Source organism: Streptomyces sp. NBC_01471 (genome assembly GCF_041438865.1).
Classification (GTDB): domain Bacteria; phylum Actinomycetota; class Actinomycetes; order Streptomycetales; family Streptomycetaceae; genus Streptomyces.
In genome coordinates this window covers 5076487-5130788 of record NZ_CP109450.1, presented here as the reverse complement: position 1 = coordinate 5130788, position 54302 = coordinate 5076487, and the positions used below count along the sequence as shown (strand labels likewise).

At 69.5% G+C, this 54302-nt stretch carries 59 protein-coding genes, 1 tRNA gene and 1 riboswitch (2 of these 61 only partly in view); of the genes, 20 read left to right on the top strand and 40 right to left on the bottom strand.

Annotation, left to right across the window (positions count from 1 at the left end; all coding sequences use genetic code 11):
• The 3 genes from OG285_RS22990 to OG285_RS22980 all read right to left on the bottom strand — a co-directional run.
• On the bottom strand, positions 1 to 1237 hold the 5' portion of the coding sequence (locus OG285_RS22990; protein WP_371792062.1) for a DEAD/DEAH box helicase. The gene continues 587 nt to the left of window position 1, outside the view; 1237 of the gene's 1824 nt are visible here — the first part of the coding sequence; its start codon is at positions 1235 to 1237; its stop codon lies beyond the left edge, outside the window.
• Positions 1234 to 2658: a transcriptional regulator gene (locus OG285_RS22985; RefSeq protein WP_371792061.1), complete on the bottom strand. Its 1425-nt coding sequence runs from the start codon at positions 2656 to 2658 to the stop codon at positions 1234 to 1236. Before OG285_RS22985 ends, OG285_RS22990 begins: the two co-directional genes overlap by 4 nt.
• Before the next feature lie 75 nt (positions 2659 to 2733).
• Complete coding sequence (locus OG285_RS22980) at positions 2734 to 3417, bottom strand: hypothetical protein (RefSeq protein WP_371792060.1); 684 nt, start codon at positions 3415 to 3417, stop codon at positions 2734 to 2736.
• A gap of 284 nt (positions 3418 to 3701) precedes the next feature.
• Between OG285_RS22980 and OG285_RS22975 the strand changes: the two genes are divergently transcribed.
• Positions 3702 to 4565: a helix-turn-helix domain-containing protein gene (locus tag OG285_RS22975; RefSeq protein WP_371792059.1), complete on the top strand. Its 864-nt coding sequence runs from the start codon at positions 3702 to 3704 to the stop codon at positions 4563 to 4565.
• Positions 4566 to 4575: 10 nt separating this feature from the next.
• Here OG285_RS22975 and OG285_RS22970 read toward each other — a convergent pair whose 3' ends face one another.
• Positions 4576 to 5208, bottom strand: a complete 633-nt coding sequence (locus OG285_RS22970; protein WP_371792058.1) for an ATP-binding protein — start codon at positions 5206 to 5208, stop codon at positions 4576 to 4578.
• 216 nt (positions 5209 to 5424) lie between these two features.
• Here OG285_RS22970 and OG285_RS22965 point away from each other — a divergent pair, with 216 nt between their 5' ends.
• Entirely contained in the window at positions 5425 to 6270 is an 846-nt protein-coding gene (locus OG285_RS22965) for a helix-turn-helix domain-containing protein (RefSeq protein WP_371792057.1), read from the top strand.
• On the top strand, positions 6270 to 6485 hold the full coding sequence (locus tag OG285_RS22960) for a DUF397 domain-containing protein (protein WP_371792056.1): 216 nt from the start codon (positions 6270 to 6272) through the stop codon (positions 6483 to 6485). Before OG285_RS22965 ends, OG285_RS22960 begins: the two co-directional genes overlap by 1 nt.
• 19 nt (positions 6486 to 6504) lie before the next feature.
• Here the strand turns inward: OG285_RS22960 and OG285_RS22955 are convergent, their stop codons facing one another.
• On the bottom strand, positions 6505 to 7821 hold the full coding sequence (locus OG285_RS22955) for a lanthionine synthetase LanC family protein (RefSeq protein WP_371792055.1): 1317 nt from the start codon (positions 7819 to 7821) through the stop codon (positions 6505 to 6507).
• An 85-nt stretch (positions 7822 to 7906) separates the two neighbouring features.
• On the opposite strand from OG285_RS22955, the gene OG285_RS22950 reads away from it, so the two are divergent.
• Positions 7907 to 8242, top strand: a complete 336-nt coding sequence (locus OG285_RS22950) for a hypothetical protein (protein WP_371792054.1) — start codon at positions 7907 to 7909, stop codon at positions 8240 to 8242.
• A 77-nt stretch (positions 8243 to 8319) separates the two neighbouring features.
• Here OG285_RS22950 and OG285_RS22945 read toward each other — a convergent pair whose 3' ends face one another.
• The gene (locus OG285_RS22945) at positions 8320 to 9495 is read right to left on the bottom strand and encodes an anhydro-N-acetylmuramic acid kinase (RefSeq protein WP_371793590.1); all 1176 of its coding nucleotides are present in this window, start codon (positions 9493 to 9495) and stop codon (positions 8320 to 8322) included.
• A 187-nt stretch (positions 9496 to 9682) separates the two neighbouring features.
• Positions 9683 to 11248 carry a sodium:solute symporter gene (locus tag OG285_RS22940; RefSeq protein ID WP_371792053.1) on the bottom strand — a complete coding sequence of 522 codons (1566 nt, stop codon included), beginning with the start codon at positions 11246 to 11248 and terminating at the stop codon, positions 9683 to 9685.
• Between the two features lie 266 nt (positions 11249 to 11514).
• Here OG285_RS22940 and OG285_RS22935 point away from each other — a divergent pair, with 266 nt between their 5' ends.
• From OG285_RS22935 to OG285_RS22925, 3 genes are all read left to right on the top strand, one after another.
• Positions 11515 to 12462: a MurR/RpiR family transcriptional regulator gene (locus OG285_RS22935; protein WP_371792052.1), complete on the top strand. Its 948-nt coding sequence runs from the start codon at positions 11515 to 11517 to the stop codon at positions 12460 to 12462.
• Positions 12463 to 12548: 86 nt separating this feature from the next.
• The gene (locus OG285_RS22930) at positions 12549 to 13208 is read left to right on the top strand and encodes an N-acetyltransferase family protein (RefSeq protein ID WP_371792051.1); all 660 of its coding nucleotides are present in this window, start codon (positions 12549 to 12551) and stop codon (positions 13206 to 13208) included.
• Between the two features lie 154 nt (positions 13209 to 13362).
• The gene (locus tag OG285_RS22925; protein WP_356833287.1) at positions 13363 to 13662 is read left to right on the top strand and encodes a hypothetical protein; all 300 of its coding nucleotides are present in this window, start codon (positions 13363 to 13365) and stop codon (positions 13660 to 13662) included.
• 29 nt (positions 13663 to 13691) lie between these two features.
• On the opposite strand, the gene OG285_RS22920 is transcribed toward OG285_RS22925, so the two are convergent.
• Positions 13692 to 15032, bottom strand: coding sequence for a DUF445 domain-containing protein (locus OG285_RS22920; protein ID WP_371793589.1), 1341 nt, complete (start codon positions 15030 to 15032; stop codon positions 13692 to 13694).
• A 110-nt stretch (positions 15033 to 15142) separates the two neighbouring features.
• On the opposite strand from OG285_RS22920, the gene OG285_RS22915 reads away from it, so the two are divergent.
• The gene (locus tag OG285_RS22915; protein WP_356833283.1) at positions 15143 to 16360 is read left to right on the top strand and encodes an SGNH/GDSL hydrolase family protein; all 1218 of its coding nucleotides are present in this window, start codon (positions 15143 to 15145) and stop codon (positions 16358 to 16360) included.
• A 68-nt stretch (positions 16361 to 16428) separates the two neighbouring features.
• Here the strand turns inward: OG285_RS22915 and OG285_RS22910 are convergent, their stop codons facing one another.
• The 5 genes from OG285_RS22910 to OG285_RS22890 all read right to left on the bottom strand — a co-directional run bounded on the left by OG285_RS22910 (position 16429) and on the right by OG285_RS22890 (position 21847).
• Complete coding sequence (locus OG285_RS22910; RefSeq protein WP_356833281.1) at positions 16429 to 17400, bottom strand: ATP-binding cassette domain-containing protein; 972 nt, start codon at positions 17398 to 17400, stop codon at positions 16429 to 16431.
• A gap of 64 nt (positions 17401 to 17464) precedes the next feature.
• Positions 17465 to 18184 carry an SUMF1/EgtB/PvdO family nonheme iron enzyme gene (locus OG285_RS22905; RefSeq protein ID WP_356833279.1) on the bottom strand — a complete coding sequence of 240 codons (720 nt, stop codon included), beginning with the start codon at positions 18182 to 18184 and terminating at the stop codon, positions 17465 to 17467.
• A 103-nt stretch (positions 18185 to 18287) separates the two neighbouring features.
• A complete protein-coding gene (locus OG285_RS22900; RefSeq protein ID WP_356833277.1) occupies positions 18288 to 19811 on the bottom strand; it encodes a multicopper oxidase family protein in 1524 nt (507 codons plus the stop codon).
• A gap of 439 nt (positions 19812 to 20250) precedes the next feature.
• The gene (locus tag OG285_RS22895; protein WP_371792050.1) at positions 20251 to 21054 is read right to left on the bottom strand and encodes an ABC transporter permease; all 804 of its coding nucleotides are present in this window, start codon (positions 21052 to 21054) and stop codon (positions 20251 to 20253) included.
• Positions 21047 to 21847: an ABC-2 family transporter protein gene (locus OG285_RS22890; RefSeq protein ID WP_356833273.1), complete on the bottom strand. Its 801-nt coding sequence runs from the start codon at positions 21845 to 21847 to the stop codon at positions 21047 to 21049. The genes OG285_RS22895 and OG285_RS22890 overlap by 8 nt, the downstream gene beginning before the upstream one ends.
• Positions 21848 to 22067: 220 nt before the next feature.
• On the opposite strand from OG285_RS22890, the gene OG285_RS22885 reads away from it, so the two are divergent.
• Positions 22068 to 24404, top strand: coding sequence for a transglycosylase domain-containing protein (locus OG285_RS22885; RefSeq protein ID WP_371792049.1), 2337 nt, complete (start codon positions 22068 to 22070; stop codon positions 24402 to 24404).
• Positions 24405 to 24502: 98 nt separating this feature from the next.
• A complete protein-coding gene (locus tag OG285_RS22880; RefSeq protein WP_371792048.1) occupies positions 24503 to 25690 on the top strand; it encodes a GDSL-type esterase/lipase family protein in 1188 nt (395 codons plus the stop codon).
• A 54-nt stretch (positions 25691 to 25744) separates the two neighbouring features.
• On the opposite strand, the gene OG285_RS22875 is transcribed toward OG285_RS22880, so the two are convergent.
• The 3 genes from OG285_RS22875 to OG285_RS22865 all read right to left on the bottom strand — a co-directional run bounded on the left by OG285_RS22875 (position 25745) and on the right by OG285_RS22865 (position 26974).
• Entirely contained in the window at positions 25745 to 26065 is a 321-nt protein-coding gene (locus OG285_RS22875) for a multidrug efflux SMR transporter (protein WP_356833267.1), read from the bottom strand.
• A 29-nt stretch (positions 26066 to 26094) separates the two neighbouring features.
• Positions 26095 to 26165: riboswitch (guanidine-III (ykkC-III) riboswitch) on the bottom strand.
• A 55-nt stretch (positions 26166 to 26220) separates the two neighbouring features.
• The gene (locus OG285_RS22870; protein ID WP_356833265.1) at positions 26221 to 26556 is read right to left on the bottom strand and encodes a co-chaperone GroES; all 336 of its coding nucleotides are present in this window, start codon (positions 26554 to 26556) and stop codon (positions 26221 to 26223) included.
• 85 nt (positions 26557 to 26641) lie between these two features.
• Positions 26642 to 26974, bottom strand: coding sequence for a DUF3618 domain-containing protein (locus OG285_RS22865; RefSeq protein WP_371792047.1), 333 nt, complete (start codon positions 26972 to 26974; stop codon positions 26642 to 26644).
• Between the two features lie 138 nt (positions 26975 to 27112).
• Between OG285_RS22865 and bcp the strand changes: the two genes are divergently transcribed.
• From bcp to OG285_RS22845, 4 genes are all read left to right on the top strand, one after another.
• The gene (gene bcp, locus OG285_RS22860) at positions 27113 to 27580 is read left to right on the top strand and encodes a thioredoxin-dependent thiol peroxidase (protein ID WP_356833261.1); all 468 of its coding nucleotides are present in this window, start codon (positions 27113 to 27115) and stop codon (positions 27578 to 27580) included.
• 227 nt (positions 27581 to 27807) lie between these two features.
• Entirely contained in the window at positions 27808 to 29304 is a 1497-nt protein-coding gene (gene proP, locus OG285_RS22855) for a glycine betaine/L-proline transporter ProP (protein WP_356833259.1), read from the top strand.
• 156 nt (positions 29305 to 29460) lie between these two features.
• Entirely contained in the window at positions 29461 to 30465 is a 1005-nt protein-coding gene (locus OG285_RS22850) for an HNH endonuclease signature motif containing protein (protein ID WP_371792046.1), read from the top strand.
• 69 nt (positions 30466 to 30534) lie between these two features.
• Positions 30535 to 30620: transfer RNA gene (locus tag OG285_RS22845), tRNA-Leu, on the top strand.
• Between the two features lie 52 nt (positions 30621 to 30672).
• Here OG285_RS22845 and rdgB read toward each other — a convergent pair.
• The 3 genes from rdgB to OG285_RS22830 all read right to left on the bottom strand — a co-directional run bounded on the left by rdgB (position 30673) and on the right by OG285_RS22830 (position 32519).
• Positions 30673 to 31275, bottom strand: a complete 603-nt coding sequence (gene rdgB / locus OG285_RS22840; protein WP_356833255.1) for an RdgB/HAM1 family non-canonical purine NTP pyrophosphatase — start codon at positions 31273 to 31275, stop codon at positions 30673 to 30675.
• A gap of 113 nt (positions 31276 to 31388) precedes the next feature.
• On the bottom strand, positions 31389 to 32114 hold the full coding sequence (gene rph / locus OG285_RS22835; protein ID WP_356833253.1) for a ribonuclease PH: 726 nt from the start codon (positions 32112 to 32114) through the stop codon (positions 31389 to 31391).
• Positions 32115 to 32222: 108 nt separating this feature from the next.
• Positions 32223 to 32519, bottom strand: a complete 297-nt coding sequence (locus tag OG285_RS22830; RefSeq protein WP_356833251.1) for a PTS glucose/sucrose transporter subunit IIB — start codon at positions 32517 to 32519, stop codon at positions 32223 to 32225.
• A 152-nt stretch (positions 32520 to 32671) separates the two neighbouring features.
• Here OG285_RS22830 and OG285_RS22825 point away from each other — a divergent pair, with 152 nt between their 5' ends.
• Positions 32672 to 33934 carry a PTS transporter subunit EIIC gene (locus OG285_RS22825; RefSeq protein WP_356833249.1) on the top strand — a complete coding sequence of 421 codons (1263 nt, stop codon included), beginning with the start codon at positions 32672 to 32674 and terminating at the stop codon, positions 33932 to 33934.
• Between the two features lie 78 nt (positions 33935 to 34012).
• Here OG285_RS22825 and OG285_RS22820 read toward each other — a convergent pair whose 3' ends face one another.
• Positions 34013 to 34765 (bottom strand): MBL fold metallo-hydrolase, encoded by a 753-nt coding sequence (locus OG285_RS22820; RefSeq protein WP_356833247.1) that lies wholly within the window; start codon positions 34763 to 34765, stop codon positions 34013 to 34015.
• A gap of 208 nt (positions 34766 to 34973) precedes the next feature.
• On the opposite strand from OG285_RS22820, the gene OG285_RS22815 reads away from it, so the two are divergent.
• Positions 34974 to 35468: a type II toxin-antitoxin system PemK/MazF family toxin gene (locus OG285_RS22815; RefSeq protein WP_371792045.1), complete on the top strand. Its 495-nt coding sequence runs from the start codon at positions 34974 to 34976 to the stop codon at positions 35466 to 35468.
• A 133-nt stretch (positions 35469 to 35601) separates the two neighbouring features.
• On the opposite strand, the gene OG285_RS22810 is transcribed toward OG285_RS22815, so the two are convergent.
• The 7 genes from OG285_RS22810 to clpS form a co-directional block, all read right to left on the bottom strand.
• Positions 35602 to 36552: a cysteine synthase gene (locus OG285_RS22810; RefSeq protein WP_356833243.1), complete on the bottom strand. Its 951-nt coding sequence runs from the start codon at positions 36550 to 36552 to the stop codon at positions 35602 to 35604.
• 8 nt (positions 36553 to 36560) lie between these two features.
• On the bottom strand, positions 36561 to 36839 hold the full coding sequence (locus OG285_RS22805) for a MoaD/ThiS family protein (protein WP_164266499.1): 279 nt from the start codon (positions 36837 to 36839) through the stop codon (positions 36561 to 36563).
• Positions 36840 to 36938: 99 nt separating this feature from the next.
• The gene (locus OG285_RS22800) at positions 36939 to 37103 is read right to left on the bottom strand and encodes a hypothetical protein (protein WP_371792044.1); all 165 of its coding nucleotides are present in this window, start codon (positions 37101 to 37103) and stop codon (positions 36939 to 36941) included.
• Positions 37104 to 37197: 94 nt separating this feature from the next.
• Positions 37198 to 37614 (bottom strand): M67 family metallopeptidase, encoded by a 417-nt coding sequence (locus tag OG285_RS22795; RefSeq protein WP_356833241.1) that lies wholly within the window; start codon positions 37612 to 37614, stop codon positions 37198 to 37200.
• Positions 37615 to 37715: 101 nt separating this feature from the next.
• Positions 37716 to 39143, bottom strand: a complete 1428-nt coding sequence (locus OG285_RS22790; protein WP_356833239.1) for an amino acid permease — start codon at positions 39141 to 39143, stop codon at positions 37716 to 37718.
• A gap of 371 nt (positions 39144 to 39514) precedes the next feature.
• Positions 39515 to 40213 (bottom strand): DUF2017 domain-containing protein, encoded by a 699-nt coding sequence (locus OG285_RS22785; RefSeq protein WP_356833237.1) that lies wholly within the window; start codon positions 40211 to 40213, stop codon positions 39515 to 39517.
• Complete coding sequence (clpS, locus tag OG285_RS22780; protein WP_266856596.1) at positions 40213 to 40527, bottom strand: ATP-dependent Clp protease adapter ClpS; 315 nt, start codon at positions 40525 to 40527, stop codon at positions 40213 to 40215. Before clpS ends, OG285_RS22785 begins: the two co-directional genes overlap by 1 nt.
• 165 nt (positions 40528 to 40692) lie before the next feature.
• Here clpS and OG285_RS22775 point away from each other — a divergent pair, with 165 nt between their 5' ends.
• A complete protein-coding gene (locus tag OG285_RS22775; protein WP_371792043.1) occupies positions 40693 to 42021 on the top strand; it encodes a nicotinate phosphoribosyltransferase in 1329 nt (442 codons plus the stop codon).
• 130 nt (positions 42022 to 42151) lie between these two features.
• On the top strand, positions 42152 to 42736 hold the full coding sequence (locus OG285_RS22770) for an isochorismatase family protein (RefSeq protein ID WP_371792042.1): 585 nt from the start codon (positions 42152 to 42154) through the stop codon (positions 42734 to 42736).
• 132 nt (positions 42737 to 42868) lie between these two features.
• Here OG285_RS22770 and OG285_RS22765 read toward each other — a convergent pair whose 3' ends face one another.
• Complete coding sequence (locus OG285_RS22765; protein WP_356833395.1) at positions 42869 to 43174, bottom strand: hypothetical protein; 306 nt, start codon at positions 43172 to 43174, stop codon at positions 42869 to 42871.
• A gap of 123 nt (positions 43175 to 43297) precedes the next feature.
• Entirely contained in the window at positions 43298 to 45667 is a 2370-nt protein-coding gene (locus tag OG285_RS22760; protein ID WP_371793588.1) for an immune inhibitor A domain-containing protein, read from the bottom strand.
• 449 nt (positions 45668 to 46116) lie between these two features.
• Here OG285_RS22760 and OG285_RS22755 point away from each other — a divergent pair, with 449 nt between their 5' ends.
• Positions 46117 to 46452 (top strand): hypothetical protein, encoded by a 336-nt coding sequence (locus OG285_RS22755; protein ID WP_371792041.1) that lies wholly within the window; start codon positions 46117 to 46119, stop codon positions 46450 to 46452.
• Positions 46453 to 46508: 56 nt separating this feature from the next.
• On the opposite strand, the gene OG285_RS22750 is transcribed toward OG285_RS22755, so the two are convergent.
• Both OG285_RS22750 and OG285_RS22745 read right to left on the bottom strand, forming a co-directional pair.
• The gene (locus tag OG285_RS22750) at positions 46509 to 47192 is read right to left on the bottom strand and encodes an RDD family protein (protein WP_356833227.1); all 684 of its coding nucleotides are present in this window, start codon (positions 47190 to 47192) and stop codon (positions 46509 to 46511) included.
• A 64-nt stretch (positions 47193 to 47256) separates the two neighbouring features.
• Positions 47257 to 48729, bottom strand: coding sequence for an RDD family protein (locus OG285_RS22745; protein ID WP_371792040.1), 1473 nt, complete (start codon positions 48727 to 48729; stop codon positions 47257 to 47259).
• A gap of 210 nt (positions 48730 to 48939) precedes the next feature.
• Here OG285_RS22745 and OG285_RS22740 point away from each other — a divergent pair, with 210 nt between their 5' ends.
• Entirely contained in the window at positions 48940 to 49416 is a 477-nt protein-coding gene (locus OG285_RS22740; RefSeq protein ID WP_356833224.1) for an SsgA family sporulation/cell division regulator, read from the top strand.
• Between the two features lie 69 nt (positions 49417 to 49485).
• Here the strand turns inward: OG285_RS22740 and OG285_RS22735 are convergent, their stop codons facing one another.
• The 9 genes from OG285_RS22735 to OG285_RS22695 form a co-directional block, all read right to left on the bottom strand.
• Positions 49486 to 50853: an FAD-binding oxidoreductase gene (locus OG285_RS22735; protein WP_371792039.1), complete on the bottom strand. Its 1368-nt coding sequence runs from the start codon at positions 50851 to 50853 to the stop codon at positions 49486 to 49488.
• Positions 50854 to 50917: 64 nt separating this feature from the next.
• Positions 50918 to 51202: a gas vesicle protein K gene (locus tag OG285_RS22730; protein ID WP_356833220.1), complete on the bottom strand. Its 285-nt coding sequence runs from the start codon at positions 51200 to 51202 to the stop codon at positions 50918 to 50920.
• Positions 51199 to 51429 (bottom strand): gas vesicle protein, encoded by a 231-nt coding sequence (locus OG285_RS22725; RefSeq protein ID WP_356833218.1) that lies wholly within the window; start codon positions 51427 to 51429, stop codon positions 51199 to 51201. The genes OG285_RS22730 and OG285_RS22725 overlap by 4 nt, the downstream gene beginning before the upstream one ends.
• Entirely contained in the window at positions 51413 to 52276 is an 864-nt protein-coding gene (locus OG285_RS22720; protein WP_371792038.1) for a GvpL/GvpF family gas vesicle protein, read from the bottom strand. Before OG285_RS22720 ends, OG285_RS22725 begins: the two co-directional genes overlap by 17 nt.
• On the bottom strand, positions 52273 to 52626 hold the full coding sequence (locus tag OG285_RS22715) for a gas vesicle protein (protein WP_356833214.1): 354 nt from the start codon (positions 52624 to 52626) through the stop codon (positions 52273 to 52275). Before OG285_RS22715 ends, OG285_RS22720 begins: the two co-directional genes overlap by 4 nt.
• Positions 52623 to 52949: a gas vesicle protein GvpG gene (locus OG285_RS22710; RefSeq protein ID WP_356833212.1), complete on the bottom strand. Its 327-nt coding sequence runs from the start codon at positions 52947 to 52949 to the stop codon at positions 52623 to 52625. The genes OG285_RS22715 and OG285_RS22710 overlap by 4 nt, the downstream gene beginning before the upstream one ends.
• Before the next feature lies 1 nt (position 52950).
• Positions 52951 to 53691 (bottom strand): GvpL/GvpF family gas vesicle protein, encoded by a 741-nt coding sequence (locus tag OG285_RS22705; protein ID WP_356833210.1) that lies wholly within the window; start codon positions 53689 to 53691, stop codon positions 52951 to 52953.
• Positions 53692 to 53694: 3 nt separating this feature from the next.
• Positions 53695 to 54162 carry a gas vesicle protein GvpJ gene (gene gvpJ, locus OG285_RS22700; RefSeq protein WP_371792037.1) on the bottom strand — a complete coding sequence of 156 codons (468 nt, stop codon included), beginning with the start codon at positions 54160 to 54162 and terminating at the stop codon, positions 53695 to 53697.
• Between the two features lie 85 nt (positions 54163 to 54247).
• Positions 54248 to 54302, bottom strand: the 3' end of a protein-coding gene (locus OG285_RS22695) for a gas vesicle protein (RefSeq protein WP_356833206.1). Its footprint extends 269 nt past the window's final position; only the last 55 of its 324 coding nucleotides appear in the window; its start codon lies off the right edge, out of view; it ends in the stop codon at positions 54248 to 54250.

Below are 54302 nucleotides of genomic sequence, written 5' to 3'. Positions count from 1 at the left end.
TCAACCCATAGAGCGAATCACCCTGCGGGATCTCCAGAGGTGGCACCTGGTAACTCAGGGGCTCGTATCGGCTCATTCCCTCAACAAGGAGAGCCGGGCTGGTCGCCGCCATCAGCAGTCGCAGCATCGCTTTACCCAATGCGTCAAAATCATCCCGCACGACCGCTGCGCGAGCCGAGTACCTTCCCACGAGAGCATCGTAGATCTCTCGGTGCAGAGCAGGAAGCTCGACATATCGGATCTTAGGCTCAAAGGGCGGCAGGCCAAGTTCTGCCTTGGTAGTACGGGTGAAGAGCGGACGCAACACCTGGCTGGCATACGCGAGATCCCCTCCGGCTACCGCACCGGTGACAACCGCCCGCCCATGGCCTGGCCAGACGAAAGAGAGCAGATTCTCCAAATCCCTTGCACCGTTGGGCGCAGGAGTACCAGTAAGGATGAGGCGGCGACGGCCTAGCGGGCCGAGCGCCATGCAGGAAGCCCCGTAGACCCCGCGTGCACCAAGTTTCATCCGGTGGGCCTCGTCCAGGATCACCATGGACGGGACCGCTCGCAGCCAGCCGGCGAGGGAAGCCAGCGATCGATCCAGGCGCTCATAGTTGACAACCATGATCTCAGCACTCGGATCAGGCGTGCTTCCCATAACGGAGAAGCGGAGTGGCTCTGCGAAACACACACTGTTCTCGAACTGCCATGACTCATAAGCAGACTTCGGAGATACAACGAGCAGACGCCGAGCCTCTCCCCTATTTCTCATTGCGGAGAAAACTGCCAGACCCACACGAGTTTTACCCGCGCCGGGAACACTGAAATTAGCGCCGTGGCGGAGGTCTAGAAGCCGTGTGATATCACGGCGCTGGAAATCAGTGAGGTCAGAAATCCACTCGCTACCCAAAAGGCAACCCACATCGTCAGGACTTACGCCCCCTGAGGGGGTAAATCCTCCGCTGAGCTGGTATTCCGCAGCTGCCGCATCGTCCAGCACACTGCCGACGAGAGCAGCGAGTTCTTCATCCCATTCAACCCCATCCGCAGACCAGGAACCCAGCTCGCTAATACCCACGAGGAAGTCGTCCAGATCAATCTCAGCGAGAAGCGGACCTCGCCGACCTCCCGCAGGGAAGCGGGCGGCCAGCGAGGCCAGATCGTTTTCAAGTCCCTCACGAGCACGCAAAACCGCCCTCGTCCGGGTCACATCGAACCCGAGGCGCAGAGAGGGCGCTTTGACCGTACTCACCCCTCCTCCTTTTTGCGCATGACGTCAAGAAGCCAGCTCACACCATCTCCTGGCTCTTTGATGCTGCGCGCCGACTCGATGGCGAGCTTGCCGAGAGCTTCGCTCAGTTTCACTACGGCCTCATCGAAGATCTCTTCATCAAGGCTCCGAGACCCCCTGGCGTGTACAAGGTCGTCAACGCACTGGCTGATGTCCTGGCATGCGTCGATGAGACGGTCGGGCGCTGCCTGCTTCCGCTTGCGAATCCGGGCGTCTTTGCCCGCGGGCTCCAGAGCAGCCTCGAAGGCTGCCTTCATCTGACTCAGCTTCTCGCCCGCCTGGACCTTCTGCTCTCCGGTCACGTTGGCGGTGGACGCTTCCACCGCTCGGACGCGGAGGACGGCATCGGTGAGCGCCCTGGCCTCTTCGACCTTGGGATCCGCTGCGCGAACTGTTCTGTTCAGGCCAGGAATAGACACCCCAGCGGAAGCTGAGAGGTTTGACTGAGGTTTGGCTGAATCAGGCAGCCGACTATCGAGGTACCGCGTCTTGAAGTCTGGCTCGATCAACCGGACGTCCGTCTTGGAGAAGCCAAGGGCGATGGCAGCAAGGCGCTGCTCCTTCATGAGGTCAGCCTGTGCCTTGCTCACCGCCGAATCCTTCACGTAGCGGCGACGCAACTCCTTTAGTTTCTCCTGGTGCTCCTCGAAATCCATAAGCCGAAGCTGGGCCCCGCTGCCCTTGCTCCGAGCGACGAGATCATTCAACGTGGCCAGGATCCAAAGGTCCTGTTCACACGCCTGCGCGGTAGTGCGGAACTGCTTCGCGATGTCCGCGACGAGCCGTCCGAGACTCAGCTGCTCCTCGATAGCCAGCAACCGGTTGATGTAGGAGTAGTCGCGTCGGTGGTCCTCCCGAAGCTGCAAAGAGAGTTCGACACTGCTGATGTCATCCCACGTGCAGGACGGGGGAAGCACTGCCACTCTCATAGCCGCTTTGCCGAGGTCCTTGAGGGCCGCTCGCCGCGTGTTCGCGTTAACGAGGATCCCAGAGCGAGTGATCAGCCCCGGATCATTCTGCCCGAATTCTTCAAGGCTGGCCATCAGGTCACGGAACTTCGGATCAGGCTTGTCCGGATCGGCTGGCAGAGCTCGCAGGAGATGGTGCAGATACTCCTGCCCTTCACTTTCGAAGGCTTTCTCATCCAGCACCCGGTCCCGCTCCGGATCGTGCGTGCGCTGAGCTCGAATCCGGTGCGTGTTGGGGTTGTAGTAAAGGGACGCGACCGGCATGACAATGACGGGCAGTTGCGTCGGTTCACCCCGCCATTCCACGCGCAGTGTCTCCCGGATTCCACCGGCTGCCTCAGCCTCCCTCAGACGTGCTTCAACCAGGTCCTCGTTCTCTGCGGCCAAGGGTGGCCGACCATAATTCAGGTTCACTCAATCTCTCCTCACAGTGCCGGATGGGCGAAGCAGGGCCGGGGGCGGCGTGAGCCGGCCGCCCCCGGAGTGGTTCTAGTCGCCTTCACCCACCGCGTCCCGGACGAGCTCACGTGAGTCAGCCGCGAGCGACTGGTACTCCGCCCAGACAGTCTCCAGCGGGCTGAACTCACGCTCGCCGGCCGCAATCCAGCTGGCAAGAATCGAGCGCTCAAGCGGTCCCAGGTTCCGCACCTTCGACAGAAGGCGAGGGGTATCAGCTACCAGTTCGCGTCCACCGACCCTGCACCGGGTGCACTCCGTCACGAACTGCACGCTCTGGGCGCCGTTCGCCTGCAGGACACTCCGGCGTGCGATGTCGAGCTGCGCCGCCTCGTACGTGCCGGCATACATCTGGCCGGGCGTGATGCCACAGGAGCGGCAGAGATGGCCGTCCTTGCTCATGATTTCGCGCCGCTGCACGGCGGTGATCGGGGTATTCGACTTCGCCCGCCCCTTGCCGGGCTCCCAAACCGGTTCTCCCTGGGTGACGAACCGCTGCTCGTTGGCATCGAGGCTGACATCCTCGCGGTTCGTGTCGATGCGCCATCCGAAGTCCCGGAGGTCCCGCACCCGCCGGTCGATCTGCGCGACGTCGGGGAACGCCTCCTTGAGCTGCGTCTTGGTGAAAACGTTGCCCTCACCCACCTCGGTGATGAGCCACAGCCCGCCGCGCTTCATCGAGCCGTTCTTCTTGTCCGTCCATGACGGCAGTGCCATAGCCAACAACGCCTTCCACTTGGGCAGTGAGGACACGGCGCAGCACGTCAGGGACGTGCCGGTGAACCTCGCCGCGTAGTTAAAGGCTGCCTCGGCAACAAGCTCGAAGGCTAGAGCTCAGAGATCTTTCCCCAAAGGGCGAACAGCAGTCGCTTACGCTGCCCCTGACGCGCGCTCATCATGGGTGACGAAGCCGCGCCTCGCGGTTCAGAGGAGGGGTCGTGCCGCTGAGAGGTCAGTTCAAGACGTCAGTTCCCGCAGGTATCAGCCGAGAGGAGCGACGATTGGCGCGTGCCGTACAGACCGCGTGCCGTCATGCGCAGACAGACCTCAAGAGTCAGAAGGCCATCGCTGAGAAGCTCGGGTACGCCGAGAGCACCCTCTCCGCCTATCTCCAGGTCACGAAGATCCCCAGCCCTGAAACGCTGGACAGCCTCTGGAAACTGGTGCCTGAGCGGGCTGTGATCAAAGGCATCAGGAGCAGACGGGGGGCGCTCAACCGTGTCGAGCTGTTTGAGACGTGGGCTAAGGCCGAGGCTGCCCGACGACTGCGGCGCAACCGCTCACGCATCTCTGCCCTCCAAGCCAAGGAGAAGGCGGGGGCGAGGGCGGGCGGAACTTCCGCCGGGGCACAAGCCGGAGGCCTTGCGGCGGCGGCCCATCCCCCAGAGCCGTCAGCAAGGCCGGCCGTTCTGGGTCTTCACCAGAAGGTTCAGCTGCGCTATCACCGCGCCCGCCTGCTTGCCAGCAGGGCGAACGCCACCCTGGAAATCGGCACTCTCACTGCCGACACAGTGTTGCCGGTCCCCCGCTCGGAGGGGGACCGGCAACACGAGCATGCCACCAAGCCATCGTGGCTGGGGATTGAGGAGTTGCTGAGGCACTTTCAGGAGAGGCCCGACGGCGCGGGAGCCAGGCCGATCCTGGATCACGTCGCTGTGCAGTATGACCCTTCGGCCCTCCTGAACGCTGTGCTCTCGATCCGGGCAGAGGGTCTGCATCCTGCGGCCGATTCTGTCCTCACCAACGCGGGCACAGCGCGGTCCCCCAACAGCGTCATGCCGATCGTCGCCGCCTTCCTTGAGGCCGACCGCCCGGACGACGCGGCGATCTTGGTACGCGCATCACTGCACCGCACCTCGTCATAGCGGAACCATGTCAAGCCGCCGCGTCCACCTCTGCTTCGTACCGCATGAGCGCCCGGTCGAGAGCATCGTCTGGCTCCCCGCCCTCAGTGGCGAGCCAGTGGAGCAGGTCCGCAATGACGCCGGTGACTGACTCTTCTAAAACCGCCCGGACCGGCACGGCGGTTGGCGGGCTTCCGCCGGCGCGGCGGTACTCCGCCAGGACCACCGCGGCACGCTGCAGTCGAGCGCAATGGCGTGACGGCTCCAGCGCCATCTCGCACCACACTGCTTTGCCCGCCGCGGTCAGGATGATGCCCCACGCTGCGGCCAGGCCGGCCAGGAGATGGAGGCCACGACCGCACTCAGCACCGCAATCTGGCTCCGCCACCGTGGGTACGACATGGCTTGTGTCGTGGAGCTCCACGCGGATGCGGCCGCCGCCCAACTCCATAACGAGGGTCGTTGGCGCCCCGGTGCCGACGTGTTTGATGACGTTCGTCGCCAGTTCGGTGACCGCGAGCTGAATCGCATCCGACAGACCGAGGGCACCCCAGCAAGCGAGTTGCTCACGCACCGCTTTTCTCAGTACGCAAAGTTCCGCCGGCACCGCCTCGAAAGGCAGGACGCAGCGGAGCCGGGGTTCAGTGACGTTGTCGCCGTACATGGCCACTCTCCCTCCCGCGCCACGTCAGCCTGCGCCGAGCCGTATCCGTACGACTGCGCTGCGTAGCGCTACGGCAGCGATTATGGCACTTAGAAATCTCACTATGTAACTTCTCACGGGAATCGTCCGAGTGAATCCGGCGGTCCGGGGACGTCGCGGCGCCATAGCCTGTTGCAGGCCGGGCCGTCGGCCGATACGTAGCGGAGGGTTGTTCCCATGTCAGTGCGGACCACTACGAGACGACGCCAACTGGGCTCCATGATGCGCAAGTTGCGTGCGCGCAGGGGAATGACCCTGGAGGAGGCCGGGCGACTGGTCGCGGTGTCGAAGGCGACCATCAGCCGGTACGAGACTCAGGAAGGGCCAGTGAAGTGGCCCGTCGTGGACGCTCTCTGCCGTGAGTACGGAGCCAGCGACGCCGAACGCAACGCCCTCGTATCGCTCGCGAAAGACGCCAGGAAGCAGGGGTGGTGGAACACCTTCTCCGATTCCATTCCGGAGACCATGAACCTTCTGCTCACCCTTGAGGACGAGGCGCTGCGCGAAGACCACTTCAACTGTCTCTACGTGCCAGGTCTTCTTCAGACCCGTCATTACACAGAAGCCGTGCAGCACGCCTCGGAGATGCGGCTGCCGGCCGAAGAGACCAGGCGGCTCGTGGACATCCGCATGAAGCGCCAGGAGATCCTTGCACGGGACAAGACACTGCATCTCTGGGCGATCCTCGACGAGTCAGTGATCCGCCGCGTCGTCGGCTCGCGCGAGGTGATGAAGGAACAGCTCAGCCATCTGCTTCGCGCCAATGAGTCCCGGGACATCACCCTCCAGGTCCTGCCGTTCTCCAAGGGCGCCCACTCGGCGGCCATGGGCAGTTTCGTGATCCTCGGCGGTGCGGAACCGAGCCTGGACGTCGTCTACGTCGATATCCATCTCGGCTCGCTCTTCATGGAGAAGGATGACGAACTGGACCGGTACAGACTTGCGTTTGATTACCTTCGGGCCCAAGCGTTGGACATGGCAGCGTCATCCGCCATGATCGAGCGAGTTCTTGAGGAGATGTGATGCAGAGTCCCACCAGCACCTCGTACATACCGTCCGACGCCTGGTTCAAGTCCTCGTACAGCGGAGCCAGCACGACCGAGTGCGTCGAAGCCGCCGCGGCGCCCGGAGTGACCGCGCTGCGCGACAGCAAGAACCCCCTGGGCCCCCGGCTCGCCTTCGGCATACCTGCCTGGGCCAGTTTCGTGGCCGCCCTGCGAAGCGGCCGAATCGACTGAGCTCCTCGGCAAGCGCTCGTCACAACACCCCGAACCCCGGACTCCGGGCAGCCCCCGCCGCCGGCTGGTCCGGCCAGTCGACCGCGTACCCCGCGTTCCGCCCTCCCGCGCTGATCCGGCCGTAGCGCAGCAGTTCCCGGACGATGCCCGCGTTCCCCATGCCCCAGCCCGGCTGTGGTGCGAGTTCGCTCGGGGTTTCCCGGTGTTCGACGTTCGACCAGCGCGCTCCGTCCGCGTCCTCGGTCGCCCGGGCGGCGAGGTCCGCGACGAGGATGTTCGCGAAGTCCAGTCCGTCGCCGTGTTCGACCTGCCGGTCGCAGGCCAGCGCCAGGACCCCCGCCGTCCCGCAGCACCGGCCGTTGTTGTCCCAGAACCCTGGGCGCAGCCGCTGTGGGAGGCCGGAGTGGGTGACCGTGTGCCAGCACCGGTCGGCCAGTGCCGGCCATGCAGGGTCCTGGTGGACCGCCGCCAGAAGTCTGAACAACTGGGCGTCACCGGTGGGCCCGTGGCACCAGCCGTAACTGTGGCGCGGGACGAGGTCCGGGTGGTACTGCGGGTCGGAGTGCGGGACCAGGAAGCCCTCGGGGCCCGCCTCGTTGCGGGCCACCACGTCCGAGACGCCGGCCAGCGCCAGCTCGGTCAGGTCGGGGCGGCCGGCGGCACGGCCGACGGCGGTCAGCGCGTACGCGATGCCCAGCGTCCCGTGCGAGAGGTGGTGGAAGCGGGCCGGTGCCCCGGACAGCACTTCCCAGTGCACGCCTCCCGCAGTCCGTTCCGTGGTGCGGAGGTAGGGCTCCACCGCGAGCACGGCCAGCTCGACGTGACCGGTGGCGAGCGCGGCCAGGGCGATGCCCGCGTTGCCGATGAGCAGGTCGAACCATCTGTCGTCCCAGCGCGTCCCGTCGAAGCGTGCGCGTACGCGGTCCATCGCCCGGTCCGCAGCAGCGCCTGCGGCCGGATCTCCCAGGAGGTCATCGACCGCGCGCAGGGCGACAGCCATTCCGGCCAGGCCGACGTACAGAGAGCTGTCGTCGCACTCCCCGACGGCCGCCGCGATCGTCCGGGCGCCCCGCAGGGCCGCATCCCCGTACCGGTCGTCCCCGAAGTGCTCCCGGCCTTCGAGCAGCGCCAGCACGATTCCGGCAGCCCCGCTGTAGAGGCTGAGGTTCGGCTCCTCGTCCGTCGGAGTGGCCGTCGGAGTGGCCGTCGGAGTGGCCGTCGCTGTTTCCGCCCACGCCAGGCCGTTCCCGGTGTCCCTCGCCGAGCCGACGAGCCAGTCCAGACCTCCCCGCGCGAGGGCCTCTACGTCCATGGGCTGCGCTCCCGCTGCGATCACGGCGTCAGCGTGCCACAGCCCCTCCGAGCCGCCAAGGGCCTGCCGGCCCGCCGGGCGGGCCGGAGGGCTGTGGGACGCTGGGTCCGTGCCAAGACAGCAGCGTAAGCGGAGGAATCAGCAGCGGGGCGGCCCGTTGCGGGGTGCCGGTGCGGGGCGGTGGGAGGTCGTTTTCGAGACCCAGGACGCGGCGGAATGGCGGAGCTCGGTGCCGCGGATCCGCACCGAGCTCGGGCTCACCGATGCGTCGACGCTGCGCGTGGACACGCTGTGCGGTCGCGCGGAGCAGCCGACGACCTATCGCCTGAGCATGTTCGTTCCATATCCGCAGACAGCGCAGGCGGAAGCGCAGACAGACGAGCGGGCAGACCAGCGGGCAGACCAGCGGGCAGACCAGCGGGCAGACGATACAGAGCTGGGATGACGGCCGGGCCGGGGACAGTCGGCAGCCGCTGACCGCCCTGCCGCCTCATGGGTCTCCGTGTGCAGGAGCCGTCGGGGTCAGGGGGCGGTGGGGGTGATGCGCAGCAAGTGCGGCACCTGTGCGGCCGGTTCGGGCAGACGCAGCGGTGACCGGCCAGGGGTGATGCTGCCCAGCAGCGTGGCCCTTCGGGCACCGGTGCCCGAAGGGAGGGTGCCGGGCAGACCATGGACGGTGAGGAAGCCCAGTACGGCGAAGGCCAGGGCCTCCTTGGCGTCGGAGGGCAGGCCCAGGTCGTCGCTGAGCTGTACGGGAACGCCGGACAGCTCCTCGGCGATCATGCGCATCAGTACGGGGTTGCGGGTACCGCCCCCGGAGACGACGAGACCGGTGACCCCGTAGGCACGGCAGGGGTCGGCCACGGTGACGGCGGTGAGCCTGGTCAGGGTGGCCAGCACGTCGTCGGCGGATGTGGGCACCGCGTCCAGGGCCCGCCGCAGGTAGGGAAGGTGGAAGTGCTCCTTGCCGGTGCTCTTCGGGGCGGGCCTGCGGTAGTAGGGGTCGTCCAGGAGCACGCGGAGCAGCTCGGGGCTGATCCGGCCGGCGGCGGCCCTGCGTCCGTCCTCGTCGAAGGCCGCGGCGCCGCCGGTGAAGAGCCGCACGGCCGCGTCCAGCAGTGCGTTGGCGGGCCCGGTGTCGAAGGCCAGCGGCTCGGCGCCGGGCACGAGGACGGTGACGTTGGCGATGCCGCCGAGATTCAGCGCCGCGGGTGTGCCGGGCAGGGCCCGGAGCAGCAGTGTGTCGGTCATGCCCACCAGCGGGGCCCCTTGCCCGCCCGCGGCCACGTCCCTGCTGCGAAGGTCGGAGACGACCGGGAGCCCGGTGGCCTCGGCGATCCAGGCCGGCTGGCCGAGTTGGAGTGTGCCGCGGACGGCGCCGTCCTCGACCCAGTGGTGCACGGTCTGCCCGTGCGAGACCACGAGGTCCGCGGAGCCGTCGCAGAGCTCTCGCAGGGCGCGCCCGGCCGCGTCGGCGAAGGCCCGGCCGATACCGGTGTCCAGGGCGCAGACGGCCTGTGCCGTCGTGGCGGCCGGCGGCAGGGTGGCGGCGATCAGGTCCCGCAGGTCGTCCGGATACGGGAGGGAGAGATGGCCCAGCGAATGCAGGACCAGGGTGTCGCCGTCCAGGCGGAGGTCGGCGGCGGCGGCCTCGATGGCGTCGTAGGAGGTGCCTGACATCAGGCCGATCACCCGCATGGTGTCTCCCGGTCCAGGTCCACGGTCCGCCATGCGGGCGGCGGGGTCGGCTGCAATCGGGGGCATGGCTTCTCCAAGGGGCTGCCGGGTGGAGGCAGAGGGTTGTCGGGTGACGAGGGCCTGCGGGTGAGGGGCGGGCCGGTGGGTGACGGCAGTTGGCGGCTGGGCACGGCAGACACGTACTCCGTCACTCCCCGACCGCGGGTGCTTCCACACGGTCGGGCACGGCCTCCGGCGCACCGTCGTCCGCGGGGCCGCTCCCGGGAGAGCGGTGGAACAGGCTCATCACCCCGCCGACGACCAGGGTGACCACCACACCCGCCGGCACCAGCCATTGGGCGGCGACCGCTGTCGGGACGGTGGTTCCAGCCGTGGTGACGTCGATCTTCACATCGCGCACGAGGTACGTCATCACGGCGACCGTCACCAGGAACGCCACGACGGAGTCGGTCTCGCTCGCCCGCCGGACGATCCGGCCGAGCAGGAACGCGCCGAGCAGCGCGCCGTAGGTGTAGCCGGCGATCGTCAGGCCGGTGAGGTAGACGTTGCCCGTGCTGGTGCTGAACGCGCAGGCGAAGACCGCCATCAGCACCGCCCACACCAGTGTCATCAGCCGGGCGAGCTTGAGCATGAACTCCTCGGAGGGAGCGCTGCGGAAGAAGCTGTGGATGATGTCGGCGACCGTCGAGTTCGACATGGAGTTCAGTGCCGCGGACAGCGAGCCCATGGCGGCGCCGATGATGCCGGCCACGAGCAGGCCGGAGATCACCACGGGAAGTCCGTGCAGGATGAAGCTCGGGTAGAGGTTGTCGGAGCTGCTCAGGCCGAGCTCCTGGAAGCTCTTGCCCTTGTTGTAGGACCACAGCAGGGCGCCGACGAGGGAGAAGGCGGCGAACTGGACGGTGACGAAGACACCGGAGGCGATCATGGCCTTCTGGCCGTCGCGCAGCGATCGGGTGGTCAGGATGCGCTGAACGATCAGTTGGTCGGAGCCGTGGCTGGCCATCGCGAAGATGGCGCCGCCGATGATCGCGGTCGGCAGGGCGAACGGGCTGGTGAGGATGTGCGCCAGGTCGAAGTTGGTGTCGATGAGCTTGAAGTGGCCCGTGTGCAGGGCGCGTGAGACGCCGTCGCCCCCGACGTGTGCGTACAGCACGGCGATGGCGAGGAGGGCACCGCCCAGGTACAGGCCCATCTGGATGGTGTCGGTCCAGATGACGGCCTTGATGCCGCCGAGGTAGGTGTAGACGACGGTGATCACTGTGAGCACGATGATGATGGTGCGGAAGCTCGTGTGCATGCCGAGCTCGTCGAGCAGCAGCTTGATCGGGATCGCGGAGGCGAAGAGCCGGACGCCCTCGGCGAGGAGCCGGGTGAAGACGAAGGTCACCGAGGCGAGGCCCTGCAGTTTCAGTCCGAAGCGGCTTCCCAGGTACTGGTAGGCGCTGACGAAGCCGCCGCGTTTGTACAGGGGGATCAGCACCGTGGCCACGACGACCCGGCCGATCACGTAACCAAGGGCCAGTTCGACGTTGCCGAAGCCCTGCCCGCTGTACGCGCCGCCGGGCACGCTGATGACCGTGAGCACGCTGGTCTCGGTGGCCACAACGGAGAACGAGACGGTCCACCAGGGCATGTGGCTGTCGCCGACGAAGTAGTCCTTCGCCGTTCGCTGCCGACCTGCCAGGCGCAGTCCGATCACGGAGATCGCCACCAGGTAGACGACGATCACCACGAGGTCGAGTTGGCGCACGCTCACTCCTAGGCGAGGGCCGGTGATGTCACCGGCGGGTGGGGGTCGGTGGGGTGACTGTCGTACTCGTGTCTCCGGATCCGCCACGGTGGACGGCAACGGGACGGCCGGAAGGGCGGTGACCGGCGCGGATCCCGGTGCAGCGAGTATCGGAAGGCAAGACTCCGCATGTCAATAAGTAACTTAAAGAAATTTGCTACGTAAATTTTTGACGCACCATCGGTGGGTGGCTAACGTGACATCCACCCGCCGAGGAGGAACGGCCCATGGCCCGCCAGGAACCGCAGAGCACATCGCCCCGCCCGGGTGAGGATCCGTCCTCAGCCGACACCCTGGCGCACATCCGCGCCGCACTGCCGTCCCTGGCACCTTCGGAACGGCGCGTGGCCGAGGCCGTCCTGGCCGACCCCGCACAGGCCTCGGAACTGTCCATCGGCGTGCTCGGCGAGCGGGCCAACACCTCGGTGACGACGGTCATGCGCTTCTGCCGGACCCTGGGGATCGCCAGCTACCCCCAGCTGCGCCTCGCGCTGGCCGCAGCCGCGGCCCGTGAGCGCGCCCTCGGCGGCGAACGCCCGGCGCCGGGCACCGACATCAGCGCGACCGACACCCTCGACGAGATCGTCAGCAAGATCATCTACAACGAAGTGCGCGCCCTGGAGGACTCCGCGGCCGGGCTGGACGTCGGGACACTGGGCCGCGCGGTGGACGCCGTGGCGGGGGCCCGGCGGATCGACATCTTCGGCGTGGGTGCCAGCGCCTTCGTCGGCCAGGACATGCACCAGAAGCTGCACCGGATCGGCCACATGGCGTTCATCTGGACCGATCGGCACGCCGCCCTCACCGCCGCCGCCCTGCTCAGGCCCGGGGACGTCGTCCTGGCCATCTCCCACTCCGGCGAGACCGAGGACACCGTGGAGCCCCTGCAGGCGGCCGCCGAACGCGGCGCCACCACCATCGCCCTGACCAACGATCCGCGGTCCACCCTCGCCGAGAACGCGGACCTCGTACTGACGACCTGCGCCCGGGAGACACCTTTCCGCTCCGGTGCGACCGTCAGCAGAATCGCCCAACTGGCCGTCGTCGACTGCCTTTTCGTCGGCGTCGCCCAGCGCTCCTTCGACGCCACGACCGTGGCGCTCCACGAGACGTACGGGGTGGTCCAGCGCCGCAGACACCGACCGCCGCAGCGCCGCGCGCCGGCCGACGACTGACGTCCGCCGCAGCGCAGCGCCTCCCACCACCGCACCGGCCCACCTCGCCTCTTCGCCGCGCCTCCGGCCGTGGCAGCATCGGGACCATGCACTACCGGTATGCCACCGAGGCCGATGCGCCCGCCATGGCAGAGCTCTTCGCCGCCAACCGCCGCGACGCCCTCACCGAGCGACAGCGCTCCGAGCAGGGCTTCGTGCAGGGCAACTTCGACGTCGCCGCCCTGCGCGCGATGGCCCGGGCGGGAAGCCTCCTCGTCGCGGATGACACGGCGGACGCGGACGACAGGGCGGACGCGGACGACAGGGCGGACGCGGATGACGCGCACGATGCGGGCGAACCCGGCGGGCCGGGCAGCTCATCCGCACCCCGTCACGCGGCGCGCGTGGTGGGGCTCCTCGCTCTCTCCTCGCCCGAGCAGATGTCCAGCCCGCCGCCACCCGTCCGGGCGCTGCTCGATGCCCAGGACTCCTTGCACTGGCAGGGGCGGCCGCTGAGCTCGTGGCGCTGGCTGATGTACGGGCCGGTGGTGGTCGACGCGGCCTGCCGGGGACGCGGGGTGGCCAGGGGTCTGTTCGACCTGGCGGTCGAGGCGGCCGCGGGGCGGGCCGACGCCGTGGTCGCCTTCATCGAGGCCGAGAACCGGGCGTCGTGGCGTGTCCATGTGGACGGCTTCGGCATGCGCCCGCTCGGGGAGTACACCACGGACGGGCGTACGTACAGTGCGGTGGCCGCACCGGCCCGGTAGGCGGCCAGGGCCGAAGCATGTGCGTTCCAGCGCTTTCGGGAGGGCGCCCGGGGCCGGCCGGGCCGGTCCTCCACAGCTGCCCGAACCCCGGCACCTCCCCCTGACACCCGACCCCGCCACCGCCCCGCATCCCCGCGCCGTTAGCCTCGTCCTCATGGCAAAGATTCCCGCAGCAGCCGTGGCAGCCACCGGTCTCGTCGGCGGTTTCGCCGTGGCCCGCTGGACCAGGAAGCGTCCTCTCGGGGGTGTGGCGCTCGCCGCCGCCGGCGCGGTCGCCGCCCGGCAGTGGCAGCAGGAGGCCGGTACGGCCAAGGCCGCCGCGCTCACCGGTGTCTACCTCGCCGCGTTCGGCGGGTCCCATCCGCTCGCGAAGAGGATCGGCGCCTGGCCCGCCGTGTTCTCGGTGGCAGGCGCCGTCGCCGTGGCCTCGACCGTGGTCGCACGCCGGGCGTAGGGGCTTTTGCCTGGGTCGGGCCGGGCGGGCTACGCCCCCAGCGCGTGCGACACCGCGTAGATCGCCAGGCCCGCGAGCGCGCCGACGACCGTGCCGTTGATCCTGATGAACTGAAGATCACGGCCGATGTGCGCCTCGATCTTGCGGGAGGTCTGCTCGCCGTCCCAGCCCGCCACCGTGTCCGAGATGAGCGACGTGATCTCGCCGCGGTACGTCGTCACCACGTACACCGCCGCGTCCTCCAGCCACCCCTCCAGCTTCTGCTGGAGGCGGCCGTCGGTCGCCAGCCGGGCGCCCAGGGACAGCAGCGAGGCGCGGGCGCGCAGTCGCAGTTCGCTCTGCTCGTCCTCCGCCGCCGAGATGATCATGGTGCGTACCGAGGACCACGCCGAGGCGATGACGTCCTGCACCTCGGAGCGGCCCACCAGATCCGACTTGAGGCGCTCGACCCGCGCCCGGGTGTCCGTGTCCGACTGGAGGTCGGACGCGAAGTCCACCAGGAAACGGTCGAGGGCGCCGCGCGCCGGGTGCTCGGGCATGTCGCGCATCTCCGTGATGAAGCGCAGCAGCTCCTTGTAGACGCGGTCGCCGATCTTCTTGTCCACGAACCGCGGCGTCCACCCCGGCGCGCCGCCCTGCACGGCGTCCATCACCGAGTCCGAGTGGACGGTCAGCCAGTCGTGGGCCCGGACACAGACCAGGTCGACGACCCGGCGGTGCCCGCCGTCGGAGACGACCTTCTCCAGCATCTTCCCGATGCCGGGGGCGACCTCCGCGGCCTCCGCGCGGCGGGTGATCGCCTCACCGACCACCGCCTGGACGTCCGAGTCGCGCAGCACGGTCAGCGCGCCGCGCAGCGCCGTCGACAGCTCCGCCGTCACCCGATCGGCGTGTTCGGGCTCGGCGAGCCAGGATCCGAGCCGTCCGCCGATGCCCACGGCCCGCAATCTGGCCCGTACGACAGATTCCGACAGAAAATTTTCCCCAACAAAGGAACCAAGTGACTCCCCAAGCTGGTCTTTCTTGTTGGGGATGATCGCGGTATGAGGAATGGGGAGGCCAAGTGGTCGGCGGAACAGTGCCGTCACGGCGAACCAGTCGGCCAGCGCGCCCACCATGCCCGCCTCAGCCGCCGCGGCGACATACCCGGCCCACGACCCGGCCCCGGTGTGCGAAGCCCAAGTGGCGAGTACGAAAATGAGAGCGACCAGGAGCAGAAGTCCGGTGGCCGTCGTCTTCATACGGCGGACCCCGCGCCGCTTCTCCTCATCGGCCGCGCTGTAGGCAACGGAGCCCAGCGGCGCGGTGCCTGTGACGCCTTCCGTCCCAGGTCCGGCCCCGGCTTCCGTGTCCCTGCCCGTACGTTCCATCAGCTCCGCCTGCTCCGCCCGTTTCTGCACCTGTACCGCCCCCGTACGCATTGTCCCTGCCTGAGCTACTCCTGGGACGCGCGTCGAGTTCCCGAGGAGAAAGACCGCCCATGACCAGGCGCCGTGGTTACGCCCTGCTCGCCACCCTTGCGGCAGTGGTGACGCTCGTTTCCGTTGGCATCTTCGCCATGGTGAAATCCCCGGCCACGACGGTCTCCGCCGGGGCCCCGTCGCGGGTCTCCTCGGGGGTGCCCGCGTCCGGCAACTGGACGGGCACCTGGTCGGCGGCGCCCGTCGGGCCCGAGCCCGGTACGCCGAACGGACTCCCCGGGAGCACCATCCGTAACGTCGTGCACACCAGCATCGGCGGCTCGCTCACCCGGATCACCCTCTCCAACCTCTTCGGCACCCAGCCGCTGAAGGTCACCGAGGCGTCCGTGGCGGCCGACGGCTCGGTCCAGGCGGTGACGTTCGACGGACGCCACTACGTCACGATCCCGGCCGGCGGCCAGACGATCAGCGACGCGGCCCGCATCCAGGTCCCCAGCAACGGCAATGTGACGGTCACCTTCACCACCCCGTCGCCGAGCGGCCCGGTCACGTACCACCCGCACGCCCGGCAGGTCTCGTACGCCAGCCTCGGCGGCCACACCGTCGAGACGCCCTACTGGCGCTACCTCACCGCCGTGGACGTCCTCACCCACGAGGCCCGCGGCTCGGTCGTGGTCTTCGGCGACTCGATCACCGACGGCATCACCTCCACCGCGGACACCAACCAGCGCTGGACCGACGTGCTGGCCGCGCGGCTCGACGGCCACTACGGGGTGCTGAACGAAGGCATCAGCGGCAACCGCGTCCTGCTCGCCGGCAAGGGGCAGAGCGGCCTCGACCGCTTCGACCGGGATGTGCTCGCGCGGTCCGGGGCGAAGTCGGTGGTCATCGAACTGGGCATCAACGACATCCTGCGCCTGCCGCACAACGTGAGCGCGCGGCAGATCACCGACGGTCTGCGCAAGCTGGCCCAGGAGGCGCGGGCGCGGGGGCTGCACGTGGTCGGGTCGACGCTGATGCCGTTCGGCGGCCATCTGGGGGTGACCCCGCAGCTGGAGACCGTACGCCAGGAGGTCAACGCGACCATCAGGGCGGGCGGTGTCTACGACTCGGTGGTCGACTTCGACAAGGCCCTGCGCGACCCGTACGCGCCGAGCAGGCTCCGGCCGCAGTTCGACTCCGGCGACCACCTGCACCCGAGCGACGCCGGTTACCGCCGGATGGCGATGACCCTGGACCTGGACGCACTGACCAAGTCCGCCCCGGCCAGCGCCTGAGGCCGGTGCCTGAGCCCGGTGCCTGAAAGTCTGCCCTGCCGCGCGACCGCGGTAGTCCCCGGCCGGGACTACTGGTAGCTGCGGTCCGCGTACATCTTCGCGATGACGGCCTCGATGTCGGGCTCCCGTACCGCGAGGTCGACCAGCGGGTACGCGGCGGCGACGGCCGCGACGAGCGGGGCGGCCGAGGCCGACGCCGGGAAGGCCAGCCACTGGCGGGGCCCCTCCACCCGGACGTTGCGGGCCGACGGAATGTCGATCGGCGGCAGTTCCCGCTCCAGATCCACCACCAGGGTCCGCTCGCTCTCGCCCACCTCGTGCAGCCCCGCCTGCGCGCCGTCGTACATCAGCCGGCCGTGGTCGATCACCATCACCCGCTTGCAGAGCTGCTCGATGTCGGTCAGATCGTGCGTGGTGAGCAGGACGGTGGTGCCGTGCTCGGCGTTCAGATCCCGCAGGAAGCCGCGGACCTTGGCCTTGGAGATGACGTCGAGCCCGATCGTCGGCTCGTCCAGATAGAGGACTTCCGGGTCGTGCAGCAGCGCCGCCGCGATGTCGCCGCGCATCCGCTGGCCGAGCGAGAGCTGACGTACCGGGACCTCCAACAGCTCGGCCAGGTCGAGCAGTTCGACACAGCGGTCCAGGTTCTCGCGGAAGCGCGCGTCGGGGATGCGGTACATCCGGTGGGCCAGCCGGTACGAGTCGCGCAGCGGCAGGTCCCACCAGAGGGTGGTGCGCTGGCCGAAGACCACGCCGATGCGCTGCGCGAGCTTCGTCCGCTCACGGGAGGGGTCGAGACCCGCGACGCGGATGCGGCCCGCGCTGGGGGTGAGGATGCCGGTGAGCATCTTGATGGTGGTGGACTTGCCCGCACCGTTCGGCCCGATGTAGCCGACCATCTCGCCCCGGGCGACCCGGAAGCTGATGCCGTCGACGGCGCGGACCTGGTGCTTCTCCCGGCGCAGAAAGCCGGACTTGCGGTGGACGTCGAAGACCTTCTCCAGAGCTTCGAGTTCGATGAAGTCGTCGTTCACGTTCATGGCAGGCCAACTCCCTTCGTACGCAGAGCGTTCGTCCGCTGCGCGATCCTCGCCGACCGCGCCTTCACCGTGGGACGGAGCGCGCGACGCGGAACCCCACGTCGTCGATCCGGAACGTCGGGTGGCTGCGGCGGCGCACCGAGGCCCGGCAGCTCCACTCCTCGTCGAACCATCCGGCGCCCCGGAGCACCCGGTAGGTGCCGTAGACCTCGGGGTCGTAGAGGTCCCAGCACCACTCCCAGACGTTGCCCAGCATGTCGTGCAGACCCCACGCGTTGGGGCGCTTGCCCCCCACCTCGTGGATCCGGTCCTGCGCGTTGCCGCGCTGCCAGGCGATCTCGTCGAGCGGCCCGTACCGGGGCCCCTCCGTGCCGGCCCGGCAGGCGTACTCCCACTCGGCCTCGGTCGGCAGCCGGTACCCGTCGGCGGACGGGTCCCACTCGGTCCCCTCGGCGGCGGCCCGCTCCCCCGCGCCGTCGCCTGCGTGGTCTCCATCGCCTTCGCCGGGGATGCGGTACGCGGGTGCCAGCCCCTCGCGCCGCGACAGGGCGTTGCAGTACCGGACCGCGTCCCCCCACGAAACGCCCTCGACGGGCAGCCGGTCGCCTGTCGCTGTGCTCGGCCACGCGCCGGTGACCTGTGCGTACCGCGCCTGGGTGACCGGCTGGGGGGCGAGCTTGAAGGCGGCCACCTCGACCGGCCAACTGCGCCGGGTCCGCCGGTCCGACAGCGTCACCCGCCCCGCCGGAACGGTGATCATCTCGTGCGCCGCGTTCGCTTCCATGAGTCGGCGAGCGTATCAACGGCCGTCCTCGCGCAGCGAGCGGATTTCGCAGACCGCCGGGCACCGTCCGGCGGGGCATGGCACGGACGTGGTCGGCGCACCGTCAACGGACGTAGTCGACGAGCTGCATCATGCCCCTGTCCTCGTGCTGAAGGTGATGGCAGTGCACGAGGGCCCGGCCCGCGAAGTCCTTGAAGCGGACGCGCAGGGTCACCGAACCGGCGCGGTTGATGCCGATGGTGTCCTGCCAGACCGGCGTGTCCAGCGGGCGTCCGTCGACTGCGGTGACCAGGAAGTGATTGGTGTGCAGGTGGAACGGGTGGTTGGAGTGGCCGGCCGAGTCGTTGTGGAGAGTCCACTCCTCGGTGTCGCCGAGCCGCAGGGTGTGGTTGACGTACGAAGGGTCGAACCGCCCGTACGTGGGATCGGCGGGGTCGGCCGGATCGTGCGTGGCGGGCGTCGCTCCGTCACCGGTGATGCGGAACGCGTGGGTGAACCGCTGCCCGGGGAAGGCGTCCGTGTCGCTGTGGAAGGTCAGGGAGCGGCGGCGCACCACCTCGCCCGGGTCGATGAACGGCGTGGGGCCCGGCAGTTCGGCGGGAAGTTCCATCCTCGTCGCGGGCCCGTCGACCACGACGACGGTGGCCAGGAGCGTGCTGCCCGCCATGATCCGGTAGGTGCCGGGCCGCTCCGCCCTGACCAGGACGTCGGCGCGGTTCCCCATGGCCAGGGTGACGCGGTCGCGCTCGACGGGCCGGGTGAAGGCGATCCCGTCCATGGCGATCTGGTGCAGGGTGTGTCCCTCCAGCTCGACCGGCAGGACGGTGAACGCGGATGCGTTGATCAGCCGCCAGCGTTGCACCTCGCCGACGCGCAGCCGGTGTACGGGCCGGTAGTTGCCGTTCACGACGAAGGTCGACGGCAGCGAACTCAGGTCGTCCTCGGCGCGCAGATCGGGGACCTGGCCCTTGGACAGCTTGAGCTCGCCGACGCACATCACGACATCCCGCGCCGCGGAGATCTCGGGGACCCGGTCGATCCTGCCTTCCACGATCAGCGCGCCCATCAGGCCGCCGGAGAGTTGCACGGCGGCCGAGCCGTGCACATGGGGGTGGTACCAGAACGTGCCGCCCTCGTGGTCGGCGGGAATCTCGATCCGGCTGACGTAGCTCCGCGTGGTCAGGCCGTGGGCCGGATCGTAGGGGGCGAATTCACGGAAGACGTTGTCGGCGTTCCCGGCCGGTGACACATGGAGGCCGTGGGTGTGCACATTGAACGAGTTGAACTTGTGCGGGATGTTGTGGTCGCCGTGGGACTCCTGGTCGGGATTGGGCGGCAGGTTGTTGATGTGGGTGAGGTCGAGCAGCTCGCCCGGCCCCAGGCGCAGCGTCGGCCCATTGACATGCCCGTTGTAGAGCCGGAGGTTGACGTTGCCGACCCCGGGGAGCACGCCACGGGTGAAGGCGACCCGCAGGGTGGCCGACAGGACGCCGTTCTTCGAACGGATCAGGGGCGGCTGAGGAAACGGCGCCGCCGCCGCGGCCCGCGGGGCGAGCCGCAGGCCGGCGGCCAGGGCCGGGGCGGACGCCAGCAAGGTGCGCCTGCTGACACCGTGTGCTGCATGCATGAACCAGCCTCCAGTCAAAGACTCATGAACGTGTCCTCTCTACGGGAAACGCTTGAATCTACGCAATAACGACACTCCCCCAGCCCGTCGCGGTCGAGCTCACGAGCGAGTGCGCGGCCAAGCCGGCCCGGAGCGAGGGCGGCAGCATCGAGCAGCCCGCACCGGGCCCCGGGCGGCTGAGCCCGGTCCTGCACTTCTCGCGCCCCATCGCGAAGAGCATCCAGGCTCCTCCCCATGGGCTTTCACCAAGGGGCGTGGCAGGATCCGGCCGCATGGAATGCTCCGAGGTGACCCGGCGTCGGCGCATGATCCGGCACTGCTCCGACAAGCCGCTGGACGAAGTCATCCACCGCGGGCATTGGGGCCGACGCGCCTGAGCCTGCGCCGGCGCGCGGGAAGCGTACGGCGCCCCGGATGCCGAGGATCGGCCGGACGATCCCTAACTCCCCGTGCTCCGGTACGACCTCAGCCCCGCCCGCCACGCCACCCCCGCCAGCGCGCAGCACACCACGGCCACTACGGGCGGCAGGAACGCCAGCCACTCCGGCAGGTCCAGCGGGTACGGCCGGCCCAGCACGTACAGCGCGGGCAGCCAGTTGACGAAGGCCAGCGGGAACACGAAGGTCACCCCGCGCAGCAGGTCCTTCGCGAAGATCGTCGGCGGGTACTGGAGCAGCGTCACCCCTCCGTACGTGAAGGAGTTCTGCACCTCCGACGCGTCCTGCGCCCAGAACTGGAACGCCGCCCCCGCCACGAACACCGCCGAGAAGACCACCCCGCCGCTGAGCACCATCATCGGCACCATCAGGACCTTCAGCGGCGTCCAGTGGACATCGACGACCGCCAGCCCGTACCCGAGGATCAGCAGCCCCTGGGTGATCCGGCCCAGTCTGCGCAGGGCGAAGCGGTCCGCCGCGATCTGGGCGATGACCGGGACGGGGCGCACCAGGAGCGTGTCCAGCGTCCCGTCGCGCACCCGGCGGCCCAGCCGGTCCATCGAGCCCATCACCAGGTCGGAGATGCCGAAGGCGGTCGAAGCGCTCCCGTACAGGAAGGCGATCTCGCCGAGCGAGTAGCCGCCGAGCCGGTCGACGTGCGAGAACATCAGCAGGATCGCGGCGAAGTCGAGCCCGGTCGCCGCGAAGTTGCCGAAGGCCGTCATCACGAACGACGCCCGGTACGCCATCGTCGAGCGGATCCACATGCCCGCGATCAGCCAGTAGGCACGCAGCCCCTCAGCCACCCTGCACCACCACCCTCCTGGTCGCGGCGGACTGCAGCAGCCGCCCGGCGCCGAGCAGCACCACGGCCCAGCCGAGCTGGAACGCGTACGCCGTCACCAGGTCCCAGCCGGTCCGCTTGCCCAGGAGGATGTCGGCCGGTACCTGGAGCAGCACCGACCAGGGCAGCACCCGGGCCACGTCGCCCAGCACGCCGGGGAAGAGGTTCAGCGGCAGCAGCATCCCGGAGAAGAACATTCCGGAGATCCCCGCGATCTGCGCGACACCCGCCCCGTCCATCAGCCAGAACGCGGAGAGCGCCACGAGATAGCGGATCGCGAAGCTGACGATCACCCCGAAGAGCAGCGAGACCAGGAACGCGAGCCACACGAAAGGGTCGGCCGGCAGCGCGAGGTGGAACGCGAGCGCCCCCAGTGCCATGGGCGCCGCCCCGCGCCCGATGAGCTGGAAGGCGGCCCGCCCCAAGTCGCCTGCCATCCACCAGAGTTGCAGGTCGACCGGGCGGTAGAGGTCGATCGCGATGTCACCGGTGCGGATACGCTCGATGAGTTCGTCCTCCCCGCCGCCGCCCAGCAGCGCCATCGTCGCCAGCATCGCCTGGCCGAGCCAGACGTAGGTGAGGGCCTGCGACTGGTCGTAGCCGCCGAGGTGCGGGCGCTCGTCCCAGAGCGCGATGTAGGTGTACGCCATGATGAAACCGAAGACGGTGTTGGTGAACACCCCGGCGGCCGTCGCCACCCGGTAGGTCGCGAAGCGGCGGAACCCCCCTGCGGCCACGACCGCGTACAACCGCATCCCTGAGAGCCCCCTCTCGCCCGTCGCCCGCCCCGGAGCCCGCGGAGCACAGCCCCACGAGGCACCAAAGCGCACGACCTTAGTCCAGCGGAGCGTGCGCCGCGACCGAATAAACCGTCCAGTTCGAACCGGGCGGCCCAACAGTGTTTTATGGGCGTACAGAACGATTCATCCGAATACGACACCCTTACGACACCTTGTGCCGGACGCTGGAGAGACAGTGAGCGACGAGCAGCCACAGCAGCCCGGCTGGACCCCGCGGGACCGCGAAGGCGGCGGCCCGGCCGAGCAGCCCGGTTCCGCCGCAGGCGCCGGTGCCTCCGGCCGCACCGGGAAGGCGGCCAAGAAGCGCAAGCGCCCCAGGCGCAAGGGCTGGCGACGGCTGATCCCCACCTGGCGGATGGTCCTGGGCGCCGTTCTGGTGATCCTCCTGCTGATCATCGGAGGCTTCATCGCGGGCTACAACCTCGTCGACATCCCCGCCGCCAACACCGCGGCCACCGCACAGAGCAACGTCTACCTCTACTCGGACGGCACCGAAATCGCCCGCGACGGCCAGGTCAACCGCGAGAACGTACAGCTCTCCCAGATCCCCATCGGCGTCCAGCGCGCCGCGCTCTCCGCCGAGGACCGCGACTTCTACTCCGAGAGCGCCATCGACCCCGAGGCCATGGTCCGCGCCGCGTGGAACACCGTGACCGGCAAGGGCACCCAGGGCGGCTCGACCATCACCCAGCAGTACGTCAAGAACTACTACCTCGGCCAGGAACAGACCATCAGCCGCAAGGTCAAGGAGTTCTTCATCTCGATCAAGCTCGACCGCGAGGAGAGCAAGGACGACATCCTCGCGGGGTACCTGAACACCAGTTACTTCGGGCGCAACGCCTACGGCATCCAGGCCGCCGCCCAGGCGTACTACGGCAAGAACATCCAGGACATCGACATCGCCCAGGGCGCCTACCTCGCGTCCCTGCTCAACGCCCCCAGCGCGTACGACATCGTGGTGCACCCCGAGAACAAGGGCCGCGCCGAGGCCCGCTGGAACTACGTGCTCGACGGCATGGTCAAGAAGAAGTGGCTCAGCCCCGGGGCGCGCGCCGGGGAGAAGTTCCCGGTGCCCGGCAAGGTCAAGCCGTCGTCCGGTCTCTCCGGGCAGCGCGGCTACCTCGTCCAGGCCGTCAAGGACGACCTCACCAGCAACAAGGTCATCGACGAGGACACCCTCGCCACCGGCGGCTACCGCATCACGACCACCCTCCAGCGCAGCAAGCAGCAGGCGCTCACCAAAGCCGTGAACGACCAGGTGAACAGCAAGCTCAGCAAGAGCCGCAGCGCCGACCGCAACGTCCGCGTCGGCGGCGCGTCGGTGGAACCCGACACGGGCAAGGTCGTCGCGATGTACGGCGGCATCGACTACACGAAGCAGTACGTCAACAACGCCACCCGGCGGGACTACCAGGTCGGCTCCACCTTCAAGCCGTTCGTCTTCGCCTCGGCCGTGGAGAACCGTTCGACCACCCGGGACGGGCGCAGGATCACCCCGAGCACCATCTACGACGGCACCAACCACCGCACGGTGCAGGGCCCCAACGGATCCACCGGCTACGCGCCGGGCAACGAGGACGACGTGTCGTACGGCAACATCACCGTCGCCACCGCCACCGACAAGTCCGTCAACGCGGTGTACGCGCAGATGGCCGAGGACGTCGGCCCGTCCAGGGTCGAGCAGACCGCCGTGGACCTCGGCATCCCGAAGAAGACCCCCGACCTCAACCCGTACTCCTCCATCGCGCTCGGGCCCTCCACCGCCAGCGTGCTGGACATGAGCGAGGCGTACGCGACACTCGCCGGCCACGGCAAGCACGGGACGTACACCATCGTCGAGAAGGCCACCAAGAACGGCCAGAAGCTCTCGCTGCCGAAGAAGCGCACCGTCCAGGGCGTCAGCCGGCAGGCCGCGGACACCACGACGTCGATCCTGAAGAGCGTCGTCGCGCACGGCACCGGCACCGCGGCCAAGTCCGCGGGACGGCCCGCGGCGGGCAAGACCGGCACGGCGGAGAGCGACAAGGCCGCCTGGTTCGCCGGATACACGCCCGACCTGTCGACCGTCATCTCGGTGATGGGCCAGGACCCGGCCACCGGAGTGCAGAAGCCGCTGTACGGGGCGCTCGGCCTGCCCCGCATCAACGGCGGCGGCGCACCGGCCCAGATCTGGGGCCAGTACACGGGGGCCGCACTCGCGGGCACCCCACGCACGCCCTTCCGCCTCGACCTCCAGTCGGGCGCGCACCAGGAGGCGCTGCCCACCCCGGCCAAGAGCTCCGCGTCCCCCTCGGCGACGGCGTCGTCCTCCTCGTCGAGCGAGACACCGACCGGACCGCCGTCCGCACCGCCGAGCACCGAACCCACCACCACTCCCCCGGAACCGTCGGAGACCCCGAGCAGCGAGAACCCGGGCGTGATCGGCGGACTGACGGACGGCGGCACCGACACGGGCGGAGGCACGGACGGCGGCACGGGGGGCGAGACCGGGGGCGGCACCACGGGCGGCTGACACCGGGGTGGCAGTTCGACGGCTGGAACTGCGGCAGCCGGACCTTCGGCAGCCGGAAATGGTGTGCGGATCGGTAAACCGGTTGACAGGCTGAGCCCATGAATTCCCCGCACCACGACACCCCCGCGCTGATCAGCACGCCCCTCACCGAGGACCTCGTACGAGGCGCCCTCGACGTCGAACGCACCGAGCACGGCCTCCTGCCGCACCGGCTGCCCGCCCGGGCCCGCGCCCAGTGCTCCGACGAGCAGCTGGCCATGGCGGAGGCCCAGCCGTCCGGCGTGCGGCTGGCCATCCGCACCCGGGCCACCACCGTCGAGCTGGACACCCTCCGCACCAAGATGGCCTACGAGGGCGCACCGCCCCGCCCCGACGGGCTGTACGACCTGCTCGTCGACGGCCGCCTGACCGACCGGGCCGTCGTGACCGGCGGCAACGTAAGGCTGGTCGACCTGGCCACCGGTTCCGCGGAGACCCACCCGGGACCGGTCGGCACCGTCCGGTTCACCGGCCTGCCGGCCGGCCCCAAGGACATCGAGATCTGGCTGCCGTACAACGAGGTCACCGAACTGGTCGCGCTGCGCACCGACGCCCCCGTCGATGCCGTACCGGGCAGCGGCCGCAACGTATGGCTGCACCACGGCAGTTCGATCAGCCACGGCTCCAACGCCGAGAGCTCCACCACGACATGGCCCGCGCTGGCCGCCTCGCTCGGCGGCGCGGAGCTCATCAACGTCGGGCTCGGCGGCAGCGCCCTCCTCGACCCGTTCACGGCCCGCGCCCTGCGGGACACCCCCGCGGACCTGATCAGCGTCAAGATCGGCATCAACATCGTCAACGCCGACCTGATGCGGCTGCGCGCCTTCACCCCGGCCGTGCACGGCTTCCTCGACACGATCCGCGAGGGCCACCCCACCACACCACTGCTGGTCGTCTCGCCGATCCACTGCCCCATCCACGAGGACACCCCGGGACCCTGCGCCCCCGACTTCAGCAACGGGACGGTCCAGTTCGTGGCCACCGGCGACCCGGCGGAGCGCGCCGCGGGGAAGCTGACACTCAACGTCATCCGTGCGGAACTGTCCCGCATCGTGGAGCAGCGGGCAGCCGACGACCCCCACCTGCACTACCTCGACGGAAACGAGCTCTACGGCGAGGCGGACTTCGCCGAGCTGCCGCTGCCGGACCAGCTCCACCCGGACGCCGCGACGCACTGTCGCATCGGCGAACGCTTCGCCGAGCTGGCCTTCGGCACGGACGGACCGTTCACGGCCCGCCGGGCCTGAACCACCAGCGCCAGGGGCTTCCGTACGGGAAACCCCTGGCGTTGGCCGACAGGCCTAATGCCCGGATGTCGCCTTCAGGCCGACGACCGCGACCAGCAGCAGGCAGACGAAGAAGATCCGGGCGGCGGTGGTGGGCTCGCCCAGGACGACCATGCCCAGAATCGCCGCACCGGCCGCGCCGATCCCCACCCAGACGCCGTACGCCGTGCCGATCGGCAGGGTCTTGGCCGCCTGCGACAGCAGCAGCATCGACGCGACGATGCCCACGCCGGTGAAGAGGCTGGGCCACAGCCTCGTAAAACCTTCGGTGTACTTCATCCCGATCGACCAGGCCACTTCGAGCAGACCAGCGACGACGAGCAGAATCCAGGCCATGACGGCACCTCCGCGAGACGGATCAGCAGGGTGCGTCGTCTTTGCAGTCGATCTGCCCGGTACGGCGCGTCTCGTCGGGGTCGTTCCACCGTAGCAAATACCGCGCGGAGCGGCGGCGGCTCCGCCCAGCTGGACCGTGGGCAGCGTGGGCAGCGCTACAGATACAGCCCGGTCGAATCGTCGGACACCCGCTCCGAAGCCACCGCGTGCAGATCGCGCTCCCGCATCAGGACGTACGCCACACCCCGGACCTCCACCTCGGCCCGGTCCTCCGGGTCGTACAGCACGCGGTCCCCCGGCACCACGGTCCGGACGTTCTGCCCGACCGCCACCACCTCGGCCCAGGACAGCCGCCTGCCGACAGCGGCGGTGGCCGGAATCAGGATGCCGCCGCCGGAGCGCCGCTCGCCCTCCGGGCTGTCGGACTTGACCAGCACGCGGTCGTGCAGCATCCGGATGGGCAGCTTGTCGTCGTGGGTGTTCTCGCTCACAGGCTCGAACCTACCTGGCCCGGGGCCGGGTGTTCACCGAAGGGTCCACACCCGGGCCACCGGCCGGCCTCCCGGCCCGCGGGCGTCAGCAGCCCCGCCGCCGCTTCGCCGACACGGCACAGAGGCCCACCAGGCCCACCGTGAGCAGCGCCACCGGGATCACGCGCTCCAGTCGTGGTGCGCCGTCCTCCCGCACGAACTGCGCCCGCACTCCGTTCGCCGTGCGGTTCAGCGCGACGAACGCGCGCCCCGCGGTCTGGTCGACGGCCGATGTGACCTTGGCCCTGGCGTCTCCCACGATCGTGCTGGGGTGCAGCCGCACACCGATCTCGTCCAGCGTGTCCGCGAGATCCGCGCGCCGGGTCTCGATGTCCGCCTCGATCTGCGCCGGGGTCCTGGCATCCGTGGCATCCGACACTGCGCTGCCTCCGTGGTCGTGTCCGGTAGTCGTTGCTCGACAGTCTGTCAGCTCCAGCGGGAACGCACCCCGCGGCACCCCTATTACGCTCTGCCCCATCCGTACCTCACGGTCACAGACCCTCCCGAGGAGAGCTTGATGAGCGAGCGACTGCAGCCCGGCGACACCGCCCCCGCCTTCACCCTGCCCGACGCGGACGGCAAGGAGATCTCCCTCGCCGCTTACCGGGGCCGCAAGGTCATCGTGTACTTCTACCCGGCAGCACTTACCCCTGGATGCACCAAGCAGGCCTGCGACTTCACGGACAACCTGGAGTTCCTGTCCGGCGCCGGATACGACGTCATCGGGGTCTCACCGGACAAGCCGGAGAAGCTGGCGAAATTCCGCGAGCAGGAATCCCTCAAGGTCACACTGGTCGGCGACCCGTCCAAGGAGACCCTCGCCGCGTACGGCGCATTCGGAGAGAAGAAGCTCTACGGCAAAACGGTGACCGGGGTCATCAGGTCGACGGTCGTCGTGGACGAGAACGGGAAGATCGAACACGCTTTCTACAACGTCAAGGCCACCGGCCACGTGGCGAAAATCATCAAGGATCTCGGCCTCTGAGACACCCTCCCGAGCCCCGTTCCGAGCCCCGTTCCAAGCCCTCCGCGAGCCCCGTCCGGGACACCCGCAGACACCCGGACGGGTCGGAGAAGTTGCGGTAGTGGCCGGTAGGCGCCGAAAATTCGTGACCAAGGTCCCTTTTCCCCGGGGCCCTGGTTTGCGATCGCCACCGCTGTGCAGAAGAGCCTCCTGCGTGTTTTTGTATGCCCACAGAGAGGACGACAACCATGGCGGACACCGGCCACCACACCGCCGCCGACCCCGCGGCGGTCAAACGCCACCGCGACCTCTTCCGGATCATCGACCGCCGGAAGAACCCGCGGCTGCGTCGCACCGACATCACGGTGACCGACGAGGCCGCGATCAAGCGGGCGGTGAAGGCGGCCAGTCTCGGTAACGCCATGGAGTGGTTCGACTTCGGCATCTACAGCTACCTCGCGGCCACGATCGGCCGTGTCTTCTTCCCCGGGGGAAGCAGTACGGTCCAGCTGCTGGCGTCGTTCGCCACCTTCGCGGTCGCGTTCCTGATCCGCCCGGTCGGCGGCATGGTCTTCGGCCCGATGGGCGACAAGATCGGCCGCAAGAAGGTCCTCGCCATGACCATGATCATGATGGCGATCGGGACCTTCGCGATCGGGGTGCTCCCCTCGTACGCGGCTGTCGGCTTCTGGTCACCGGCCCTGCTGATCTTCTTCCGTCTGGTGCAGGGCTTCTCCACCGGCGGTGAGTACGGGGGCGCCTCGACCTTCATCGCCGAGTACGCGCCCGACAAGCGCCGCGGGTACTTCGGCAGCTTCCTGGAGTTCGGGACACTCGCCGGGTATGTGGGCTCGGCGGGCCTGGTCACGCTGATGACCACGCTCATCGGCTCCGGCGGGATGGACAGCTGGGGCTGGCGCGTGCCGTTCCTGGTCGCGGGCCCGCTGGGCCTGGTCGGTCTCTACCTGCGGCTCAAGCTGGACGAGACACCCGCCTTCCAGAAGATGACGGGCGAGAACGTGGGCGCCGGGGAAGCGGCCGACGCCGTCGAGACCTCCGCCAAGGGCGACCTCAGGGCGATCTTCCGCGACCACTGGCGCGCCCTGGTCCTCTGCATCTGCCTGGTCGGCGCGTACAACATCACCGACTACATGCTGCTGTCGTACATGCCGACCTACCTCTCGGACGAGCTCGGCTACGGCGACACACACGGCCTGCTGGTCCTGCTGGGCGTCATGGTCGTCCTGATGCTGGTCATCAACCAGGTGGGCAAGCTGAACGACCGCTTCGGCCGGAAGCCGCTCCTGATGGCGGGCATGCTCGGCTTCCTGATCCTGTCGCTCCCGGCCTTCCTCCTGATCCGCCAGGGCTCCATCCCGGCGATCATCATCGGCATGGCGATGCTGGGCCTCTCGCTGGTGTGCATGCTGGGCACGATGTCGGCGGCGCTCCCGGCCCTCTTCCCGACGCAGGTCCGGTACGGGTCGCTGTCGGTGGGCTACAACCTCTCGACGTCCCTCTTCGGCGGGACGACCCCGTTCGTGATCACCGCGCTGATCAGCGTGGCGCACACCAACCTGATGCCGGCGTACTACGCGATGGGCGCGGCCCTGGTGGGCGTGATCTCGGTGCTCTGCATGAAGGAAACCGCCCAGCAGCCCCTGGAGGGCTCACCCCCCTCGGTGGAGACGAAGGAAGAGGCGGCCGAGATAGTCGAGTCCCAGGCCCCGGAACCCCGCTTCTGACCCACCCCCGAAGCCCGGCCCCCGGCACCCCCGAACGGCCCGTACCGGCCCCCACCCGGTACGGGCCGTTCCGCTTCCCGGACGTGACGGCGCGGCCGGCGGTTCGTTACTCCGTACGGGGTCACGAACGTGTGACCGGGACGGAGGGGACACACCATGACCGACCCGTACGAGCGGGAGACACTCACCCGGGCCGTGGCCGAGTCCAGGAACTGGACCGATGTGATGCGCCGGCTCGGCCTCCGCAAGAGCGGCGGGCGGCACCGCGTACTCAGGGCGAGAGCCGCCGCCCTTTCCATCGACACCAGTCACTTCCAGCAGCGCAGCCCCTTTCGCAGGTACACGGACGAGGCGATAGCCGCAGCCGTCAGTACGTCCTCGACGCTCCGCGAAGTCGTGGTCAAGCTCGGCGCTCCGCCCGCGACCGGCACGCTGTCGCACATCCGCAGGCGCATCGCCGCCGCCGGCATCGACGTCAGCCACTTTCCCGGCCTGAACCGCCCGGATGAACCCCGGCTCCGCTTCAGCCCCGAGGAACTGCGGAACGCCGCCGACTCGGCCGACAGCGTGCGCGGAGCAGCCCGTCTGCTCGGACTGGCCGACGGGGACAGCCGGTCACACACAGCGCTGGCAGCGCTGCTCAGGAAGCACGGCATCGACACTTCCCACTTCCGCAACGCGCGAGTGGCGATCGATGAGGGCGCACTGCGAGCGGCGGTGCCGGCGGCCACCAGCTACGCGGACATCATGCGCTCGCTCGGCCTTGAGGTGAATGACACCAACCACCGCCGCATCCGCCGCAGGGTGTTGCAACTCAAGCTCGACACCGGCCACTTCAAGCGCCGCTCCTGGGCGTCGGCCCGCGTACCGGAACCGCGGTCGATCGCGCCGCAGACTCTGGTCGTCATGGACCAGGGGTCCTCACGCGCGAACCGGCCCAGGCTCCACCGTGCGCTCCAGGAGGTGGGCGTCGCCTACCGGTGCGAGTCCTGTGGGAACCCCGGCGCATGGATGGGCCGGCCGATCACGCTCCAGATCGACCACATCAACGGCGACTGGCTCGACAACCGCCGGGAGAATCTCCGGTACCTGTGCCCGAACTGTCATGCGCTGACCGACACCTGGTGCCGGAACCGCAGGAAACAGTCGTCAGGTGCATAGGCCCTGTCCCGCCGTAAGGGTGCGACATACCCCGTACGGCTGTCGGCCGAGTACCATGAGCGGCATCCTGCGGCCTTGGCGCAGCTGGTTGACGCGATCGGTTTAGGTCCGGTTTGTCCGTTTGGACTAGGTGGGTTCGAGTCCCACAGGCCGCACATGGCTGGAGGGGCGTTCCGCACTGCGGGATGCCCCTCCAGTGTTCACGGGTCAGCCCAACAGCTCCCGCACCGCCGGTACCAGGGCGCGGAACGCCTGGCCCCGGTGGCTGATCGCGTTCTTCTCCCCCGCCGTGAGTTCCGCGCACGTGCGGGTCTCGCCGGACGGCTGGAGGATCGGGTCGTAGCCGAAGCCTCCGCTGCCCGCCGGGGTGGCGCGGAGGGTGCCCAGGAGGCGGCCCTCGACCACGCGTTCCGTGCCGTCGGGGAGGGCCAGGGCCGCCGCGCAGGCGAAGTGGGCGCCCCGGTGCGGGTCGTCGATGTCCGAGAGCTGGGCCAGCAGCAGGCGGAGGTTGGCCTCGTCGTCGCCGTGGGTGCCCGACCAGCGGGCCGAGAAGATGCCGGGGGCGCCGTTCAGGACGTCCACGCAGAGGCCCGAGTCGTCGGCCACGGCGGGCAGGCCGGTGGCCTGTGCCATGGCGTGGGCCTTGAGCAGGGCGTTCTCGGCGAAGGTGACGCCTGTTTCCTTGACGTCCGGGACTTCGGGGTACGCGTCCGTGCCGACCAGTTCGTGGGGCAGGCCCGCGTCGGCGAGGATCGCTTCGAGTTCGGTGATTTTCCCGGCGTTGCGGGTGGCGAGGATCAGACGGGTCATGCGTCCAGTATCAGGGGCGTCCAGAGCCAGGGACGTCCGGTACGAGGTGGCGTACGGGGGGCTGGCGGGGCGGACCGCATGCCGGCACCGCCCGCCCCCGTACGCCCACTCCGCTACTTGCCGAGCGCCTCGGCCTGGAGCGCGGTGAGGTCGGCGCAGCCGCCGGTGGCCAGGTCGAGCAGGGCGTTGAGCTCCTTGCGGTCGAAGGGCTCGGCCTCGGCCGTCCCCTGGACCTCGACGAAGCGGCCGTCGCCGGTGCAGACGACGTTCATGTCGGTCTCGGCGCGCACGTCCTCCTCGTAACGGAGGTCGAGCAGCGGTGTTCCGTCGACGATGCCGACGCTGATCGCGGAGACCGTGTCGGTGAGGGGCTTGCGGCCGGACCTGATGAGCTTCTTGGACTGGGCCCAGGTGACCGCGTCGGCCAGCGCGACGTACGCCCCGGTGATGGCGGCGGTGCGGGTGCCGCCGTCGGCCTGGAGGACGTCGCAGTCGAGCACGATCGTGTTCTCGCCGAGCGCCTTGTAGTCGATGACCGCGCGCAGTGAGCGGCCGATGAGGCGGGAGATCTCGTGCGTACGGCCGCCGATCTTGCCGCGGACGGACTCCCGGTCGCCCCGGGTGTTGGTGGAGCGCGGGAGCATCGAGTACTCGGCGGTGACCCAGCCCTCCCCGCTGCCCTTGCGCCAGCGCGGTACGCCTTCGGTGAAGGAGGCGGTGCAGAAGACTTTGGTGTCGCCGAAGGAGATGAGGACGGAGCCCTCGGCGTGCTTGCTCCAAGCGCGCTCAATGGTGACCGGGCGGAGTTCTTCGGGGGTGCGGCCGTCGATACGAGACATGGGTCCGAGCCTATCGGCCGCGGTGGGGCGGGACGCCCGGGACCGGTGGCGGGGCGGGCGCTGCCCCGTCGCGCCGCCGCCGGTCCGGGGCGCCGGTGCGTCATCCGTTCACATCATGTCCTCGATGTCCGCCGCGATGGGGTCGGCGTCGGTGCCGATGACGACCTGGATCGCGGTGCCCATCTTGACGACGCCGTGGGCGCCTGCGGCCTTGAGCGCGGCGTCGTCCACGAGGGAGGGGTCCTTCACCTCGGTGCGCAGCCGGGTGATGCAGCCTTCGATCTCCTCGATGTTGTCGAGGCCGCCGAGCCCCGCGACGATCTTCTCAGCCTTAGTGGCCATGTCTGACTCCTGAGTGTCTCTTGGCGGCCCGGCTCTCCGGTCCGTTTCGTCACGGTAACGCACGATTGGCCCCCTTATACGGGCGGGCAACCGTGCCGCCTCGGAAGATGGCGGACACTGGTGCAGCGCCCGGGGCACAGCATCGGATCGCGCCGTAGGTGGTCCGCCGCCCTGTACGGCGACCACCAGCAGGGCCGACGCCAGGAGGACGCCGAATGAGCACCAGCAGCGCGGCCGTGCCACAGAGCCCACCGGCGAAGAAGTGGTGGAACGGCCTCTTCCAGGGGCTTCAGAAGGTCGGCCGGAGTCTTCAGCTGCCCGTCGCGGTGCTGCCCGCGGCCGGTCTGCTCGTCAGCCTCGGCAACCTCTTCACCGCGTATCTGCACGGCGCCTTCTGGGACAAGACGGCCAAGGTCTTTCTCGCTGGCGGCAATTCGATCCTTGACGGGGCGTTCGGTCTGCCGCTGCTCTTCTGTATCGGTGTCGCGATCGGCTTCGCGAAGAAGGCGGACGGCTCGACGGCGCTGGCGGCGGTCGTCGGCTTCCTCGTCTACCACGGTGTCCTGGGCGCGTTCCCGATCGGCGGCTCGGTGACGAAGGCGCTTCCGGCGGGGACGCCGCAGAACCCGGGTGTGCTGGGCGGCATCCTCATCGGGCTGCTGACCGCGATCGTCTGGCAGCGGTTCCACCGCACCCGGCTGGTCGACTGGCTGGGCTTCTTCAACGGCCGCCGGCTGGTCCCGATCCTGATGGCCTTCCTCGGCGTCATCCTCGGCGTGGTGTTCGGGCTGGTCTGGCAGCCGGTGGGCGATGCGCTGACCTGGTTCTCGAAGCATCTGATCAGCCTGGGCGCGTGGGGTGCGGCGATCTTCGGTGTGGCCAACCGGCTGCTCATCCCGATCGGCATGCACCAGTTCCTGAACACCTTCTTCTGGTTCCAGGCGGGTACGTTCACCAAGCCGGACGGGACCGGGGTGCAGGGCGACATCACGCGGTTCTTCGCCGGTGACCCGAGTGCGGGGCAGTTCACGTCGGGCTTCTTCCCGATCATGATGTTCGGTCTGCCCGCCGCGGCCCTGGCCATCGCGCACTGTGCGCGGCCTGAGCGGCGCAAGCAGGTCATGGGTCTGATGATCTCGGTCGCGCTGACGTCGTTCGTGACCGGGGTGACCGAGCCGCTGGAGTTCTCGTTCATGTTCGCGGCGCCGCTGCTGTACGGGCTGCACGCGCTGCTGACCGGTGCGTCGATGGGGATCACCTGGGCCCTGGGGGTCCACGCGGGGTTCAGTTTCTCGGCCGGTCTGATCGACTACGTCATCAACTGGCACCTCGATACGAAACCCTGGCTGATCATCCCGATCGGCCTGTGCTTCGCGGTGGTGTACTACGTGGTCTTCCGGTTCGTGATCACCAAGTTCAACGTGATGACGCCGGGGCGCGAGCCGGACGAGGACGTCGACGACGTCACCAAGGCCTGACGGCAGCACACGGCGGTCTGAAGCCCGCGGGCCCCGGAACCGCACCGGTCCCGGGGCCCGCTTCGAGCACGCGGCGGGTCAGATCTCGTACACCGCACCCGGCTTCGCCAGCTCCACCGGCCCGTCGTACACCGCCCGCGCGTCCGCCAGGTTGCGTTTGGCGTCGGTCCACGGCGGGATGTGGGTGAGCACCATGTGTCCCACCCCGGCGCGCGCCGCGTGTGCTCCGGCCTCGCGGCCGTTGAGGTGGAGGTCGGCGACGTCCTCCTTGCCGTGGGTGAAGGACGCTTCGCAGAGGAACAGGTCGGCGCCGACGGCCAGTTCGTGCAGCGGGTCGCACACGCCGGTGTCCCCGGAGTACGTGAGCACGCTGCCGCCGTGCTCGATCCGGATGGCATAGGCCTCGACCGGGTGGCACACCTTCTCGGTGCGCACCGAGAACGGCCCGATGTCGAACGAGGCGGACTTCAGGGTGCGGAAGTCGAAGACCTCGCCCATCGACGTGGAGGACGGGGTGTCCGCGTATGCCGTGGTCAGCCGTTCGGCCGCGCCCTCGGGGGCGTACACGGGGATCGCGGGGCAGCGCCCGCCGTCGTGCCGGTAGTAGCGCGCGACGAAGTACGCGCACATGTCGATGCAGTGGTCCGAGTGGAGATGGCTGAGGAAGACGGCGTCGAGATCGTAGAGACCGCAGTAGTGCTGCAGCTCGCCGAGGGCGCCGTTGCCCATGTCGAGGAGCAGCCGGAAGCCGTCGGCCTCTACGAGGTAGCTCGAACAGGCCGATTCCGCGGAGGGGAACGACCCCGAGCAGCCGACGACGGTGAGCTTCATGGAGTGGGAACCTCCGTGGACGGGCCGGGCGACGAGGGTCGAGCGGTCCGTCGAGCCTAAGGCGCCGGAGCGGTGGCCGCTCCTTCACAGGACGCCGTTGTGGGGGAACTCACCTGCACTGTCACCGGTTCGGGTGGGCGGCGCGTCCCTGCGGCCCTGCTGCGGCGTCGTGCCGGGCGTTCGGGGCCACACCGGTACGGTCCTGGGTATGGATACGACGTGGTTGCTGGCGCTGATAGCTGTCGTGCTGATTGCCCTGGTCGCCTCGGTCGTCGACGGGCGTGCGCGCGGCGGGCGCCGGCAGCGGGGGCTGCGGCGGCCTCCGGGGCGGGCCGGCGGCCGGGAGCCGCGGGCGCCGGCGCGGCGGCCGAAGCGGTCCGGGCGGCCGGGGCGGGTGCCGCGGGCGGGCGAGATCTGGTGGGCGCTCGTGCCGTACGAGGACGGGCCAGGTGGCAAGGACCGGCCGTGCCTGGTGCTGTCGGTACGGGGCGACGCGGCCCTGGTCGCCAAGATCACCAGTAAGCACCACGAGGAGCGGCCCGGGGTGATCGCGCTGCCGGCGGGGGCCGTGGGCGATGCGCGGGGGCGGCGGAGCTTCCTGGAGACGGACGAGTTGCGGGATGTCGGGGTACGGGAGTTCCGCCGGTGGGCGGGCGATGTGGACCCGGCGGTGTGGGACCGGGTGCGGCACCTGGCGGGGTAGGCGCGCGGGCCGGGTGTCGCGGCGGACACGGCGGCGGGACATGACGCCGGGCGGCGGGCGCCGGGCGGCGGGCGCGGGGCGGCGGCCGGAGTGGCTCCCGGGCCGCCGCCCGGCCTGACCCGGGCGGGAGGCCTCAGGCCCAGAGCTGGCCCTGGAGCGTTTCGATGGCCGCTTCCGTCGTGGGCGCGGTGTAGACGCCGGTCGACAGGTACTTCCAGCCGCCGTCCGCCACGACGAAGACGATGTCCGCCGGGGTTCCCGCCTTGACGGCCTTCTTCCCGACGCCGATCGCCGCGTGGAGCGCGGCGCCGGTCGAGACACCCGCGAAGATGCCCTCCTGCTGGAGCAGTTCACGGGTACGGGTCACCGCGTCCGCGCTGCCCACCGAGAAGCGGGTGGTGAGCACCGATGCGTCGTACAGCTCGGGGACGAAGCCCTCGTCCAGGTTGCGCAGGCCGTAGACCAGGTCGTCGTAGCGCGGCTCGGCGGCGACGATGCTGATGTCCGGGACGTTCTCGCGCAGGTAGCGGCCGACGCCCATGAGGGTGCCGGTGGTGCCGAGGCCTGCCACGAAGTGGGTGATGGAGGGCAGGTCGGTGAGGATCTCCGGGCCGGTGGTCGCGTAGTGCGCGCCGGCGTTGTCCGGGTTTCCGTACTGGTAGAGCATCACCCAGTCGGGGTGCTCGGCGGCCAGCTCCTTGGCGACGCGTACGGCCGTGTTGGAGCCGCCTGCCGCCGGTGAGGAGATGATCTCCGCTCCCCACATGGTGAGCAGGTCGCGGCGTTCCTGCGAGGTGTTCTCCGGCATGACGCAGACGATGCGGTAGCCCTTGAGCCTGGCGGCCATGGCGAGCGAGATGCCGGTGTTGCCCGACGTGGGCTCCAGGACGGTGCAGCCGGGGGTCAACCGGCCGTCCTTCTCCGCCTGTTCGACCATGTGGAGCGCGGGGCGGTCCTTGATCGATCCGGTCGGGTTGCGGTCCTCCAGCTTGGCCCAGATCCGGACGTCGTCCGACGGGGACAGGCGCGGGAGCCGCACGAGCGGGGTGTTGCCCACCGCCGCGAGCGGGGAGTCGTATCGCATCAGGGGGCTCAGACCATGCCGCCGGCCACGGCCGGAAGGATCGTGACGCTGTCGCCGTCGGCCAGCTTGGTGGAGATGCCGTCGAGGAAGCGGACGTCCTCGTCGTTGAGGTAGACGTTCACGAAGCGGCGGAGCTGGTCGCCGTCGACGATGCGCTCGCGGATGCCGTTGTGCCGGGATTCGAGGTCGGTGAGCAGGTCGGCGAGGGTGTCACCGCTGCCTTCGACCGCCTTGGCGCCGTCGGTGTAGGTGCGGAGGATGGTCGGGATGCGGACCTCGATGGCCATGGCTGGGCTCCTGTCGGAATGGTGAGGCGGAGGGCGCGGCAGCGCGCGTGGTGCCGGTAATGCCGGTGGTGGTGCGTGGTGCTTACGCGGGGCCGCGGCTCAGACGGCAGCGCGGCGCGGACAGATTGCGCTGTCGAGGCGGCACAGGTCGACGTGCAGCCGGGCGGCTCCACATCCAAAGGCTCCCAGCAAGGAGGTGGACGCGGAGCGCAGCGTGACGGGCGTCGCGCCCGGCGTCTTTTCGCTCACGTCTTGGGAAACCATGGGCTCATCGTATCGATTCCCGTCCCCCTGTCCGAGGTGTCGTCTCGGTATGCGGGATCGATCTGTCCGGCTGGCGGACTGGTCGGCGGATCGGCTACGGAATGACGGTCACTTCCTCCTCGGTGACCACGCCGTCGGCGATGCGGTACGAGCGGAACTGGAAGGGTCCCGCACCGTCCGTGTCGGCGGTGGAGACGAGGACGTAGTGCGCGCCGGGCTCGTTCGCGTAGGTGATGTCCGTACGGGACGGGTAGGCCTCGGTCGCGGTGTGCGAGTGGTAGACGATCACGGGTTCCTCGTCGCGGTCGTCGAGGTCGCGGTAGAGCTTCAGCAGGTCCGCCGAGTCGAACTCGTAGAACGTGGGTGAGCGCGCGGCGTTGAGCATCGGGATGAACCGCTCGGGGCGGCCGGAGCCCTCCGGGCCCGCGACCATGCCGCACGCCTCGTCGGGGTGGTCGGCGCGGGCGTGCGCCACGATCTGGTCGTACAGGGCCTGGGTAAGGGTCAGCATGCCGTTCAGGATAAGCAGAGGGGCCGCCCCGTACCGGAGTGCGGTACGAGACGGCCCACATGCTGGGAATGCGCTGCGGTCACACCGGGAACGGGCCCCGGTCAGCGCTTGGTGAAGGCTGCGCCTTCCGGGTTGCGGGACCTCAGCACCAGATACGTGACGCCGAGGAGCACGGCCCAGAAGGGGGCGGCGTACAGCGAGACGCGGGTGTCCTTGTCTATGCCCATCATCACGATGACCAGAGCTATGAAGGCGAGCGAGAACCAGCTGGTCCATGGGGCGCCGGGAGCCCGGAAGCTGGACTTCGGGAGTTCGCCGCGGTCCGACTTGGCGCGGTAGCGGATCTGGCAGATGAGGATCACGATCCAGGCCCACATGCCGGAGATGGTGGCGAAGGAGACGACGTAGTTGAACGCCTGGCCCGGCCACTGGTAGTTGATCCAGACACCGACGAGCATCAGCGCGGCGGAGACGGTGGTGCCCAGGAGCGGGGTGCCGCTCTTCGTCAGGGAGGTGAAGGCCTTCGGCCCCTGGCCGTTGAGCGCCAGGTCACGCAGCATCCGGCCGGTGGAGTACATGCCGGAGTTGGCGGAGGAGAGGGCCGCGGTCAGCACGACGAAGTTGACGATGGCCGCGCCCACGCCCAGGCCCATCTTCTGGAAGGCGGCGACGAAGGGGCTGACACCGGGGTGGAACGCGGTCCACGGGACGACCGAGAGGATCATGATCAGCGCGCCGACGTAGAAGACGGCGATGCGCCAGGGCACTGTGTTGATGGCCTTGGGCAGGACCTTCTTGGGGTCCTTGGACTCTCCCGCGGTGACGCCGACCAGTTCGACGGCGAGGAAGGCGAACATCACGATCTGGAGGGTCATCAGGGTGCCGGTGATCCCCTTGGGGAAGAAGCCGCCCTGGTCCCAGAGGTGCGCGACGCTCGCGGTGTCGCCGGCGTCGGAGAAGCCGACGGTGAGGATCCCGGCGCAGATCAGGATCATGCCGATGATCGCGGTGACCTTCACCATCGAGAACCAGAATTCCAGCTCACCGAAGATTTTCACCGACATCAGGTTCACGCCGTAGAGGATGACGGTGAAGACCAGTGCGGAGAGCCACTGCGGGATGTCCCACCAGTAGGTCATGTAGGTGGCGGCGGCGGTGACTTCGGTGATGGAGGTGACGACCCAGAAGAGCCAGTACGTCCAGCCGGTGACATAGCCGGCGAAGGGGCCGATGAACTCCCGTCCGTACTCCGAGAAGGAGCCGGAGACCGGGCGGTACATGAGCAGCTCGCCCAGGGCCCGCATGATGAAGAAGATGACCAGGCCCGCGATGGCGTACGCGAGTATGAGGCTGGGGCCGGCTTTCGCGACGGCCTTGCCCGCGCCGAGGAAGAGACCGGTGCCGATGGCGCCGCCGATCGCGATCATCTGGATCTGGCGGGCGCCCAGGCCACGCTGGTATCCCTCGCCTGATCCGGCGCCCTCGGCCTCACTGCCGTCGTAGTCCTGATCGACCTGCACTGAGGTCATGGTGTTACGCCTTTCTCCATGCCGATCCGGCCTGACGAGGCTCGGATCGACTGTGACGATCCTGGAGGGCAGAACCCGCGGATGGTGGAGTGCTGTCGGCGGTCGGCCTGACTGGCGGCCCCGGGGACGGGGGTGGTGTCCCCGGGTGGTCGTGAAGATTTATCACGGCGGCATCAGAGATCATTCCGGCCAAATGTGACTCACGCCACTGGAAGAACGGGACGAAAAACGCCGGGCGGAGCAAAGTAATCGGCCACGGTGACGTCATTGTTATCCGGATTTGAGCGTCATTTGAGCGTGGCCGGACAACGCCCGCCCCGGGCCCGGAACGGGGCGTCCCGGGAGGGCCCGGGGCAAGCCCTCGGAACCCCTTACGGCATCAGGGTCTCGACGAGGGTTTCCTGGAGCGCGCCGAGCCAGAGGTAGGCCATCACCATCGGCTTGCGGGGGTCGTCGTCCGGGAGCCGGTACAGCCCGCCGTCGTCGGAGTCGGGCCCGTCGTCGTCGGAGACGTCGAGGCGGGTGCCGATGGTCAGCCGGAGGTCGTTGAGCGCGCCGAGCCAGTGGCGCGAGTCCTCGGGCGAGAGCGTGAGCCGCACGGTGCCCTCGGGAAGGGCGCGCCCACGGCGGCCCCTGCGGGTGGCCCCACGGGGCTCGTGGGGCTCGTGGGGCGCGTCCGGCCCGCCGGAGGCGTCGGCCCCGTCGGAGGGGCCGCCGTGAGCGCCGCCGGCCGCTCCTGCCTGGTCGAGTGTCCGTACGAGCGCCAGCGCGTCCTCGCGTTTGCGGGTGCGCAGGTCGTTCTCGGTGAAGCGGCGGAACTCCGACGAGAAGTCGGGCTCCTCGTCGCCGTACGCGTCGGGGAAGAGGCGGGCCAGCGCCGGGTCGTCCGGCGGCTTGCTCGGGCCCTCGGAGAACAGCGAGGCCAGCGGGTCCTCGCCCTCGACCGGCTCCTCACCGGGGCCGACCAGCTCCAGGAGCTGGACGGCGAGCGAGCGCAGGATGGACATCTCGACCTCGTCGAGCGCGACGGCCGCGCCGCCGCCCGGCACCGTCTCGAACTGTCCGGCCATCAGTTGCGGTCCTGGGTGAGAGTGGCCCACAGGCCGTATCCATGCATCGCCTGCACGTCGCGTTCCATTTCCTCGCGGCTGCCGCTGGAGACCACGGCCCGGCCCTTCTGGTGCACGTCGAGCATCAGCTTGTGCGCCTTCGCCTTCGAGTAGCCGAAGTAGCTCTGGAAGACGTAGGCGACATAGCTCATCAGGTTGACCGGGTCGTTGTGGACGAGCGTCACCCACGGGACGTCGGGCTCGGGGACCGCGAAGGTCTCCTCGGCCGATTCGGGACGTTCGATCTCTACAGGGGCGACACTCACGCCACCCATGCTGCCACCCGCGGAGTGGCGGCGCACACACCGGTCCCTAGATCTCGTCACTCTGACGAAATAGGGGGTAGCATCCTTCGTACGCCCCATCGAGCGGGGGACAGCACCGGGAGACCCGGCCGGCGGAGCCGGACCGGCCCGGACGAAAGTGCGAGGTTGACCGTTGTGAACGTTGCGGACCTTGGCCTGCCGGTACATGTGCCGTCGACAGCGCTCTTCACGGACCAGTACGAGCTCACGATGCTCCAGGCCGCCCTGAAGGCCGGTACCGCCGACCGCAGGTCGGTCTTCGAGGTCTTCACCCGGCGGCTGCCCGAGGGCCGCCGGTACGGAGTCGTGGCGGGCACCGGGCGCGTCCTGGACGCCGTCGAGAACTTCCGCTTCGACGAGGACCAGCTCCGGTTCCTGAGCGAGCAGAAGATCGTCGACGCTCCCACCGCCGAATGGCTCGCCTCCTACCGCTTCAGCGGCGACATCTGGGGCTACCCGGAGGGCGAGGTGTACTTCCCGGGCTCGCCGGTCCTGCGGGTCGAGGGCTCCTTCGCGGAGTGCGTCCTCCTGGAGACCGTGATCCTCTCGATCCTCAACCACGACTCGGCCATCGCGGCTGCGGCCTCCCGGATGAACGCGGCGGCCGGCGGCCGCCCGCTGATCGAGATGGGCGCCCGGCGCACCCACGAGCTGGCGGCCGTCGCATCGGCCCGCGCCGCGTACGTCGGCGGTTTCTCCACCACGTCGGACCTGGCGGCCGGATTCCGGTACGGCATCCCCACCGTGGGCACCAGCGCCCACGCCTTCACGCTGCTCCACGACGACGAGCGGCAGGCGTTCACCGCCCAGGTCGCCTCGCTGGGCGGTGACACCACCCTGCTGGTCGACACCTACGACGTGGCCGAGGCGGTCCGCACCGCCGTCGAGGTGGCCGGGCCCGGGCTGGGCGCGGTGCGCATCGACTCCGGGGACCTGCTGCTCGTCGCGCACAAGGTCCGCCAGCAGCTGGACGCGATGGGCGCGACGAGGACGAAGATCGTGGTCACGTCCGACCTGGACGAGTACGCCATCGCCTCACTGGCCGCCGCGCCCGTCGACGCGTACGGGGTCGGCACCCAGCTCGTCACCGGCAGCGGCCACCCCACCTGCTCGATGGTCTACAAGCTGGTGGCCCGCGCCACGTCCGCCGACCCGCAGGCCCCGCTCCAGCCGGTGGCGAAGAAGTCGCTGGGCGCCAAGACCTCGCGCGGCGGCCGCAAGTGGGCCGCGCGCAGGACCGACGCCGACGGGATCGCCGAGGCCGAGGTGATCGGCACCGGCCAGGTGCCCCCGGAGCTTCAGGACCGGCAGCTCCTGGTGGAGCTGGTCAAGGGCGGTGAGGTCGTCGAGCGGGAGTCGCTGGACACGGTGCGCGAGCGCCACCTCGCCATCCGGGCCACCCTCCCCATGTCGGCCTTCCAGCTCTCCCGGGGCGAGCCGGTCATCCCCACCGAGTACGCGTGAGCCAGTCCCGTACGCATGAACCACAGGTGAGCGGGAATGGAACGGCTGCCGGGGCGTCCTCCCGCACCGGCGCCCGCCGTCCCTCCGCCACCCCTTCTCCCACCGGTCCCTCCAGGTCAAGGACTCCGCCATGCACCGCGCCCTGATCGTCGTCGACGTACAGAACGACTTCTGCGCGGGCGGAAGCCTCGCGGTCGCGGGAGGTGCCGATGCCGCCGCCGCCATCACCGACCTGATCGGCCAGTCCACAGCCTGTTACCGGCATGTGGTGGCCACCCGTGACCACCATGTGAACCCGGGCAACCACTTCTCCCGGAACCCGGACTTCGTCCACTCCTGGCCGCCGCACTGCGTCGCCGGTACGGAAGGGGTCGGGTTCCACCCGAACTTCGCACCCGCCGTGGCGTCCGGCGCGATCAGCGCCGTCTTCGACAAGGGCGCCTACGCGGCGGCGTACAGCGGCTTCGAGGGCCTGGACGAGAACGGCGTACCGCTGGCCGACTGGCTGCGTGCCCGGGAGATCGAGGCGGTCGACGTGGTCGGTATCGCCACGGACCACTGCGTGCGGGCGACGGCGCTCGACGCGGTGCGGGCCGGGTTCGGCACGCATGTGCTGCTGGACCTGACGGCCGGGGTGGCCGCGGCGACGACGGACCGGGCGGTGGAGGAGATGCGGGCGGCCGGCGTGGAGCTGACCGGCAAGCCGGCGGTGTGAGGGACCCCCGCCCCTCCCCCGGCACCACCTGCACCCCCGGCGCCGGCACGGGCCCCGAGAGGCACCGGCGCCCGAATCAGCACCGCCACCGGTCCCACCGGCCGGCCGGCCACCACAGGCCGGCCGCGCGCGTCAGACGCCTTCGCCCAGCAGTGCTCTGATCGGATGCCAGAGCTCCGCCTCCTCCTGCGGCGCCGCGCGCCACAGCAGCCCGTCCGGATGGTGCAGGACGGCCGTGATCTCGTCCGGCGTCGGTGGCTGCGCGTTACCGCGCAGATACACCGCCCGCATCCCCAGGTTCCGCACCCGGGTCAGGGCGCGCGCCCGGTTCCCGGCGTGGACGAGGATCCGGACCTGGGTCATCCGGTCCGGGCTCGGCAGGGTGAGGGCGACCACCACGCTGCCGTTCGGAAGTCTGCTGAATCCGCCACCTGGCATACCGTTCATCTCCCCCGTGAGACGTTGTGTCAATAAGAGACGTGCAAGAGGCACCTAAACACGATCGGCCGCCGCCCGCTAGAGGGCGACGGCCGATCATGCTCTGACCTGCGGATATGTGACTCAGCGGTGCGAGGCGCCGACCTGGACCGTGATCGTCGAGCCGTCCAGCGGCTGCTTCAGGATCGAGATCCGGGTGTTGGTGTCAGTTACCTTGACACTTCCGGTCTCATTGTCCTTGTACCAGTACGTACCCTGGTGATCATCGAAGGCCGGCCGCCCGAGCTGCGGCAGGATCCGCTTGGCGACGTCCGCGTTGTGCAGCGTGAGCACGGGTGTCGGGTACCAGCTGAACGGCGCGTCGAAGGGCTGGATCTTGTTCCGCATGACCGTGCCGTCCGCCCACTTCAGCGGCTTGGCGTGCGAGTCGACCGGCAGGATCAGGCCCTGACCCGGGTGCGCGCTGACGTTGTTGTCCGGCTGCGAGGTGTCCCACTGCCAGATCATCAGGCCGCGCTGGTACGGGTAGTACTCCACCCAGTCCGGACGGGTCTTCGAGAAGCCGAAGTTGTACGGGCCCGTCTTCAGCGTCTGGTCGTACGACACGTACTGGCGGTTCTCGGCGATGTAGTACTGCGGGTAGTTCTTGGTGAAGGACTCACCGATGCGCGAGAAGCCCTTCGCGGTCCAACCCGCGTCGTCCGTCTCGGCGTTGTCAGTGAAGAGCGGGGCACCGTCGGCGTTCACCGAGATCTTGTCGGCCGCGAAGCCCTTGCCCGAGACACCGCCGTCGGACGAGTAGCGGAAGCGGAGGTCGATCTTCTTGCCCGCGTAGGCGTCCAGCGGGTACGAGAGGCTCTTGTACGCGGCGGACGAGCCGGTCAGCGCGGGCTTGTCGCCACCGTCGCGCGGGATCTGCGCGCCGTCGGCCTTGCCGTCGACGGCGGTCCAGTTGGCGCCGCCGTCCGTCGAGACCTCTGCGTAGAGGAAGTCGTAGTCCTTCTCGATGTCCCACCAGCCCGAAAGGTCCAGCGAGGCCTTGGACTTGCCGGTCAGGTCGACCGACCGGGTCAGGGTGTTGGAGAGGTTGTCACCCATCCCGCTCCACCACTGCTTGCTGCCCTCGGCCGGTTTGGCGATCGTCGTGGTGACCGGCTTGTCCGGCAGGGAGACGACGAGCGCCTGCTTGTTCTCGGTGTTGTACTCCGAGACGCCGAGCTTGTGGGTCGACTTCTTCGCGGCCTTGGCCGTGTCGTAGTCCAGCCAGCCCAGTTGGAGCTTGTCCCACGCGGACATATCGCCCGGCTTGTTGCCGATGGCGTTGTCCCCGGTGCTCAGCCAGGAGCCCGCCGACATCAGCGACCAGAAACCGACGCCGTTCTCAGCGGTGTTGGTGGTGTCGTACTCGTCCGGGAGCCCCAGGTCGTGGGCGTACTCGTGGGCGAAGACGCCGAGGCCGCCGTTCTCGGGCTGCATGGTGTAGTCGCCGACCCAGATACCGGTGTCGCCGATCGGCGTGCCGCCGGACTTGTTGTCGGCCGGACCCGTCTTGCCGGTGTCCGTGCCGTACACGTAGGAGCGGTGCGCCCAGAGCGCGTCCGGGCCCTCGGCGCCGCCGCCGGCGGACTCGTCCTCGCCGGCGTGCACGATCTGGAAGTGGTCGATGTAGCCGTCGGGCTCGTTGAAGTTGCCGTCGCCGTCGTAGTCGTAGCGGTCCCACTGGTCGTAACTCGCCAGGGTCGCCTTGATCTCGGCGTCGGTCTTGCCGGCCGCCTTCTGGGCCTTCGCCCACGCGGTGACGCCGTCGCGGACCAGGTCACCGGCGTTGGCACAGATGCTGGAGCCGCAGTAGTTGGAGCCGTAACGGGCCTCGTTGTACGGGACGGTGACCCAGTCGGCGACCTCGCCGTCGACGGAGTAACGGCCGGACGAGGTCTTCTCGTAGTACGACTTGAGCGAGTCCTTGCCCTTGCCGGTACCGAAGTAGAGGTCCTGGAAGTGCTGGCGGTTGTAGTCCGCCTGCCAGGCGGTGCTGTTGTCCTTCTTGCGGTCCGGCTGAGCGATCTCGTTGTGCGCGGGACCGGGCGTGCCGCCGTACTTCTTCACCGGCGGCTGCGGCCCGTCGGGGCCGTCCGGGTCGTACATGGTGGTGTTGTCGACCGTGTCGCCGAACTGCACCAGGACCGTGAATATCTTGTCGGTCTTCTCGCGGCCGAGCTCGACGTACTTCTTGTCGTCGAGGCGCACCACCTTGGAACCGCCGTGCGACTGCACCTTCTTGTGGCCGGATATGACCTGCTGCAGAGCCGACTGGCGTTCCTTGTTCTGCTGCTTGCTGAACGGGCCGTCCAGATTGTGCTTCTGGCCCTTGAGCTGCGTCGCCGGGTCACGGCGGTCGATCTTCTTCGAAGCAGCGCTGCCCGTGGGGGCCTTGGTGTCGGCCTGGGCGGTGGCGTACGCCGAAGCGGTGGCGGTGGTCGCGGCGATGGCCACGAGCACGGCTGCCACCCGGGTCGTTGCCCGTCTCTTGATATTCACTTGGTGCTGTCCTCCCCGAACGCGTCGCAAGTGACGACATTCGACCGGAGGTGCGCAAGAAAAGACAGATCTTGACTTGAACATAGCAACTGCATTATGCAGAGCACCGTTTCCGGTATTCGGACGGTGCACAGCGCGCGCACAGCGTCCGCCCAGCCGAGCCGGGATTCCTGCGGGGAACCTCACGGAGGGTCAACGGGCGCGTCGGCCCGGCCGGTGGGTGGTCGGCGTGACTCCGTGCGCCCCCCGTGCACCGGCACCGTGGGTTAGGCCACGCTTACTAATGGTTCCGCTCGGGCATCCGTCGGATTAGAGTCGCGCTCGACGGACGTGCCACTCGACGTATGGACCGACATGCTCCGCCGAGTCGACCACCCACCGCTGTCCCTAGGACGGATATCGCCATGCCGCGTCCGACTGTCGCACAGCTCTTGTACGGTTCGGCCACCGTCGTCTTCTCGACCCTTGCGATGCTGCTGCTCTCGCGTACCTCATCGGGCGTCGGAGTCGCGGTCATCGTCGTGGCGGCGCTGGTCCTGGGTCTCCTGGTCGCGGTGACCGTGCCCATGCCGAAATCGGCCCGCCCGGCCGGCCTGACCGGAGCCGGGGAAGCCGGTGCGGACCGTACGGCGGCCGACGCCACGGCCACACCGCCGGCCCCGCCGGCCCCGCGGGCATCCGCTCCGTCCGCCCGGACCGCCCCCGCCGAGCGGGTCGGCGGCCACTCACTGCGCGGCTGAACACCGGGCCCACGGGTCATCACCACCACCTGCGGGGTCTACGGGGGCCAAGGGGCCTACGGGGTCATCGCCACCACCACGGTCTTCGCCGCCTTGTCGTGCAGCCCCTGCTTGTACGGCTTGTCGAAGAAGCTCCAGCCACCGCAGATCGCGGTCCACACACAGGCGCAGCAGAACACCGCGGGCAGCCACAGCACGGCGGCCCGGACGAGTGCCGCCTGCGTGGTCGGCGTGGTGCCGTCGTTCAGGTTGGCGCACCGCAGGCCCAGCAGCCCCTTGCCCACGGTCTGCCCGTTGCGCTTGACCGTCATGAACGTGTCGTAGCCGATGTAGAGGACCGCCGCGATCACGCTCTGGCCGACCGACCGGCCGTAGTTCATGTGGTCCGTGTTGTACCTCAGCCCGCCGAAGATCAGTGAGATCAGCCAGACGACGACGGCGACGATCACGATGTCGATGATGCGGGCCAGCACCCGCTTGCCGCTGGGTGCGAGGGGCGGCATCCCGGCGAGGGGCTGGTCACCGCCGTACGCGCTGCCGCCGCCGTAGGCGTTCGGATCGTACGGCGGGGGTGTGCCGCCACCGTACGGACCGCCGCCGCCCGGGGGCGGAGGCGGGGGCGGCGCGCTGTCGTACGGGCTGCCGCCGCCCGGCGGGGGCGGCGGGTAGTCGTCCTGCGGCCTTTTGCGGAACGGGTCGTCCTCGGGGGGCTCTCCGGGCGGCGGCTGATCGGTGCTCATGGCCCGAGTCGACCGCGCCCGGCGGAGCGCCGCATCCGGTCAGGACCGTACGAGTGAGGCCGCGTCAGCCCGCTGCCACGAACGTCCCTGCGGCCTTGTCGTGCAGACACTGCCGCCAGGGGCGGTCGAAGAGACACCAGAGCACGTTGACGAAGCCCACCACCAGCATCCCGAGCACCCCGTACAGCAGCCATCGGACGACCGCACCCCGGAAGGACGGCGGATCGTAGGACTCCATGTCGCGGACCTGGACCCGGAGGAGCTTCTTGCCGAGGGTCCGGCCCCACTTGGCGGTCGGCAGGGCCTCGTACAGCAGGCCCAGGACGAGGAACACCCCGATGACGGCGCCCAGGCAGCCGGCCGTGGTCCCGTCGAGCAGCCAGACCGTGACGGTGGTCCCGGAGAGCTTGGCCTCGTCGATCTTGCCGGTGATGTGGTCGGCGGCCTTCGTCAGGAACGGCACGGCGACCGCTCCGACCACCGCTCCCAGGACGACGGTGTCGATCAGCCGGGCGGCGAACCGCTTGCCGAGGGCCGCCGGACGGGCGGCGGCCTGGACACGGGCGGCTGCCTGGAACGGGTCCTCGACCGGGGGCTTCCACGGCGGCAGCCGCTCCTGGTCGGCTCCCTCGCCGGACCGGGCGAGCTGCTGCACCTGCTGCGGCCAGGAAGGTGCCTGCGGATTGGCCGCTTCCGGATACGGCTGCGGGGGCTGGCCGGGATGAGGCTGTACCGGCTGGGGCTGTACCGACTGCTGGGGCTGCACGGACTGGGCCTGCTGCGGGACGTGCGGCGGAGACTGGAACTGCGGCTGGGGCTGGGGCTGGAGTTGCGGCTGCGGCTGCTGGGACTGCGGGCGTACGGCACGGATGGACATCGTGCCGTCCGCCCTGCTCGTACGGGCCGCGTCGCCACCCTCGCGTCCGCCCGCCGCACCCTCGGCCTCGCTGCCGGGCCCGTTTCCCGGACGCAGCGCGCGCAGGGTGACCGTGCTGTCGGGCGGCGGGTCCTGACGGCCCGTGGGCAGGGCGGGCCGGGAGGCCTCCTGGCCGGCGGGCAGCGCGGCGCGGCGCGGCTCGGGGACCGGACCGCCGGGCTCCGGCTGCGCGGCGCCGTCGGGCCGGGCCGGGGCCTCGGCCGGGGTGCGGGGGTCCGGGCCGCCCCAGGAGACCCGGCGGTCGCGCTCGCCGCCGAAGCCGCCCTGGCGGGAGGCGTCGGCCTGCCAGACGGACGCGGGTTCCTGCCGGCTGTCGTACTCCGGCTCCTCGTCGAAGAAGACCGGTCCGGTCTGCTCCGCCTGCGGCACCACGGACGCGTCGGACGGTCTGCGCACGGCGGGCAGCGGCGCGGCGGGGGCGGATGCCGCGCCGCCGGGCGGTACCGGCATGGCCTGGCTGTCGTCGGCGGGGGCCGGACGGCTCGTACCCGGCACCCAGGAAGCACCGTTCCAGTACCGCACATATCCGGGAATCGATGGATCTGGGTAGTAGCCAGGCGTGGGGCTGCCGTCGCCGGTTGCCGGGGTTGGGGCGCTCATCACCGTGGTCCCGTATCTCCTTGAGAGCCGCAATTCAAGGCTCCACATCTATCAGACCGCCGTGGTCCCACGGACCGGTCCTGTCGCATCGACCACTTTCCGGTCATCGGCAAATCATCCTCGAAACCCGCGTAATGAATGCCGGGCAGGGTGCTCTCACCCTGTACGGCCCGCCGTTGGGCGTACGTACGAGGAGAGGAAGCGCACGCCATGAACACCGTGGTGGAACGTGAACTGGAGCTCAAGCTGGTGCTGTCGCCCGAGCGCAGCATCCCTGTCCCTGCCCGGCTTTCCTACAGCACGGGCGATCCCTATGCCGTGCACGTCAGTTTCCACATCGCCTCGGACACCCCCGTGAACTGGTCCTTCGCCCGTGAACTGATGGTCGAGGGGGTGTTCAGGCCGTGCGGTCACGGGGACGTACGGATCTGGCCCACGAGGGTGAACTCGAAGAGCGTCGTCTGTATCGCGCTCTCCTCACCCGACGGGAGCGCCCTTCTGGAGGCGCCGACCGCGCAGGTCTCCGCCTGGCTGGAGCGGACCCTGCGGGCCGTGCCACCCGGCTCGGAGAGCGCGCACCTGGGCATCGACGACGGCCTGGCGGAGCTGCTCACCCCGCTGCCGGCGGACGATCTGTGGATGCGCGACCCCTGGCCCTCGGACGAGTCCGACGACGACGCCCGGTGACCACCGGGTGCGCCGGAGGGGGAGGAGGCGGTCAGAGGGTCGGAGCCGGGGGCCGGAATGGGCCGGAGGTCAGAAGAGTTTGCCGGGGTTGAGCAGGCCCAGTGGGTCGAAGGCCTGCTTGACGCCGCGCTGCATCTCGACGCCCAGCGGCCCCAGTTCGCGCGCCAGCCACTCCTTCTTGAGTACGCCCACGCCGTGTTCGCCGGTGATCGTGCCGCCCAGTTCCAGTCCGAGCCCCATGATCTCGTCGAAGGACTCACGCGCCCGCTGCGACTCCTCGGGGTCGTCGTGGTCGAAGCAGACGACGGGGTGGGTGTTCCCGTCACCGGCGTGGGCGCAGACACCGATGGTGAGGCCGTACTTCTCGGCGATGACCGCGGTGCCTTCGAGCATCGCGCCGAGCTTCGAACGCGGTACGCACACGTCGTCGATCATCGTCGCGGACTTGACGTTCTCCAGCGCGGTGAGGGACAACCTGCGCGCCTGGAGGAGCAGTTCGGACTCGGCCTCGTCCTCGGCGGGGACGATCTCGGTGGCTCCCGCCGCCGCGCACAGCTCGCCGACCGCGGTCAGGTCGGCCGCCGGGTCCGCGGTGTCGAAGGCGGCGAGCAGCAGGGCCTCGGTGGTCTCCGGGAGGCCCATCTGTGCCATCGCGTTGACCGCGCGGATGGTTGTACGGTCCATGAGTTCGAGGAGTGAGGGGGTGTGACCGCGCTCCATGATCCGGCAGATCGCGTCGCAGGCGGCAGCGGCCGACGAGAACTCGGCGGCCAGGGCGAGCTGGCGCGGCGGGGCGGGCTTCAGCGCGAGGACGGCCTTCACGACCACCCCGAGGGTGCCCTCGGATCCGACGAAGAGACGGGTCAGGTCGTACCCGGCGACGCCCTTGGCGGTGCGGCGGCCGGTGGTCAGGAGCCGCCCGTCGGCGAGCACGACTTCGAGACCGAGTACGTACTCGGCGGTCACCCCGTACTTCACGCAGCACAGGCCGCCCGACGCCGTGCCGATGTTCCCGCCGATGGTGCAGGTCTCCCAGCTGGAGGGGTCCGGCGGGTAGTACAGCCCCTGCTCGGCGGCGGCGCGGGAGATCACGGCGTTGACGACGCCCGGTTCGACGACGGCGATCCGGTCGACCGGGCTGATCTCCAGGATCCGGTCCATCTTGATGAGGGACAGCACGATGCAGCCGTCGATGGCGTTGGCTGCGCCGGAGAGACCGGTGCGGGCGCCCTGTGGGACGACGGGCGTACGGAGGGCCGTCGCCGTGCGCATGACGTGCTGGACCTGCTCCGTGGTGCGCGGCAGGACGACGGCGGCGGGGGCTCCGGCGTCGCAGAAGCCGGCCGTGTCCTTGGCGTACGAGGCCATCACGTCCGGGTCGCTGATCAGGGCTTCGGCCGGGAGTCCGGTGCGCAGGCGTTCGAGCAGATCATTCATGATCCCAGCCTGGCACCGGCGCGCTCCGCTGTGAAGGGTGCGGCGGGACGCGGCGGGCGGCCGGTCAGCGCGACTCGTGGGAGAGCAGGGTGCCGAGCGGGCCGAGGTCCAGATTGAGGTCTTCGCGGCGCAGCCCGTGGTGTTCGCAGAGTTCCGTCATCCGCTCGTCGAGGAGCATCAGTGTGGTCCCCACACGTTCTTCCTGCTCCTCGGTCAGGGCGCCGCTGTCGAACCGGCGGATCGCCTGGCGCTCGATCAGCTGTCTGAGCAGTTCGACGACGGTCAGGACGAGCGACGCCAGATCGCGGCCCGCGCTCTCGGGGTCGATGTCGACCCGGGCGCCGCTCACAGCGGCCCGCTGTCGGCCCACGGCGCGGGGACCCGTTCGCTGACGGATGCCAGGAGGGCGTGCAGCGAGAGCCGGACCAGCGGGACGTCGGCGATGGCGATCACCAGGTCTCCGCTGATGACGACGCCGGTGCCGAGCACCCTGTCGAGGAGATCGACGAGCGGGACCCCGATGGGGGCCGTGGCCTCCGGGCCCTGCCACGGGACGGGTTTACTGCTGCCCTGCATGAACGCCTCCGTCCGTGAACGAATAGGGGGCCCACGGCCCCGAGACCTCGATCTCGATGCCGTCGAAACCCGGGGTGGAGCGGAGCTGCCCGATCGTGCTCGCCAGGTGACCGCTGCTCTCCTCGGCGATCAGATAGGCCGCGTTCATGACCTGCGTGCGGCCCTGGCCCGTGGCCTCGGGGCCGTGCGGGCGGCGCCGGACCGAGCCGGCCGCCAGCTGGCGTACGGCGCTGTCGACCTGCTCGGCCGCGGCCAGCGCGCTGTCCTGGCGTGCTTCCCGCTGCTGCCGCAGGCCCCGCAGGCGGTTCAGGTAGGCGCGGCCCGTTTCGCGCCCGGGTCCGGGGTCCGTTCCCGGCGGGGGTGTTCCGGCGGGTGCGGCCGGGGGCGCGGTCACGGCCGCGGGCTGCGCCAGGTAGACCTTGACGGCCCACTCGGCCCGCCCCGCGGTGCGGTCGAGCACCGTACGGAACCGTTCCTGGTTCTCCGCGAGGGCGGCGGCGGCGCGCTCGTCGCCGAGATAGAGCGTGGCCAGCGGGAGCGGGACCACCGGGCCGCCGGCCGCGGCGGCGGTGACGACGTCGTGGTGGGCCCGCGCACAGCGTTCGAGCTCGGCGGGGTCGGTGAGCCGTTCCCGCAGGGCGCTCTCGGAGAAGGCGTCCGCCGGTACGTCCTGGACCACGGCCCGCAGTGCGCCGACGGCCAGGAAGCGCAGGGGCCCGCCCCCCGGGTGTCCGGCGGCGGACCCCGGATGCGCGGGACGGTCCGGCCCGCAGACGGCGAAGACGTAGGTGGCGGGGGCGCCCGCGGTGCCGGGCGGCCCGGGCGGGCAGTGCGGGGGCATGGTCATCGGCGGCGCACCTCCCGCGGCCTCCCGGACTCCCCGGCGTCGTCGCCCTCCAGGTCCCGGAGGCGTTCGCGCAGCTGCTGGTTCTCCTCGGACAGGGCGTTGTGCGCGGCGCGGGAGGAGAGGGCCGGGTCGGTCTCCCACCAGTCGATACCGGCCTTCTTCGCCGTCTCGACGGACGAGATGAAGAGCCGCAGCCGGATGGTCAGCAGCTCGATGTCGAGCAGATCGATCTTGATGTCGCCGGCGATGACGATGCCCTTGTCCAGGACACGTTCCAGGATTTCGGCCAGGTTGGCCGTGCTGGGTGCGTGCGAGGGGGCAGGCGAGCCCCAGCTGTCCACTTCCGTCACTGGGTGCCCCCGGTTCTCGGTGCGATCCGCGCCGGCTGGTCGGTGTCGGTGGGTTGCGGGCCCCCTGGAGTGGCGTGGACGCGGTGGGGAGGCGGCGGCGGTTTCCTGTCGAGGAGGTCCAGCAGCCGCTCCTCCTCCCGTTCGAACTGCGGCAGGTCGATTTCGCCGTCGTCCAGGGAGCGGTTCAGTTCGGCGAGCCGGGCGCGGATCACACCGGGGTCGTGCAGTTCCTGCTCCGCCGCGTCGACGAGCCGGTCGGAGACCCAGATCACGCCGCGTACCGGTGCCAGCGGGAGGAGCAGTACGCCGGAGATCAGCCCCATGTCAGACCCTGGCCGGGGCGTGTTCCGGTCCTACGAAGCTGTAGCAGGGCAGCGGGCCGGTGAGCCGGAGTTCCAGACGGTCCGGGTGGGCCGCGGCACAGCGCTCCACGACGGCGCGGAAGTCCGCTTCGTGGCGCCGCGGGACGAGGAAGGAGGCGTTCAGGACGCAGCCTTCGACTTCCGGCCCCGGGCGCATCTCGTCGGCGATCTCCGCACACTGGTCCGGCAGCAGTGCGGCGGCTGCCGCGGCCCTGCGCCGGAGTCCGGCCGATACGGCCTCGCCCAGCCGGATGTTGGCCTCGTAACCGGGCCGGCGGCGGGTCTCCTCGCGGATCCTCCGGACCACGGGGTCCTCACGGATCAGCGCGGCCAGGTTGTCCTGCACCGGCATGACCTTCACGTTCATCTCGACGCGTGCGTCGAGCCGTTCCAGGGTCGCGGCGTGCCGGCTGTGTCGCGCCGCGACGTCGGACAGCACCGTGGACTCGTCCGGCGCGACCATCCCGAAACGCATCGGCAGCACGGGCCCCGCCTCGGCCAGTTCCATCAGCAGACCCTGATGTGCCATGAGGTCGCGGCGTCGCGCCCTGAGCCCCGGGGGCGCCTCGCTGACCACGACGGCCAGGTCACCGGCCGGCAGGAGGCGGACCGCGGCGGGTGGCTCGCCGACGCCCCGGGCACCGGGGGGAAGCGGGTGCGAGCCGCCCACGATGCCGTACACGTACATGCCTGTCGCAGCCATCGGTCAGCTCTCCTCCTTGCGGCGGCGCGTGCGTTCGCCACCGGTGCTCCGCGAACGGGCCGGCTTGTGCCGGCGCGGTCGTGTCTCTTCCTGCGCCTCGTCGTCATCGTCATCGTCGTCGTCGCCACCGACTCCGACGGCCTTCTTCACCTTGTCGCCCACGGAATGCGCGGCCTTCTTGGCGCCTGCTTTGCCGGCGCTCTTGGCCATACCGCCGCCGAAGAGCTCCGGCACTGTCCTGCTCGTCGAATCGTTTTCCAGATCGAGCCGGTTGCACGCTTCGGCGAACCGCAGATAGGTGTCGACGCTGGCTACGACGATGCGTGCATCGATCTTGAGGATTTCGATGCCGACCAGGGACACCCGTATGAAGATGTCGATGACCATGCCGCGGTCGAGAATGAGTTCCAGGACGTCGTAGAGGCTGCCGGCGCGGGGAACGCGGACAACCTCCTCGCTGTATGTGCTCAAGGGAGGACCGTCTTTCCGGATTGGCCCGGTCTCGGGCGTCGGGGATCAGGCGTCGGAACGTTGGGGGTCGCCGGAGCGTCGGGGATCAGTCGTCTGCCTGACCGCGGCGGTAACGCCGGACTCTGCGGTATTCCAGCAGT

What these genes read in the sequence shown, in the direction of transcription:
- rph (WP_356833253.1), bottom strand. Translation starts at nt 32,114, where the DNA reads ATGTCTCGTATCGACGGCCGCACCCCCGAAGAACTCCGCCCGGTCACC.
- OG285_RS22770 (WP_371792042.1), top strand. Translation starts at nt 42,152, where the DNA reads ATGCACCGCGCCCTGATCGTCGTCGACGTACAGAACGACTTCTGCGCG.
- OG285_RS22880 (WP_371792048.1), top strand. Translation starts at nt 24,503, where the DNA reads ATGAATTCCCCGCACCACGACACCCCCGCGCTGATCAGCACGCCCCTC.
- OG285_RS22810 (WP_356833243.1), bottom strand. Translation starts at nt 36,552, where the DNA reads ATGCGATACGACTCCCCGCTCGCGGCGGTGGGCAACACCCCGCTCGTG.
- bcp (WP_356833261.1), top strand. Translation starts at nt 27,113, where the DNA reads ATGAGCGAGCGACTGCAGCCCGGCGACACCGCCCCCGCCTTCACCCTG.
- OG285_RS22705 (WP_356833210.1), bottom strand. Translation starts at nt 53,691, where the DNA reads ATGGCTGCGACAGGCATGTACGTGTACGGCATCGTGGGCGGCTCGCAC.
- OG285_RS22710 (WP_356833212.1), bottom strand. Translation starts at nt 52,949, where the DNA reads ATGGGGCTGATCTCCGGCGTACTGCTCCTCCCGCTGGCACCGGTACGC.
- OG285_RS22820 (WP_356833247.1), bottom strand. Translation starts at nt 34,765, where the DNA reads ATGAAGCTCACCGTCGTCGGCTGCTCGGGGTCGTTCCCCTCCGCGGAA.
- clpS (WP_266856596.1), bottom strand. Translation starts at nt 40,527, where the DNA reads ATGGGTGGCGTGAGTGTCGCCCCTGTAGAGATCGAACGTCCCGAATCG.
- OG285_RS22900 (WP_356833277.1), bottom strand. Translation starts at nt 19,811, where the DNA reads ATGCATGCAGCACACGGTGTCAGCAGGCGCACCTTGCTGGCGTCCGCC.
- OG285_RS22825 (WP_356833249.1), top strand. Translation starts at nt 32,672, where the DNA reads ATGAGCACCAGCAGCGCGGCCGTGCCACAGAGCCCACCGGCGAAGAAG.
- OG285_RS22935 (WP_371792052.1), top strand. Translation starts at nt 11,515, where the DNA reads ATGGCCCGCCAGGAACCGCAGAGCACATCGCCCCGCCCGGGTGAGGAT.
- OG285_RS22850 (WP_371792046.1), top strand. Translation starts at nt 29,461, where the DNA reads ATGACCGACCCGTACGAGCGGGAGACACTCACCCGGGCCGTGGCCGAG.
- proP (WP_356833259.1), top strand. Translation starts at nt 27,808, where the DNA reads ATGGCGGACACCGGCCACCACACCGCCGCCGACCCCGCGGCGGTCAAA.
- OG285_RS22790 (WP_356833239.1), bottom strand. Translation starts at nt 39,143, where the DNA reads ATGACCTCAGTGCAGGTCGATCAGGACTACGACGGCAGTGAGGCCGAG.
- OG285_RS22725 (WP_356833218.1), bottom strand. Translation starts at nt 51,429, where the DNA reads ATGCAGGGCAGCAGTAAACCCGTCCCGTGGCAGGGCCCGGAGGCCACG.
- rdgB (WP_356833255.1), bottom strand. Translation starts at nt 31,275, where the DNA reads ATGACCCGTCTGATCCTCGCCACCCGCAACGCCGGGAAAATCACCGAA.
- OG285_RS22815 (WP_371792045.1), top strand. Translation starts at nt 34,974, where the DNA reads ATGGATACGACGTGGTTGCTGGCGCTGATAGCTGTCGTGCTGATTGCC.
- OG285_RS22915 (WP_356833283.1), top strand. Translation starts at nt 15,143, where the DNA reads ATGACCAGGCGCCGTGGTTACGCCCTGCTCGCCACCCTTGCGGCAGTG.
- OG285_RS22890 (WP_356833273.1), bottom strand. Translation starts at nt 21,847, where the DNA reads ATGCGGTTGTACGCGGTCGTGGCCGCAGGGGGGTTCCGCCGCTTCGCG.
- OG285_RS22875 (WP_356833267.1), bottom strand. Translation starts at nt 26,065, where the DNA reads ATGGCCTGGATTCTGCTCGTCGTCGCTGGTCTGCTCGAAGTGGCCTGG.
- OG285_RS22970 (WP_371792058.1), bottom strand. Translation starts at nt 5,208, where the DNA reads ATGTACGGCGACAACGTCACTGAACCCCGGCTCCGCTGCGTCCTGCCT.
- OG285_RS22800 (WP_371792044.1), bottom strand. Translation starts at nt 37,103, where the DNA reads ATGGTTTCCCAAGACGTGAGCGAAAAGACGCCGGGCGCGACGCCCGTC.
- OG285_RS22720 (WP_371792038.1), bottom strand. Translation starts at nt 52,276, where the DNA reads ATGACCATGCCCCCGCACTGCCCGCCCGGGCCGCCCGGCACCGCGGGC.
- OG285_RS22945 (WP_371793590.1), bottom strand. Translation starts at nt 9,495, where the DNA reads ATGCGGGTGATCGGCCTGATGTCAGGCACCTCCTACGACGCCATCGAG.
- OG285_RS22930 (WP_371792051.1), top strand. Translation starts at nt 12,549, where the DNA reads ATGCACTACCGGTATGCCACCGAGGCCGATGCGCCCGCCATGGCAGAG.
- OG285_RS22740 (WP_356833224.1), top strand. Translation starts at nt 48,940, where the DNA reads ATGAACACCGTGGTGGAACGTGAACTGGAGCTCAAGCTGGTGCTGTCG.
- OG285_RS22765 (WP_356833395.1), bottom strand. Translation starts at nt 43,174, where the DNA reads ATGCCAGGTGGCGGATTCAGCAGACTTCCGAACGGCAGCGTGGTGGTC.
- OG285_RS22960 (WP_371792056.1), top strand. Translation starts at nt 6,270, where the DNA reads ATGCAGAGTCCCACCAGCACCTCGTACATACCGTCCGACGCCTGGTTC.
- OG285_RS22735 (WP_371792039.1), bottom strand. Translation starts at nt 50,853, where the DNA reads ATGAATGATCTGCTCGAACGCCTGCGCACCGGACTCCCGGCCGAAGCC.
- OG285_RS22750 (WP_356833227.1), bottom strand. Translation starts at nt 47,192, where the DNA reads ATGAGCACCGATCAGCCGCCGCCCGGAGAGCCCCCCGAGGACGACCCG.
- OG285_RS22980 (WP_371792060.1), bottom strand. Translation starts at nt 3,417, where the DNA reads ATGGCACTGCCGTCATGGACGGACAAGAAGAACGGCTCGATGAAGCGC.
- OG285_RS22745 (WP_371792040.1), bottom strand. Translation starts at nt 48,729, where the DNA reads ATGAGCGCCCCAACCCCGGCAACCGGCGACGGCAGCCCCACGCCTGGC.
- OG285_RS22910 (WP_356833281.1), bottom strand. Translation starts at nt 17,400, where the DNA reads ATGAACGTGAACGACGACTTCATCGAACTCGAAGCTCTGGAGAAGGTC.
- OG285_RS22925 (WP_356833287.1), top strand. Translation starts at nt 13,363, where the DNA reads ATGGCAAAGATTCCCGCAGCAGCCGTGGCAGCCACCGGTCTCGTCGGC.
- OG285_RS22795 (WP_356833241.1), bottom strand. Translation starts at nt 37,614, where the DNA reads ATGCTGACCCTTACCCAGGCCCTGTACGACCAGATCGTGGCGCACGCC.
- OG285_RS22905 (WP_356833279.1), bottom strand. Translation starts at nt 18,184, where the DNA reads ATGGAAGCGAACGCGGCGCACGAGATGATCACCGTTCCGGCGGGGCGG.
- OG285_RS22805 (WP_164266499.1), bottom strand. Translation starts at nt 36,839, where the DNA reads ATGGCCATCGAGGTCCGCATCCCGACCATCCTCCGCACCTACACCGAC.
- OG285_RS22920 (WP_371793589.1), bottom strand. Translation starts at nt 15,032, where the DNA reads ATGGAACGTACGGGCAGGGACACGGAAGCCGGGGCCGGACCTGGGACG.
- OG285_RS22965 (WP_371792057.1), top strand. Translation starts at nt 5,425, where the DNA reads ATGTCAGTGCGGACCACTACGAGACGACGCCAACTGGGCTCCATGATG.
- OG285_RS22755 (WP_371792041.1), top strand. Translation starts at nt 46,117, where the DNA reads ATGCCGCGTCCGACTGTCGCACAGCTCTTGTACGGTTCGGCCACCGTC.
- OG285_RS22785 (WP_356833237.1), bottom strand. Translation starts at nt 40,213, where the DNA reads ATGGCCGGACAGTTCGAGACGGTGCCGGGCGGCGGCGCGGCCGTCGCG.